This window comes from Mycolicibacterium rhodesiae, assembly GCF_002086695.1.
Classification (GTDB): domain Bacteria; phylum Actinomycetota; class Actinomycetes; order Mycobacteriales; family Mycobacteriaceae; genus Mycobacterium; species Mycobacterium rhodesiae.
In genome coordinates this window covers 628,705-684,670 of the sequence record NZ_MVIH01000001.1, presented here as the reverse complement: position 1 = coordinate 684,670, position 55,966 = coordinate 628,705, and the positions used below count along the sequence as shown (strand labels likewise).

Genomic DNA, 55,966 nt, shown 5'->3' with positions numbered 1-55,966 from the left:
CACCGGGGTGCTGATCAGCAGGATGTCCGCGTCGAGCACCTTGGTTCTGATACCCGGCCACTGATCGCCGTCGCCCATGTCGTCCTCCACACCGGGAGCAATCGCAAAATCAACGGCGCGGATGGACTCGCAGTCGACCCCTTGATCACGCAAGGTCGCAAAGACGTGTTCAGCGATCAGTTCGCTGCTCGACGATGCCGGGCTGGGCTTCAGACTGCACACCAGTGCCAGCGCTTTCAGGGTCTGTTCGGGACCGGTCACACCCGCCGGTGTGCCCGCATCCCGATCAGGTAAACGTCAGGGCATCACGTTGAGGTTCGGTGCAGGCGGCAGGCCGGGAATCCGTGGCGGCGGCGGCAATCCGGGGATCAACGGCCTGCGCGTCGAGGTGGTCGTGGTGTCCCACGCGGTGGTGGTTGTCGGCATCGTGGTCGTGGTAGTCGGCGTCGTCGTGGTCGTGGTCGTGGTGGTCGGCGTCGTGGTGGTCGTCGTGGTCGTGGTGGTCGTGGTCGTGGTGGTCGGCGGGGTCGTGGTCGTGGTCTCCACGGTCACGACGGTGGTCGGGGTCTGCGGCGCGGGGGCCTGTTCGGTGACGGTCTGGACCGGCGGGTTGGTCATCGTGACGGTCTCCGCAGGCGGGGGCGATTGCGGTGCGCTCACGGTCGACGAAACCGCGGTGGCCGGAAGGGGTTTGACCGACGGCGTGCTCGGCGTGCTGGTCCCGGTGAGGGTGTAGGCGAAGCCGCCGACGGCGACTGCCGCGACGGCGGCCGCCCCGCCGAGCAGCAACGGCACACTGCGGGTCAAGCTGGACCCGCGCTTCTGAGGCGGTTCGCCGCCGAGGATCGACAGGTCGTCATCCTCGGCGTCGCCGTAACCGAGGTAGTCGGCGTCGCTGTAGGCGTAAGACTGGTCGTAGCCGCCGGTGTCGTCCGGCGCGTCGTCATTGGACCAGGCCAGCGGTGCGGCCATCGTCGCCGACTGCGGTCCGGGGTCGGCGATCAGCGGTGCCGGCGCCATGCCGGTCGGCGCGTCGGCAGCCAGCTGCCGTGCCGCGGCCAGGCCCGCTCCCAGCGCCGCATCCAGATGCGGGTGCGCCGACACCGTCACCGGCATCTGCAAGTGTTCGGAGAGTTGGTGCGTGGCCGCCGGTGTCACCGATTCGCCGATGACGGCGACTGCACTGACATCGGCGCGGCCGATCCGGGCGCGCTGCAGCGTGGCGTCCAGTGCGGGCAGGAATTCGGTGTCTTCACCGGACAGTTCCTCGAACCTGGTGGTCTCTCCGATCTGGCGGTAGTCGGCAGCCGCGTCGGCCAGGGTCACCGACGTGCCGCCGCCACCGAAGTCGCACACCACGATCACACCCTGGCGAGGCAACCCGGGGTCGCTCTGCAGTGAGCGCAGCGCCGCGGTCGCGTCGGAAACCAGGGCAGGCGGAGCGGCCGCCGACGCCAGCGCAGGCAGATTCCAGAGCGCATCACGCAGCGCGTCACGGCGACCGGGTCCCCAGTGCGCCGGGACCGCGACACCCGACACCGCGGCCAGGCCCGATCCCTCGGTGTCGGCCAGCCCGGACAGTGCCGCGGCCAGCAGCTGCTCGGCGCGATAGGCGAAGCCGTCATCTCCCGTCAACGGGATGGGATCACCGACCCGGTCGACGAAATCGGTCCACAGCTGGTCGCCGAGCGTGACCGTGGCGGGACAGATCACCGGCGCCGCCCCGGCCCGCGCGGCGACCAGACTGGCTGTGCCCACGGAAATACCCAGCGGTTCGGTCATCCGGCCATGATCACCAAGGGTCGGCGCCAAAGTCACTCAGGCGCGCCGATTCGGCACATCCCTATGACCTAACTGTGACTTTGCTTGGTGCTCATTGCCTTTGCCCATGGCAATCGAGGTAGGAACAGATCACGTCCACCAGCGCGGTCAGCTCCCGATTGCTGCGCTGCGGGCCGGCCATGACCAACTGGGTGATCACCAGCCCGCGCATGGTCGCCCAGATCAGGTCGCCGATGGCTGCGGCGTGCGGATTGTCCAGCCCTTCGGCGATGTCACGGCTCAAATCTGAGATGGCCTTTTGCAATTCGACGAGATGCCGGGTCCCGCGTTTGTCGCGCATGGCCCGGGTGCCGATCAGTATTTCCAGCGAGGCACGTGATGTCGGGCTGGAGAACGCCGCCCACGCGGCGTGAACCACCAGCTCTACCCGCTTGCGGCGACCCTGCGAAGGCGACGGCGGCGGCAGGCTGCGGAGCAGTTCCAGCAGTTCGGTGAAACCCCGGTCGACGACGGCCATCAGCAGGCCGTCGCGATCGCCGAAGTGGTACTGCACCACACCCCACGTGACGCCGGCACGTTCAGCGATGTGCTTGGCGCTGGCAGCGGCGAACCCCTCTTCGACCACACAGCGCACGGTCTCGTCGAGGACCGCCTCACGGGTGCGTTCGGCCCGCTCCTGACTGCCGCCGGGCGGGCGCCGCGGCGCGATCTTCGGAGTCATCGTCACCACATCACGCGGTCGGCGTGCGCGGCAGGTAGATCCTTGACCGACAACAAGCCGACAGGTGCGGCGCACACCGCGTCGATGGCGTTGACGGCGCGCGCGGCGGTCGAGATGACACCGCCGTCGTTGTGGTCGACGCCGTCCAGACCCAGGTGGGTGTTGATCTCCACGCCGGGGTTGCCCCGCACCACCACGCGGTGCACGCCGAGGCGGCCGTCCGGCGGATAGGGCCAGTCCGGCGCGGTGGCCGGGGTGAGCCGGTTGACGTGTTCCATGGTGATCACCGGCTGCCCGTCTCGGAGACCCTGCACTGCGAACCGGACGGCGGCGACATGACCGGGTGCAACGCTCATCATCGTGCAGTCGATCGGCTCGGGCGTCACCCAGCTCTCGTGCCACTCGCGCACCTCGTCGAGCGTGACCCCCAGGACATCGGCCAGCGACCGAACCTGGCCGCCCCACAGCGAGGACAGCACCCCGGGGGCGAACATGATCGGCGTGTGGTCTGGTGTCGTGCCGAAACCGAAACTGACGCCGGTGAATTCGGCGTCGTCATAGCTGCCGTAGTCGCAGATCTCCGAGACCGTGATGCCGGTGGCGCGGCCGGCCAGCGTCAGCGCGGTGTAGACCAGGCTGTCCCCGGAGTAGCCGGGGTCGACGCCGTTGATGTACAGCGAGGTGCCACCCTCGGCGCAGGCCGCGGCCAGCGGTTCGCGGATCCACGCGTCGGCGTGCTGCGGTGCGACCAGCCACACCATCGACGTGCCGACCACGTTGGTGCCTGCCCGCAGGAATCGGCAGATCTCCTCGATGGCCTGCTGTGGGCGCATTTCGGCCTGGGAGGTGTAAACGACGCAGTCGGCGCCGAGGGCCACCAGCGCGTCGATGTCATTGGTGGCGATGACGCCGGTGGGCTCGGCAAGGCCGCAGATGTCGGCGGCGTCGCGGCCGACCTTGTCGCGACCGTGGGCGTGCAGCCCGATCAGCTCGAGATCGGGCCGCTCGATGATCAGTGGCAGCGCGTGCTTGCCGACGTTGCCGGTGGCGAACTGGATGACGCGCTTCACAGCAGGTCCGTGATCGTCTTGAGGCCGGCTTCGTAGAGCACGCCGGGCATCATGCCGCCGTCGATCTCGATGGTGGTGCCGTTGATGAAATCGGCTGTGCCACCGCACAGGAACACCACGGCGCGGCCCACCTCCTGTGGCTCTCCGGCGCGATGCATGGGCACGGCGTGGAAGTACTTCTCGCCGCCCGGGTCGTCCTTGGGCAAGACGAACGATTTGAAGTTGTCGGTCATCGTCGGCCCCAACGCCAGACAGTTCACCCGCACTTTCGGTCCCCATTCCTCGGCCAGCGACCGGGTCAGATGGTTGAGGCCGGATTTGGCCGCCCCGTAGGACACCAGCGTCGGCGAGCCGGCGGGGTGTCCTGCACCGCTGGAGATGTTGACGATCGAACCGACGCCGTCCTGTTCGCGCATCTGGCGGAACACCCGGATGGCGAACCACATCGGGCTGATCAAGTTCATCTGAATGGCGAAGGCGTGGAACAAGATTGTGCGTTCATACTCGTCGTCCGAGGTCGGTGCGCCCTGGATCGTGGAGACGAGACTCGGGATGCTTTCGACGTTCGGCGCGGGCACGGTGCCGCCTGCGTTGTTGACCAGGATGTCGATGCGGCCGTAGTCGGCCACCACCCCGTCGACGAACTGGTCGATGGCCCGGTAGTCGCCCTGATCGCACACCCGCTGCGAGGAGCGGGCCAGCCACTCCGGATTGTCGGCCACCCCGGGCATGGCATCCAGCGGCCGGCGCGAGCAGCCGACGACAGTGGCTCCGGCGCGCAGTAATTCGTGCGCGATACCCAGTCCCACGCCGCGGCTGGTGCCGGTGACGACGGCGACCTTGCCGTCCAGGGGTGATGCCACTGTGAGCTACCTCTCGCCGGATCCGATTCTCATTAAGCGCTCAATATGATTACATGCTCAATGTTATTGGGCAATGACTTGGAGGACAGCGGCATGGGTCTGCGCGGAGAAGCCGCGATCGTCGGCTACACCGAACTCCCCGCCACGAAGCGACCGACCGGCCCGCTGGAGTTCACCCTCGAGCAGTGGGCACGGCTGGCGAAGGCCGCACTCGACGATGCCGGCTTGTCGGCCTCCGACGTGGACGGCATCTGCACCACTCATCTGCAGGAGTCCCAGATCTTCGTGCCGTCCACGGTCATCGAATATCTGGGTATCAAAGCCAATTTCGCCGAGATGGTCGACCTCGGCGGCGCCAGCGCGGTGGCGATGGTGTGGCGCGCGGCGGCAGCCATCGAGCTGGGTCTGTGCAACGCGGTGCTGTGCGTGATCCCCGCGACGCCGATGACGCCGGTCAGTGCGCACAAGCCGCTCGACGTCAGCGAGCTGATGTATTTCGGTGCGTCGAGCAACCGGTACGGCTCGCCACAAGCCGAATTCGAGATCCCCTACGGCAATCTCGGCCAGAACGGCCCCTACGGTCAGGTCGCCAACCTCTACGGCGCCACCTACGGCTATGACGAGCGGGCGATGGCCAAGATCAGCGTCGATCAGCGGGTCAACGCCAACCACACACCCGGGGCGATCTTCCGTGACTCCCCCATCACCGTCGATGACGTGCTCAACAGTCCGGTCATCGCCGCGCCGCTGCACATGCTGGAGATCGTCATGCCGGTGATGGGCGGCGCCGCGGTGTTGGTCACGAATGCCGATGTGGCGCGTCGCAGCGCCAACCGCCCGGTGTGGATCAGAGGATTCGGCGAGCGGGTGCCGTACAAGACACCGACCTACGCCCAGGAGCTGCTGCAGACCCCGATGATCAAAGCGGCCGCATCGGCGTTCTCGATGGCCGGGCTGACCCCGGCCGACATGGACATGGTGTCGATCTATGACTGCTACACGATCACCGTTCTGCTCAGCCTGGAGGACGCCGGCTTCTGCCAGAAGGGCAAGGGTCTGCAGTTCATCGCTGAGCACGACCTGACGTTCCGCGGCGATTTCCCGATGAACACTGCCGGCGGTCAGCTGGGTTACGGGCAGGCCGGCACTGCCGGCGGGATGCACCACGTCTGCGACGCCACCCGCCAGATCATGGGCCGCTCGGGTGCCACCCAGGTCACCGACTGCAACCGTGCGTTCGTCTCCGGCAATGGCGGCATCTTGAGCGAACAGACCACGCTCGTCCTGGAAGGTGACTAGTCATGGCCGACTTCGACAAGCCGATGCCGATCCCGACGCCGACCACTCAGCCGTTCTGGGATGCGCTGGCCGAGCACCGGATCCGGATCCAGTACTCGCCGTCGGCGCAGCGCTACGTCTTCTATCCCCGGGTGCTGGCGCCGGGCACGTTGGCCGACGATCTGGAGTGGCGGGAGATTTCCGGTGCCGCCTCGCTGTATACGTACACGGTGGCGTACCGGCCGGTCGCACCACACTTTGCCACCGAGGTGCCTCAGCTACTCGCGGTCGTGCAATGGGATGAGGGACCGCGGTTCTCGACGGAGATCGTCAATGTTGAACCGGCGGAGTTGGAAATCGGAATGCGACTGAAACCGGTGTTCTGCGACTATGCCGACGCGGGCGTGACGATGCTGCGCTACGAGCCGGCCTGAGTTCTATCCGACTCGCGCGTCGTCGTCGGATTTGTGGACTGCGTGAACCTGATCGAAGCGCAGGCACACGGTGGTGCCCAGCGCAGAGGAGTCGATGGTGACGTCATCGGCGAGCGCCCGCATCAAGGGGATGCCCCGACCGCGTGTGCGGCTTTGCGTGGCGGGAGTGGACTCCCGCCAGTGACCTTGGTCGGCAATCGTGACCGTCAGGGTGTCGCCGTCGCGTACGGCCTCCAGGTCGATGGTGCCGACTCCGCCTTTGAGCAGGTAGGCAAACTCGGCCGTATTGGCCAGCGCTTCGTTCACCGCCAGCACGACGTCGCTGAAACGAACTCGATCGATATCTCCGCAGGCTCGCAGCCAGGTCGCGAACTCGTCGCGAACCCTGGCTGCGTTGTGCGCATCAGCGACGACATCGTTGCGCGTGAAGCGGTCGCCGTCGGCTGTGTGACTGGGGTAACTCGGTGTCGTCATGGCAAAGCTCTTATACCCAACTTCCGAGAATTACTCACCCAGTGCGGCGCGCGCCTCATCCAACGTTGCGTACAGGCCGATGATGTCGGCGAGGCCGACCAGTTTCAGCGGCCGGCTCGTGGCGGGCCCGCTGGCCACGACACCGAAGCCGATCTCCGCCGACGCCTTGTCGCGGGCGGCGACGAGTACACCCATCCCTGCCGAAGCCAGGAAGTCGACATCGGACATGTCGACGATGATGGCGGCCGGGTTCTTCGTCAGCGAAGCGGTGATGCTGGCCTCGAGTTGAGGCGATGTCAGCATGTCGACCACTCCGGCAGCAGATATGACGACCGTCCGCCCGAACCACTCCTCGTTGATCACGCAGCCCGTGTTGGCCGCCGTGGTCGTGCCGGTGGTGGCAGTGGCTTGTTCGTCCAAGAGTTCACCTCACTACGCGCGCCGGACGGCGCGCTCGCAATCACAAATGTCTGCGAGGCTTCCGTCTGAACCTGGCAAGAACCTACTAGCTCTGTGCGCCGATCTGCTTGCGACGCGTTGTCTACGCCCGAAATTCTAGCGGGCCGACCGTTCCAGGCTAACCCACCTCGCCAGCGGACGCGTCAATGACAGTCAACGCGAGGAACGCCACATCATCGTCGGGGCGCAGTACAGCGACCAATTCGGCCAACTCGGCCACCAGCTGGGTGGCCGGCATTCCAACCCGCTCAGCCAGAAAAAGTCGTAACGCCGATTCGCCGAACGTGGTGTGCCCGTCGGGCCGGGCCTCCACGATCCCGTCGGTGTAGAGCAGCAGGGTTTGACCCGCTCTCAGCAACGTCTCGCACGCCTCGAACGTCGCATCTGCGACGGCACCAATCAACATGCCGCCCGACGAGCGAACCGGACGGATGGATCCGCTGTCGCGGTCCAGCAGCAGGGCGGGCAGGTGTCCCCCGGTCGCCAGGGTGATCCGGAAACCGTCTTCTTCAGGTCGGAGCTTGCCCGACAAGACTGTGCAGAAGCGGCGCTCGTTCGGGTCGGCGATCAGCGCCGCGTTGAGCTCGTCGAGTCCGTCGGTCGGGTCCTCATAGTGCAGGGCCGCCGCACGCAGCGTGTGGCGGACCAGAGCGGTGACCGCCGCGGCGGCGGCGCCGTGCCCCTCGACATCACCGAGGAAGAAGGCCCACTCGTCGCGAGCCACGCCAAACACGTCGTAGAAGTCGCCGCCGACCTGACCAGAGGCGGCCGGGTGATAGTGCGCGGCCATCGACAAACCGGGAATCACCGGCAGCGCCGATGGCAGGAGGGCGCGTTGCAGCACCGAGGCGTACTGCTGGGCGGTGTCGCGTAGTTCACGCTCGGCTCGCACCGTCGTCATCGCCGAGAGTCGCAGCTCGAGCGCGTTCATCACGATCGTGGCGAGGTCTTCCAGAGTGGCCAGCTGGTCGTCGGTTACGTCACCCGGCTCGGAGTCCAGAACACTGACGGTTCCCAGCTGATGCCCGTCGTCCGTCGTGACGGGTGCGGCCGCATAGAACCGGATCCCGAATTCGCCTGCGACACTGGGATTTCGGGATACGTACGGATCAGCGAGAGTATCGCGAATCACGTAGGTCCGGTTGTCGGCTATCGCCAGGCTGGACAGCCCGGCATCGCGCGGGATCTCGGTGAGACCCTTGACGCCGTATGTCGCCTTGAACCAGATCCGCTCCTCGTCGACGAAGGTGATCGACGCCATGGGCTTGTCCAACGAGCGGGCGGCCACGCGGGCGATGCGGTCGAACGCGGCGTCGGGTGCGGTGTCAAGAATTGCGTAACGGTGCAGGGCCCGCAGTCGTTCGCTTTCCACGTCTGCGCTGCTGAGTGAACTGAAATCAGTGGTCACCATGGGCTTTCGGCCGTCTGGCTAGTTGACATTTCAACCCTACGCGTGTCGGCCACTTCGCGCCCTCCACAGGTCTTTCGCTCCATATCGGGGACTCGGGACAACTCTCTTCCTATACTGGACTCATGTCTAATAAGACAGCGTCGACGCTGCCGCCGGGTCCTGCGCTGCCACCCCTGGTCCAAGCCATGCTGATGTTGCGCTACTGGCCGCGATTCGTCTCGGCGTGCAGGCGCCGTTACGGCCACACGTTCACGTTGCGGATCGCCGGCATGGGCACTCTGGTGTATCTCGACGATCCGGCCGACATCAAGCAGGTGTTCGCCGGCGATCCCGCGATTTACCATGCGGGCGAGGCGAATTCGATGCTGTCGGGCCTGCTGGGTCCGGCCTCGGTACTGGTTGTCGACGACGAGGTGCACCGCGACCGCCGGCGGCTGATGCTGGAGCCCTTCCACCGCGATGCGGTGGCGCGCCAGACCGAGGTGATGGCCGAGATCGCGGCGGCCAACATCGCCGGCTGGCCGGTGGGCACGGCGTTCCCGGTGGCACCGAAGATGTCCCAGATAACCCTCGAGGTGATCATGCGACTGGTGATCGGCGCCAGCGATCCGGCCCGGCTGGCCGCGCTGCGCGAGGTGCTGCCGAGGTTGTTGAACCTGTCGGCGTTCGAGTTGCTGGCCATCGGGACGCCCAGCCTGCAGCACCGGCTGCCGTGGCGCGGAGTGCGCCGCCGCATCGAGGAAGCCGACCGGCTGCTGTATGCCGAGATCGCGGAGTGCCGCGCTGATCCAGACCTGGCCGTCCGCACCGACGCGCTGGCGATGCTGGTGCGCGCAGCCGATCAGGCCCGCCGGACGATGACCGACGCGGAGTTGCGCGACCAGCTGATGACCTTGCTCGTCGCGGGGCACGACACCACCGCGACCGGGCTGTCCTGGGCGCTGGAGCGGTTGAGCCGCAATCCCGCGGCGCTGGCCAAAGCGGTACGGGCCGCCGAGACGGGCGACGATGAGTACCTGGATGCGGTGGCCAAGGAAACTCTGCGCAGTCGACCGGTGGTGTTCGACGTCGGCCGGATCCTCAAGCAGCCCGTGGAGATCGCCGGGCACCTTTTGCCCGCGGGTGCGATGGTGGCACCTGGAGTGGGACTGGTGCATTCCGACGACCGGATCTATCCGGACGCCGGCCGCTTCGACCCTGATCGCATGATCGGGGCGACACTGAGCCCGACGACTTGGCTGCCGTTCGGTGGCGGGGCGCGCCGGTGCCTGGGTGCGACGTTCGCGATGGCCGAAATGCGGGTGGTCCTGCGTGAAGTGTTGCGGCGGGTGGACCTGGCGACGACCTCGGAACGCGGCGAACGGCAGCGGGTCAAGCACGTCATCCTCACCCCGGAGCATGGCGGCCGGATCACGGTGACCCGACGGCGGACAGCGCTCCCGATCGGGGATCACGAAAACACCGCGACAACAACGTAATTCGTCAACGAGTCGGCTATCTCACCCGGCGACATGCCCCGCCGATCGCTTTGCCATCCGTCGAACGTATGTTCTACTGGACGCACTTGCAAGCCGCTGCGATTGTTGTTCAGGAGGAACTCGACGTGACCACGACTCTAGACACCCAGGCAACCGAAGCACCGTCTGCCCGCGCCGACGGCCCGGAGGTGTTGCTTCACCCGATCGAGGCGACGGTGGCCGAAGACTCGGTGTCGACCACTCCAGCCGAGTCCGCCGAGCCCACGAAAGCGCCTGCCAAGAAAGCCGGTAAGAAGACCAAGACGCTCGAACTCACCCTCACGGTCACCGGTACCGCCGACGGCGAATGGCGCGCCGACCTCAAGCGGGGCACCACGTATGTGGCCCGCAATCTTGCAGTCGCGGCGGCCGCCGTGTCCCGGGCGGCCAAGGAGCTGCATCAGGATCTGGCTACTCCGATCGACGAAGTCATCGAGGAGGCGCGCTCAGAGCAGGCTGCCAGGGTTGCCGCACTCGAGGCCGAACTGGAGGCCGCTCGCCAGGCGCTGGCCGAGCTCGAGTGACGTCCCGACCGGCCGTCCTGTGCCCGTGATGAGCGCGACATGCTGGTGACGCCGCACTTTCGGGTTTCAAATCGGGCAAATCTGTGAATTATCTGCGTGCTGTTCCCAACCGAGAGAGGTTCCCAGTGAAGCGAATCGTGTACCCCGTCCTTGCGGCATCGGCGGCGGCAGCCGTCCTGAGCGGCTGCTCGGCCTCGGAGGTCGTGAACACCGGCGGCGACACCAAGTGCAAGGACTTCCTCACTCAAGACGAGAAGAAGCAGAACGACGAAGTCAGCAAGATGCTGAAAGACAAGAGCGGGCAGGATCCGGCGAACCTCGAAATCACCGCCACCAAGACTTCGGTCACGGTGTACTGCCAGACGCTCGGCAAGGAAGACACCAAGATTTCCGAGGCGCCGCACGGCTAAGGACTACATCGGCCTACAGGCCGACGCCGCGGATGGGGTTCGCCAGATTGGCGGACCCCATTCTTGTGCTGCAGCCCGAGCAGAAGCCACACGTGGCGGAAATCGGCGAGACGGACGTTTCAGCGCAAAGCGTATGACGAAATGACTATGGCGCTCCGGTTAACTGCCATTATGCCGACCTCCATTGACCATCGAGACCAATGGTCATACGCTTTCCATGTATCTGTCCGTACATCCGGTGCGATGGGAAGTTGGAACCTCGATGTCCGTGAGCAACACCGCCCCCAGCGTCTTCGATGCCGACCTGCCCACGTTCAGTTACGGGCTCGACGCCACACCCAACGACATCTTCGATGATCTTCGGGCTGCGCAATCCCGCGCGCCCATTGCTATCGGGCCCCTCGGCCCAGAAATCCTGTCCTACGATTTGACCCGGGAAATACTGCGCGACAACAGATTCCGACTGCCACCCGGCATTACGCTTGCAGCGCAGGGCATCACGTCAGGTCCGTTGTTCGACAAGCTGGCGACCAGCCTCCTGGGGCTGAATGGTGCACCGCACGTGAGGTTGCGGAAACTGGTGTCCAAGGCGTTCACACCTCGCGCCACATCGCGCCTTACCGACACGATCCACGACGTGGTCAACGGGCTGATCGACCGGGTGATGGACGCCGGCCGTTGCGACGTCGTCACCGACATCGCCCGGCCCTACCCCACTCCGATCATGTGCGCGCTGCTCGGTGCACCTCAAGAGGACTGGCAGTTGTTCGCGGACTGGACCGAGGAGATCTTCAAGGCCTTCAATTTCCAACCGGACGCCAACTTCGACGAGTCCGAGATCATGCGCGCGTGGGGCGAACTCGACGCCTACGTCGATGACATGGTCGCTGCCCGCCGAAATAATCTGACCGACGACTTGCTCTCCGAGCTCATCCGCGCGGAAAGCGACGGCGACCGTCTGAATCTGGACGAACTTCGCGGGCTGGTGGCCGGCTTTCTGATGGCGGGAACAGACACGACGCGAAATCAGTTGGCGGCGTCGGTGCAGGTGCTCTGCGAGCATCCGGATCAATGGGCGGAGTTGGGCGAACAACCCGAGCTTGCGATGCAGGCGGTCGAGGAGAGCATGCGCCACTCGCCTGCGGCCTGCATCGTTCCGCGGGCTGCCGTCGAGGATGCCGAATTCGGCGGCTATCTGTTCCCGGCGGGGACCTTCGTGTTCGCGAATACGTTTGTTGCCAATCGTGATCCGGCGATCTACGACGACGCGGACCGCTTCGACATCTCACGCAAGGACGTACCCGCGATTCTGACCTTCGGCGGCGGCGCGCACTACTGCCTGGGGGCCAATCTCGCACGCCGGGAGTTGGCCGAAGCGCTCGTCGTCCTCACCCGCCGTCTGCCCACACCCCACCGTGCCGGCCCGGCCCCGTGGAAGTCCGTGCTGGGAATGACCGGCCCGACAACGCTTCCCATCGAGTTCGACGTCGACATGCTGGTGACAACGAATGCGTAGCCGAGGTTGGGCGGGCGTGACACCTGCCTCGGATGAGGAGGCGATTGCCCGGATACTGGACGCGGTAGACCAGGTGGTCGCCGAGAACGGATCAGCGATACGCATCGCCGACGTGGCCCGCGCGCTCGGGGTCACGCGCCAGACCGTCTACCGCTACTTTCCCAACGGTGATGCGCTGCTCATGGCCAGCGCGATGCGTGCGGTCGACGGGTTCATCGACCAGGTGATCCAGCACGCCAGCGGGCTCAAAGACCCGGTGACTGCGATCGTCGAAAGCTTGTCGTTCGGCATCGAGAAGCTCGCGGGCGATCCACAGCTGGAGAATCTGCTGACCCAGCGGCATGACGGTGAAGCCGTGACGTCACTGACGTCCCAGACCGCAACCACCTTCTGTCTGTCGGTGTTCCGCCGCCTCGATGTGGATTGGGGCCTGCACGGTTACGACAGCACCGCATTGGCTGAACTCGCCGAAATGACGCTTCGCACTGTGCAATCCATCCTGATCGATCCTGGCCGGCGGCCGCTGCACGGAATCGAACTGCGGCGCTTCATTACCCGATGGCTCGGTCCGGCGATCCTCTATCCGCGGATGACGTCGCTGTCGATCCCCGCGGAAACAAGCCGGCCACCCCGATAACGGGACCGCCTTCATCGCGCGGCCGATGATGCCAGTCGCTTTGCCAGAAACGGTGCCGTGCGGCTGTGTTCTGCTCGTGCCACCACCTCGGGTGGGCCTGCCGCGACGACCCGACCGCCGTCGCTGCCGGCTCCCGGTCCCAGGTCGATCACCCAGTCCACACCTGCGACCATCCGCATATCGTGTTCGGCCACTACCACGGTGTTACCTGCGTCGACCAGACGGTGAAGTTGGCGGTCGAGCAGATCCACATCGGCGGGATGCAGCCCGGTGGTCGGCTCGTCCAGAACGTACAGGGTGTGCCCTCGCCGCGGTCGCTGCAGTTCGGAGGCGAGTTTGATCCGCTGCGCCTCGCCGCCGGACAACTCGGTCGCAGGCTGTCCGAGTCGGAGATACCCCAGGCCGACCTCTCGCAGCGTGGTCAGGCTCCGCGCGGCACTCGCCACGTCGGCCAAGAACTCCGATGCCTCGTCGACGGTCATCGCGAGCACGTCGGCGATTGTCCGGTCGCGATAGCGCACTTCGAGTGTCTCATCGGAGTAGCGCGCACCCTTGCATGCCGGGCAGGTGGCGTAAGTGCCCGGCAGGAACAATAATTCAACCGATACGAATCCTTCGCCCTGGCAGGTGGAGCACCGACCCTCAGCGACGTTGAACGAGAACCTGCCTGCCGTCCACCCGCGGCGACGGGCCTTCGGAGTTGCGGCGAACTCGCGACGAACCGCGTCGAACAGGCCGGTGTACGTCGCCAATGTCGAGCGCGGCGTACGTCCGATCGGTCGCTGGTCGACCGAGACCAGCCTGCTTATCTCCTCAACACCCAAAGCTGTCACGCCGATGCTCGCGTCATGATCGAGATCGACTATCCCACTCTCGGTTTCGTCGTCGGTGGGTTCTGCCGGCTCGGCGGCATGGGACGTGCCGAGGCGGCTGTTCACGACATCGCCGAGAACTTTGACGACGAGCGTCGACTTACCCGATCCGGACACTCCGGTGACGGCGGTGTACACACCAAGTGGCACATCGACGTCGAGGTCTTTCAGATTGTGGAATCGGATCCCGCGCAGCCGCAACCACTCGGACGGCGCGCGCGGCGCACGAGACTGCCGCGCAGCCCCTTCGAAGAGGTACTGACGAGTGACCGACTCCTCGACCTGGGCGAGACCCGGTACCGGTCCGCTGTACAGCACGTCGCCGCCACACTCCCCAGCCCCGGGCCCCACGTCGACGATCCAGTCGGCGCGGCTCACGACGTCCATGTCGTGTTCGACGACGAAGAGCGAATTACCCGCGCGCCGCAGCCGATCGAGGACGTCGAGGAGGGGTTCGACGTCGGCGGGATGCAGTCCGGCCGAGGGTTCGTCAAGCACATAGAGCACACCGAATAAGCCGGCACGCAATTGAGTGGCCAGCCGCAGTCGCTGCAGTTCGCCGGGTGACACCGTCGGAGTGCGGCGACCGAGGGTGAGATAACCGAGGCCGAGATCGATGAGTACCTGCAGGCGTGCGACGAGGTCGGCGGCGATCATGGTCGCCACTTCGGTCAGCTCACCGGAGTTCGTCGACTCGTATGCGGCCGCGGGATCGGTCCGAGAAGCTGTCGGGCGCAATGTCTCCGCGAGGTCGGTCAACGGCATCGCTACGTAGTCCGCAATGGTGCGCCCGGCGAACGTCACCCGCAACGCCTCCGGTCGAAGCCCGGAGCCGCCGCACAACGGGCACTCGACGCTGTCGACGAACTGCAATACACGGCGGCGCATCATCGCGCTCTGCGAGTTGGCCAGCGTATGGCGGACGTGGCGTTCGGCGCTGGAGAAGGTGCCGTTGTAGTAGTAGTCCGCCTGCACCGGATGCTGGCTCGGATCGATCTCCACAGTTGGCTGTTCGTCGGTGAACAGAATCCAATTGCGTTGGCGCTTTGGAAGTTTCTTCCACGGCTTGTCGATGTCATATCCCAGCGTGACGAGGATGTCACGCAAGTTCTGGCCCTGCCATGCGCCTGGCCATGCGGCGACGGCGCCTTCGCGGATGGTCAGTGACGGGTCGGGTACCAGCGTCTCTTCGGTAACCCGGTGGATTCGTCCCAACCCGTGACAATCCGGGCATGCGCCGACGGCTGTGTTCGGGGAGAACGCATCGGAGTCCAATCGTTCGGTCGTCCCGGGCGGGTAGGTTCCGGCGCGGGAGAACAACATTCGGAGCAGGTTCGACAGGGTGGTGACGGTGCCGACCGTCGACCGCGACGTCGCCGAACCGCGGCGCTGCTGCAATGCAACCGCAGGGGGTAGCCCGGTGATGTCATCGACTTTGGGTGCGCCGGTGGGCAACAGCAACCGGCGCGCATAAGGCGCGACCGATTCGAAATAGCGGCGCTGGGCTTCGGCGTAAATGGTGCCGAAGGCCAGCGACGACTTGCCGGACCCCGAGATGCCAGTGAATGCGACCAACGCGTCCCGCGGCGCTGCGACGTCGACACCCCGCAGGTTGTGGACCCGAGTCCCATAAACCCGCACGCAAGGGTCGATACCGTCCGCGCTTGTGATCGACGATTCAGTCATGGTGCTCAGCCGAGTACCCGTGATTGTGCTGGTGCAACGCACCTGCGCGGCCACTTCCGGTAGCGGCCCGGCTCGAGGCCGCGGCGTGACCTTTATGCACCTCGACTAGGCTATACAGCGCCAATGCCGTCGGGGGCGCTTTGCTGGCGTGGTGACGATGATCTGTGGTCGCGGCGCGCGCCGCGTGTGCCTGGAGGTTTACCCATGCGTTCTTTCAGCGTGGCAGCGGTTCTGACAGTTGCCGCCATGTCCGTTTCCACCGGGCTGGCGAGCGCCGCCCCGAAGGATTACTGCGCCGACCTCAAAGGCGGCAACACCGGCAGCACGTGCGAGATCCAGCTCTCCGACCCCTCGTACAGCGTCGACATCAGCATCCCGCTGGACTACCCGGACCAGAAATCAGTCGCCGACTACATCTCCCAGACGCGCGACGCGTTCCTCAACACGGCCAAGTCCGGCGCGACCAGCAGCACGCCCGCCACGTTGAGCATCAAGCCGACGGAGTACAACTCAGCGATTCCCCCGCGCGGCACGCAGGCCGTGGTGTTCACCGTGACCCAGAACGTCGGCGGCGGGGCCTCCCAGACGACGTACAAGGCGTTCAACTGGGACCAGAGCTACCGTAAGGCGATCACCTACACCGCCGCCCCCGACGACAAGCAGAACACCCCGCTGTGGCGCGTCGACGATCCGCTGAAGACCGTCGCGCCGATCGTCGCGTCCGAACTGCAGCAGCAGCTCGCACCCCCGCCGCCGCCACCGGCAGCGCCGACCACGCAACCCGGGCAGCCCGCGACCACAACGCCGTCCAGCACGTCGTCCACCACCCCGCCGCCTCCGCCGCCGCCGCTGGCGTTCGTGCCTGGAGCGCTCTACAACGCGGCCAACTACCAGAATTTCGCCGTGGTCAATGACGGAGTGATCTTCTTCTTCGACCAGGGATCGGTGTTGCCCGCCTCAGCCGGCGCCCTGCATGTTCTGGTGCCCCGGGCTGCCATCGACCCGATGATCGCGTAACTCACTGCGGTCTTGCCGCGTTCGGCGTGAAGATGTGCCGAGGGCCAGCCATCGTGTGAGGGAAGGACTTTCATGCGAGTACCGCGCGCTGTTGCACACTTCAACCGCCACGTCACCAATCGAGCGGCTCAGTCGATCACTCCATGGCTTCCTGGGTTGGGCACGCTCGAGCACGTCGGACGTAACTCCGGCAGGCGATACCGAACACCGCTGTTGGTTTTCCCGACCCGAGACGGCGTCGTCGTCCTCATCGGCTACGGGCTTGAGTCGGACTGGCTCAAGAACGTCATGGCCGGCGGCCCGACCGTGCTGCGCAAGCGGAACAAGGCGGTGCCGTTGGCCGACCCACGGATCTGCGGCAAGGCTGAGGCGGCCAACCTCGTCACACCCGGATCCCGGCCGTTCTATCGCCTGTTCCCCTACAACGAAGCGGCACTGGTGCTGACGAGGAGTGCAAGCACGTTGTGAAGTGGTCCCGGCTGGTATCGAACCAGCGACCTTCCGCGTGTGAGGCGGACGCTCTCCCACTGAGCTACGAGACCCGGTGCGCGCACCATGAGAATGGTGCCCGATTCGCCGAGGAGGAACATTATCACGGCACACCCGTCCGGCCGGAATGCGCTCGTCGCGGCGCTGCGGCGAGGGGATTTGTGCCGCTTCGCCTACGTCGACTAGTGTCTTCCTTCGCAGCGGGCGACGATCTCGTCCGAAGCGCGCGGATGTAGCGCAGTTGGTAGCGCATCACCTTGCCAAGGTGAGGGTCGCGGGTTCGAATCCCGTCATCCGCTCGAAGGTGCAAGTGCGGCATCAGACCCAACGGTGGAGTGGCCGAGTGGTGAGGCAACGGCCTGCAAAGCCGTGCACACGGGTTCGATTCCCGTCTCCACCTCCAAGAGTTTCGTCCCGCGCGATTAGCTCAGCGGGAGAGCGCTTCCCTGACACGGAAGAGGTCACTGGTTCAATCCCAGTATCGCGCACCAAGCTTTACGCAGGTCAGAGTACTTATCTAGCTACTCTACCTAGGGTTTGCACCACATATGCACCACATGCGTCCTCACTGCGGACATGTTTGCCCGCGAGGGGACACACGGCGACAGTAGAGCGGACTTCCCTTCAAGGGAGGTACCATCAAATGCCAATTCGCTGTCCGCACTGCGGCATTCGGCAATACGAGAACGCCAACGCCGACCCGGCACTGTCCGCGATGGACACCACATGCTGGAAGTGCGCCCACCCGCTCACCGTCTTCTCCCCCGGCGATGAAGTCCGCGACCACCTAGACCGCTGGATCGGCGTCGTCCTAGAACTGGACCACGATGGCGTGACCGTGGTGGCCATCGGCAATGACGTCCACCGGATCGCCACCGTCTTCGTGCGGAGCGCTCGATAATGGGCGACATAAAGACGTAGCACCGCTACGCCGACCCGCTGACGCCGGAACACTTGGGGGTCATGGTCCGCCGTGAACTGAACCCCGATCACCCGGACGGGCCGGACGCCCCTCGGCGCGGGATGATCGCGATGGCCAAGACGTACACCGGCGCGCCGTGGTGGCGGCGGTTGTTCACGTAGCTGGTTCGAACCCGGCCCGATCCTAGGAGAGTTAGGACCGGGGCCGGTTCACGTTGATGGTGGTGCGGCGGCGCGAGCCGCGCAAATCACCCTCACGAAGAACCCGCGACCTGTCGGTGGCGGGGTCTATCCTTGCCGCGCGGAAGGGAGCGATCAAATGACTGATGAACCCGCGTTCGAGTACCGTCCACGACCCGGCTTCGATTTCTCGTGGAGCATGCGCACCTCTGGCTACGGCGAAGAGGCCGGGCTTGAAGTGCTAGAGGGCGATTGGGATCTGTTCGACGACCTCAGCGAGGTCGAAGCGACCATCGAAAACGTTGAAGAGACGGAATACCCCCAACATCGCCCCGGGGTGTCCATCGTCAGAGTCAGCGGTGGCCACGGCTGGCGGGAGTATGAATGGAGCAATGGACACGTCCACCGCTACGACTGGGAACTGTTCACGTGGGATCTGCGCTGCCCAAACTGCCAACACTCTGACAACACGATTTACATGGTCACAGACGAGGTTTGGGCGGAGTCCGGGCTGACGCGCAATGAGTGCTTCCGGTGCCTCGAAAAGGCCATTGGCAGGCAGTTGGTGCCGGCCGATTTCGATTCCACCATTCCCTGCAACGATCCGACACAGTTCCAGCACGGTCCCGAGCTACGACAGCGCATGGGGCATGCCTGATTGTCAAGAGTCGTGTGCGGCGACCCCAACAGCGAGTGGTGGCTTCTCCAACCCCTAAATAGCGAATGCGACAGCTTTCGCCAATTTAGTCAGTGAATCCCCTACGCTCGTCTCGTGGCAAAACAGGGTTCGAAGCGAGTCTCTGAAGTGTTCGGGTTGAGCGGAACTCAAGGGACGTTTGACTTTATAGATGTGTATGTCGACCGTGACATCCCGCTATTCATAGACCCTGCAGTCCTGGCCAATGTCGACTCGGAGTGGACGCAGGAGTGCGCAAGCGCAGTCCAGACGTTCTTCCAGACGGTCCTCGACTTGATAATCGCCGAAGATCACCAGCAGGCCAAGGCGTTGCTGTCACATCTCGGTGAAGACAACTCAACCCGATTAGGCTACTCAGCGTCGAGCAGAGGCAGTGGCATTGGGGACGGTCTCGCTGAGAAGTTCTACGAAGAATTATCGACCAGTAAAGCGCTAGAGTCGGGACTCATCACCGACCTCGAAGATACTGCACTATTTATTGAAGGTGTTCGCGAAGATCGAATATCAGACGTTGTCACCAATATAATCCGCAGACAACTCATCAACTACACTCACGCTACCGCCAAGTACTACGGAATAACTTTGACCAAATCGTTGTCCGTACCAAGCTGCTGGAATAGTCATGCGCGCAAGTGGGATGAACCCGAACATGCAGACCTCCCTTTTGCCGGAGGTGCACCATTGCTCCTCGTGCCAAAGAGTATTGTGCGCCGGAAGCTGTTTAGCGATCCCGGCGAATATTACCGTTATTACGTATTGCCTTTCTACCAGCGAGACGAGATCGAGCGGCAATCGTCGCTTGTTCACTTCTTGAAGAAGTCGGGCCAACCACATGTGTACAAGAAGGATGTAGAGGCGAAGTATCGCGAGATGTATAAGGGCAATGACAGTGCAGACAACACTGTCGAGCCGGGTGTCGAGAAGCGAATCAACCTCGATGCGACAGATCGCAATCCCGACTTGCTGCAGAAATTCAAGGAAGACAAGAGGAAACATCCTCCGGCCGCGTTGAGCCACGACGATATTGCCGAGGCGACCAGAACGGCTGAGCCCGACTTCCAGTCGCTGCTCGATGCCGTTCATTCGCTCGCGCCAGGGCAATCTGCCGCAGACGCGTACGAGAAGGCTATCGAAGCGCTCTTAACGGCGCTGCTCTACCCTAGTCTCACTGACCCAGTTCGCCAGGCCAAAATTCACGAGGGTCGAAAGCGCATCGATATCACTTATTACAACATGGCCCGAGACGGGTTTTTCAAGTGGCTATCAGCCAATTACCCCGCCGGCAAGATAATGGTCGAATGCAAAAACTACTCGCGCCCCCTTGCCAATCCAGAATATGACCAGATCGCGGGAAGATTCTCTCCGTCACGTGGCAAATACGGACTCCTGGTTTATCGCTCATATTCGGACAAGGACCAAGTTCTGGCATCGTTAAAAGACACCGCCAATGACCAACGAGGATTCATCACCGCTTTGGATGACGACGACCTATCCAACCTAGTCACAGAGATGATCGAGAAGGGCAGCGCTACCGGGCTGAGCGGCTTGCTTGCTCAACGATTTAACGCCTTGATCAACTGAAGTCCGCAGCAAGTCGGACCCGCACCTTAAGCTCAGTGAGTGACACCGGAAATCGCCTCTGCACTTATTGGCGGCGCTGCGGGTCTAGCGACCGGCGTCGTCGGCTCGCTAATCGCGCCGTGGAGCAACTGGGGTGTGGAACAACGACGGCTTCGGCGGGAAACCCGCGTACTACGGATCTCTGAATGGCGGCAAGGCATCGCGGATCTGCGGGCCGCCGAACCCACGCACGGCGTCATCCAGAATCAAGAGATCCGGAGCCAGTGGTCAATCTCCAGCCCAATTGATGTGAGACCGACTCCGCCCGAGGTTCATCAATTTGTGCAGGATGACGACCTTGTGAATCCCTACACCAAAACGTGGTTCCGAACGCTTGAGCGCGAGCTGAAAAGGACACCACTGCAGGAGATCGCGACTCTTTACGCCGAGCCGCTACCAGCCCGTCGTGGGAAGGTGCCTGATCGCCTCGAACGTGAAGTCAACAGGATCGAACGCGACAAGTGGAAGCTGGTCTAAAACGTATGGCAGCCAACGACTTCCGAATATTCATTAGCTGGTCCGGGCCGCTGGCGAAGAACGTCGCCAGCGCGCTACACGGATGGCTACCCGAAATGTTCGACAACATCGACCCGTGGTTCAGCGAGTCAGATATCCCCGCTGGAGAGACTTGGTTCGGCGAGATTCAAAAGCGGTTGGATACTAGCGACTACGGAATCATCGTCGTCACGACTGAAAATGTGGAGAAACCCTGGTTGAACTTCGAAGCTGGTTCTCTGTCCAAGAGGCTTGGTGAGGACCGCGCGCGAGTCACGCCAATCCTGGCCAACTTCGATCAGTTAACCCAGCTGACCGGCCATCCGCTTGCCCAATACAACGCTGTCCTCCTAAATGAGGCCGGAATCGGACGACTATGCGAATCCATAGCTCTGTCCGCCGGACGCAACCTGACGTCCGTCCGGAGTCGCTACAGCCGCCTTTGGGGTGAACTCGAATCGAAAATAGCTGGGGCGAAAGCGGTTGCAGGTCAACAGCCCCCACCACCTGAGGTCTCCGAACCTCAGCAGCTCCAAGCCCTCACAGAGTCCGTCCGCGCGCTCGAGTTGGCGATTGCGCGCTTCACGCGAGGAACACCCGCGCTTAGAGACAAATTGCTGAAATCGGTATCGAACCGGGTTCAGGCAATAGTCGGCACAGAGTTCGACAGCTACGTCCTATCGCATGACGATGAACTGACACTGATCAGACTCGACTTTGCCGCACACGAGCCGGCGCCGGAAGAGATCGACGAAATTATCGACATCTATTCCGCACAGTTCGGCACACCGGTCTCGTTGTACACCTTCTCCTGGGATGGACAGCGCGAGCACAAGAGGCGTTAAGCCCGCAATCAGATTGCGGCCCATATTCTTCGGTATGGAGCAACCAAAATTTCAACGTCGGTATCGAGTGCTGACACCCGCCAAGTGGATTCGACGTCGTCAATTCTTTGCTCCGACAAGGAGCCCGCCACGTTCTGCCGGCGGTCGTACAAGCGGGCGGCGGTGATCACCGTAGCTATACGGATAGCCGAAGGGATCTCAGTCTCAGTCCACCCCCAGCGTCCGGTGACCGCGACCCAACCATGAGTGCCCATTGGCAATTCAACTTGCGTCCAAGGCTTCCCACGCTGAGCGGCATTGGGTGGCAACAATGTGAAGGAAGTGACCTCCACGCCGTCAACCTCCACCAATAGACCGTCTGCGGTCATCACGTCGTCGACATCGACGAATGTCCGACCGTGAAAGTGGCGGGTCAGATAGGTCCGCTGTTCGGGATCGGTGACAGCTCGGAACGTTCGGCCACAGGCCTTCTCGACGGCATCGGCGGCAGACTCGATGCACCAGACCACATTAGGGTTTTCGGCGTCTACGCCTAGCCACTGCGCGAGGTCGGCGGGATCGGGGTAGGTCATTGCACCGCCTTACGCCGGGTTCGCTTCGCGGGCTTGTCTTCTGGGGCGACCTCGCCAGTCCGCGCGGCGAGTACCGCGCGGACTTCGGCGAGTTCGGCCACCAGCGCTGCCTCACGGGCCTGCAACTGGCGCACAGTGCGCATTAGGCGGCGTTCTTCAACACGGTGTAGGCGTGAGGATTCTGCACGGTGCCGTCAGCGCGGACATGCGCGGCGTACTCGATGCGGGCCGCCGACTTGCCGCTGTAGTCGTCCACGATCAGGCGCATGCCGTTAACCCGTCGAATGAGGTAACCGGTCTTCACAGCACCGAATACGCCCCACTTGTTGGTCCCACCATCGGTGTAGTTGGCGAACGACTGATCGATCACCACGCGGTGGCCGAGCAGAGTCCCACCAATGGACCCCTCCAGGCCAGCGCTCGCTTGCGGAGTCCACAATGGGCGACCGGTCGAGTCCTCCAGCTTGCGGATCGCCTCCAGGGTCGCGTCGTTGAACACCCAGATGGCATCGTTGCGATACGCCGGGTCGACATCGTGCACAGCCGCGATCAGCTCATCCTTATCGATGGTGGCGGCGGTGAACATCGAGGTGGTCGTGGTGTTGGTCGTGATGCCGAAAGGCTGCGACGAACCGGTTCCGTTCACCCAAAAATCAGCTTGGCCCCGCTGGAATCGCTCCGCGATCCGGTCGGCCACCAGCGCGGCGATATCCCGATTCGAGTCCTGCAGCAACTGCCAGGTGATCGAGATGGGATTCTGGTTAGCGCCCGATGTGGTCCACGTGTAGGCGCCAACCGACACCTGACCAAGGGTCAGATCCGCACCACCACTAGTCGGGGTTGCGTTCTCCCCCACAATGACCGCCTTATTCGCGGTGTCGTCGTTGGTCGGAAACGTCAGTGTTTCACCACTATCGGTCGCCTCAACCTGCGCCTCGCTGGCGATCCCACCGAACGCCTTCATCCGGGTTTCAATGCGATCCAACATCGTCTGCGGGACCAGGTAGCCGCCACCGGCGTTGCTGCCCACGGTCTGCGCGCGGCTCTCCAGATCAGCGTTGCCCTTACCAGTGCGGAGATAATCGCTAAAGGCGCGCATCTCGGTGTCATCGACCTTCGGGGTGCCGACGTGGACACCAACGTGGTTGGCCGGTGTCACGTACGCCTTGTAGGAGGCGCGGAACTGTTCGGTGTCGTTGATCCGGCCCATGTCGGCTTGCAGGGCCTTCCACTCGGCGTTTTCCTCGTCGGTGAGCGAGCGGGCCTCGGTGGCGGTGTTCAGTTCGGCCAGACGGGCCAGAATCTGCTCTTTAGTCAAATGGGTACCTTTCGGTAAGTGCCGCGAACCAAGCGCGGAACAGTTGGGTGCGGCCGTCGATGGCCTGAGTGGTGGTGATGTGGTCGAGTGACCGGAGTTGTGCGGTGGTGGAGCCGTACGCGGGTACGCTGACCGGCGAGATCTCCACTAGGGCACCGACACTGATGTGGGTCCGCAGATCGCGGCTGCCCAATTTCGTCCAGGTCTGCTGATCGGGTCGGAACCCGATGGACATCCCGGAGAGGTCTCCACGCGCAGCGAGTTCGCGAACGTCGTTGGCGTAAGAGGTTTTCGGGAGGGCGAGTTCATAGCCCAATCCCGTCGAATCGGTCCAGAGTTTCAGCGTTCCGGAGGACTGGCGCCCCAAGAGCATGGCTGAGTCGTGCTGATAGAACGCACGAACGTCTGTAGCGGTATCGGCCAGCACCGCATCAAATGCGTTGGGCGCGAATGTCTCCACGTAGGAGCCGAGATCGGCGTACGTTCCGAATGTGGAGGCGTAGCCGGTCAGGGTATCGCCGGTAATCTCCGAGCGGCACTCGATATAGAGATGGGTGGCGGTCACTGGGGAACCTCCGGTGTCGTCGTGGTGGCGTCCGCGATGGGTGGCAGGTTGAGCACCCGCCGTGCCTCGTTGGTGGACATCAGGCCCGCCCCGACTTGGGCGATGAGCAGACCGATTTCGGCCTCGGGTGCCGGGGATAGCAAGGCGCGGTAGTCGAACTCGGCTCGCACTGCGGGCGGCAGGATCAGAGACAGGCGGTCTTCAAGTGGAGAACTCCACAGCTTGAACGTCCACGAGGCCATGGCCTTGTGCATCTCGGCAATGCCTGTGCCCCAACTAGATTGCTTCTCGGATAGGCCGACGAGGCTGTCGGGGACGCCGAACCACGTTGCTATTTCAGACTTCTGGAAAGCGCGCGACTCCAGCCATTGGCTGTCCTCGTTGCTGACCATGAAGGGATGGATCTGGATGTTGCGGTTGATGAACCCGATACGGCCCGCGTTGGCGGGGCCGGTCAGACCCCCGTCGATCTGGGCCGCGAGTTCTTTTGCGTCGTCCTTGGTGGTGGACTCATCGAACGACGCAATGGCGCTGATCGTCGGGCCGTGGCCGTGGAAGTTCGCCGCGCCCTGGTCCGCCGCGAGCGCGGTACCGAAGGCGCCGTTACGCGCCAACTGGAGAGGTGACAGACCGCAGATGCCATCGGTGGAGACACCCTTGATGTGGGTCAGGGTGGCGTCGGTGAACATCTCGGTGGTGCCGTTGAGCAGTGAGACGCGGTAGCTTTTGCGGCCCTGGTCGTCTACGTCGATGCCGACCGCTGACGGGTGGATCGGGCTGACGCCCATCAACTGCCCAGCGCCGCCGTAGACGTGGGCGAGGTAGGCATTGCCCCACAGCAGTAGGTGGGCCACCGTGGTCTGAATCAGTTCGAACCGGGTCAGTCCCCCAGCGGGATTGTCGAGCCAGGACGGGACGCGCTCGGTGATGCCGTTGTGTTCGCGGATGGCCCGCAGCGGCAGGGTCGCGATGCCGCCCGCGATGATGTGGACACAGCGCCAGACCGCCGCGACGCCCATCATGTTGTGCTCGGAAACGTTGACGCCGGTCAGTGATCGGTTGCCGCCGAACAACTCGACAACGCGCGGATCAGCGATTGAGTAGTTGCGCTGTTCGGCGGGGGCCGGCGGATCGGGTGGACGCTGAAAAGCGCGCCTGAGCAGGGACAATGAGTCTCCAAACTGGTGGATCAGTGCCGGAATTTCGGGCGCGCGAAGGCGTCCGTGCTGGTCACGGCATGTTTTGGTGGTGTGAGTGAGTGAAAACCCGCCCCTGGGTCGGGAGGCTGGCTAACCTTTCAGACTTTCCGGCAAGTCTCTGACCAGCACGAATGCATCAGCCAGCTACCTTGGAGCGTGGATCTCGTTGCGGCGCAGCATGATCAGGCCGACCAGAGCACGAACGGCTTGGCCTTCGGCTTGGTCACGGCGACACTGGCGCGGCTGTGCGCCAGGACGGCGGCAACCGCGAGGTCGATCTTGGCCGGGGAATCCTTGTCCGGCTTCGTGATGACATCCCCGTGCGGCGTGGACCTCACGACAGCGTTGCTGACGTGGCGGGCCAGACGTGCATCACCGCTGTGCGAGAGTGCGCCGTCCATCACGGCGGCGTGGAAGCTAGAGCAGGCGGGACCCATGCGGGCCACGCTGTAGGTGGGGATTTCAATGACCTTGTCGCCCCACCGTGCGCCCCACTGCGCAATCTCGGACTGCCAATACGGCGGGTCGCACGCTAGTTCTTGCACGTCGAAGTGCTCGAAGGCGTGGGCCACGGTGTCCAACACGTCATCACGCGGGACCCGCCAGCCTTGCCGACCGGGGTTCTCCCAGCACCCGACAACGAACAGGTGCCCGTCTTGAGTGCAGCCCACGAGTGCGGTGCTGTCGCCGGAATAGGAACCGTCAAAGCCCAGCCATACGCGGGTACCTTGTGGCGGTTCGTCGTACGTGGTGAGCGCGTCCCACGCCCCGTAGGGCAACCACGCGGAATGCGTTGCCGTCCAACAGCCGAGGGCGAATCGCCGGAACTCGTGTTCGGGCAGCGTCTTGTAGTCGTACTCCAGCGCCTCGGCGAATCCGGGCCGGCCGATGCACGGGTTGGCCACCCGCCAGTTGTTCCTGTCATCAAGCGGTAGAGCGGGATCGGCCTCATAGATGCGCCCCGGTAGGTCACCGGACTTCACCGATTGGTAAAGCTCGTGCGCCCGACACGTCAGGTCGTAACCCGGCGTGGTGATGCCGAACAGCAAGGCGTCGGTACGTGCGCGGCCCGCCTGTTGCATCCCGTCCCACACTTCGGACGGCAGGAGGTGGACCTCATCAGCGAGGACGAGATGCGGGTTAATGCCCTGTGCGGCTTTGAAGTTGCCCGGTCTGACTTGAATGAATGAGCCAGTCTCGGGGCATTCGATCTTGTCTTTGAAGATCCACAATGAATGGCGCAGATGTTCGGAGCCGTTGATCAAGTCGTGTAGCTCGCGCATCAATACGCTGTTGAGGTTGCGCTCGCTGTCGGAGATGGCGTAGACGTGGCGCTGTTTCTTGAGGCATATCTCCAGCAGTCCCAAACATGCTGCGGCCCGGGTCTTTCCGTTCTTACGTGCGATCTGGGCGTAATAAACTCGGGGCCGATCAGGTGCGGTCAACTCGCGCAGTAGTTCGCGCTGCCAGGTGTAAAGCTTCTCCCCCGTGGCGTGTTCGATCCACGGGACTGGTGAACGCTTCGGGGGTAGCGGCTTGAGATTCGCAGAGACCTTTGGCCCAGCGCTCAACGCCACCTATAGGCGTCCGTAATGTTGGTCTCCCGAGAGGTGTAGACCCGGCGGGGCAAGTACCCCTACGAACCCCGCCGGGTGGTCTAGTGGCCGCCCTTGGCTGAGTTACATGAGCGGCAAGATGGTTGGCGATTGGTGATCGCGTGGTTGGTGGCGTCACCGTCGATGTGGTCCCACGTGGTCGCGGGTGCGCCATCGCACAGGATGCGGAGCGCGCAACGCCCGCTAGGTGTGCCCCACGCTCTAAGGCGGGGTGTTCCCAGCGGGCGGTGCGGTACTCGCGTGTGCAGCTTGGACAGCGGGTGTTCGGCGAGAGCCGACCACAGCCGAGGCAGGGTCGCTTAACGCTTCTGCCCCGCCCATGATTGGGTGGTCAAATTCTGCAGCGCTTGCGCGTTGGCGTCGGGTTGGCCATGAAGCTCGGCGTTAACGGTGACGCCGCCGACGTTCGTGTTGTTGGTTGCAGAGGAACCGATTCGGTCTCGCTGCTTGGCAACCTGTTCGTCGGTTAGCGGTGGCTGATCACCGTTACCCGCCGTGTTGGCCCTGTCGCCCTTGCCCATTGCGCCAGCGAGGTTTTCAGCGACTGGTCGGATACCAGCGACACCACCGAGGATGCGGCCAAACCACCCACGCGTTGGGTCGGCTAGCTGCGATTCGACGGGTAGGAACGTCTCCATCAGACCTTGAACACCGATACCGACCGCTTGCGCACCAAAGCCGATGGCGCGATTGAGTTCATCGATACCGATCTGGGCGGCAGCCGAAGCCGCTGCACCACCGCCACCCATGGAACCCATGCCAGCGGCCAAACCGGCAGCCGATGTTGCCGCCGAGCCGATCAGGCCGAGCACACCGCCCTTGCCGATACTGATGCCGGAAGACTGCGGCATCCCCTGACCGAGCGGGATACCGCGAGGCGCGGTGTTGCGTGAGCCGGTGGCGTTCGGCAGGTTCCATCCCGCGCCGGGGCTGTAGGAGGCACCCGATGCGGCTGAACCCAACGTGCCGAGGCCCGGAGAGGACGATTGCGGACTATTCATGTCGCCATATGCCGACGAACCGGCCTGCGGGGTACTGGTACCGCTGAACAGGCTTGCCAGCCCGCCAGAGGACGATCCACCGGACTGCGATGAGATGCGCCCGAGCGCATCTGGCATCTGTTGAGCAAAGGCGTTCTGACGCGGTGCGAGCGCACCGAGCAGACCAGAGCCGGGACCCGCCGAGCCGAAGGCACCCGTCACACCGGAGAGCGCGCCGAGGATCGGGGCCATGGCGAGGTTCGCCAACATTTTCGTGAGGCTTTCGAAGATGCCGGGGAGACCCTTGCCGATGCCGAAGTCAGAGTCCAATCCCGCACCGATGCTCTGTTGCATGGTCTGGCTGGCCTGCGAGCCAAACGATTCCACGCGGACAGGCGTTGTCCCGTTGAAGTTCCACTCTTGCGAACCGACCGGCATGTAGTTGCCGGACTCGGGAGCACCAGGGCGGACGCGAGCGTGGACGTGGTCGCGGTGGTTCTGGGTGGGTGAACCTCGGTCGGCCATCGGTTTGACCGTGCCGTTCGGGTCCCACTCTGCCTGTTGCCACAAATCGTATTGCAAGCCAAAGGCATCGGCGTTTCGGAGCAACCACTGATTGACGACGTTGCCGAGGGCTGTGTTGCCGCCGACCATGATGTCGAGTGCTTCACCGCTGGAGTGCTCGTTGTAGCCGTCCGGTGCTCGGTAACCGCCGATCTGCACACCAGGAAACAGTTGTTGCAGCGCTTGTTTCAGGAGCTCAGCGTTCGGCACGAGTGCGCCGTGGGTGTCCTCTACGTGGCCGCTGTAACCACTCGATGACGAGCCACCTCCGTTAGAGGTGTTTGACGATCCGAAGATGTTGCCCGGTAACGACCAGCTTGGCCCGGTGGGATGAGGCACACCAACCGAGCCGCCCAGGAAACCGGGGCCGGTCGGTGCTGCGGCGGGTGGGGCGGCGGGATCATCGACGCCACGGCGTTGACGCTGAGCACCAGGGCCACCGCCAAGCTGCGGGATACCCGGCAGGATGAGTCCCATGTCGGCGGCGTTCTGCTGGTCGGGCATCGCACCGACACCGAGCGCGGGTGCCCACTTGGCGAGTGATGCGAGGACCGGTGCCCACGCTGCACTTGTCGCGGCGGCGCCGGCTGCGGCTGACGCGGGGATCGTGACCCCGAGAAGTGTTGAGACAGTGCGCAATGCCGTCGTCAATGAGGCGACGCCTTCAGTGGTCTTCCACGCGGTGAACGCGCCGACCACCGCATAGATCAGGGATGGATGATCGCGCAGGACGCCCGCGATCTTCTCCAGCATGTCTGCGATGGGCGGCAGTATCTCGCGGGCTGCGGGGGCCAGAGACCCGAACGCCTTGCCGACACTGACGACGACGCCGCCCAGCACCTTCAGGGTGTCCAGTGCCTCCGAGATCCATTGCTTGAGCTGTCCGGTGCGCTGGGCGGTCTCGATGAAACTCGCGAACTTGGCCGCAGCATCGCTAAGAGCCTTGGCCATTCCCGGGAAGAAATCCGAACCGACACTGGTGATCCTGACTAGGGCGTCGGTGAAGCTGCGCGCGGCTGGCGCGATCTGCGTGAACGCGGTCGAGATATTGTCGAAGACGTGGCCCAGAGCGGCTGCGCTTTCCGGCTGCATCAGTTCGGCACCGATGGCACGGAACGCCTGATTGAACGAACCGGCCACGCTCGTGGTGAGGCCCTGTAGTGGTGCCCTGAAAGTCTCGGTCAGTGCGGTCAATTCACCGCCGACACCCTTGAATAGGGAATCCTGCGTGGACTTCTGGAGGTCGTGCAGCACGGGCATGATGGACTTGATTGACTGTGCGGCTTCGCGGGCGTTCGGCGACAGGGTTTGCAAGGCGGCGGCGAACTTCGCCGGGTCGGTCTCCTTCATCGCGTCGCCGAACCCGTGGACGCCGAGAGCGATAGCACCAAACGCGGTACCGGCTGCGCCGATCACACCTGGCATCAAGGCAATCGCACCGGTCAGTGACGCGGCGGCACCAGCAGCAGCAAGCAGCAGCGGCCCCGCACCCGCCCACACCAACGACATACCGCCAGCGGCGAGGTTGCTACCCACACCGGCGCGCGAAGCCGCGTCACGGCGGCCACGATGGAGGCGACGCTCGGCATCGGCACGAGCGTTGAGCGCCTTCGTGTGCGCGATCTCGGCGCGGGCTGCCTTCTCCGATAGCGAGGAGACTTGCGCAAGTTGTGCGGCGTGCTTGGCCTCTAACTTCGTTTCGGTGTCGAGATCGCGGACGTGTCCACGCCGAGCGTCGTTGAGAAGCTGCTCGGTCCTCATCGCTGCGCGAGATGCTGCATCGACTTTGCGGCGAGCTGTCTCTAACCCAAGCTCCTTAAGCGCCGCAGCCTGCGAGGCTTCGACGCTGCGGCGCAATTCCTTCTGGACGGAACCGGAGGATTGCGCTAGGCCCTGCGCCATGGAATTGCCTGCGTTGACGCCGATTTGATTGAATTCGGCCGTCAGGTCGCGGTCCACGTCGCGGCGAAGCTTCTCCGATTGGTCCTTCAGGCGCTTTTCGTTGATCTCGGCGATAACGTCAATACGGATCGACAATTGATCTCCCCTCGGAGAATGAAATAGATTGATAGACATCGCGATTCGACAGCAGATGTCACGGAGTTGAGGCCCCGCCGCTGCCCCGGCTTTTCTCATGAGAGAGGTCTGGCACGACCACCGAGGCGCACGCCGCGTTTCCAAACGGCTTGACGGCGGGGGGTTTCCGACACGGAGCAGATCAACGCGCGTCCCAGCGGGAGGCGCGCGAAGCGACCGCTGAGATCCTTTTGAAAACCGCGTCGGAAGTAGGACCGCACCCGGAGGGGAACTCGACGGGTGCGGAGGTATATCAGGTGCGGACGGTGTCCACGTGGATCACGTGGCGCTCGCCGTCCAGCTCTACGGCGGCACGAAAGCCCGAACCGGACCAACTCCCCGCCTTGAGCGGGATCGTGCGCTGGCTACCGTCTGAAAGGACGATAACGATGCCTACAGGCATCATCGGGTGATCATCTCGACGGTGTCGACAATCGCGTCAGCTATCAACAACGCCAGTTCGGGCGTGACCGTGATGGTGTGACCTCTATCCGAGCGGTATTGGGTGAGATTGATTTTCCGTCGCCCGTTGGTTGGGCTGACGTGAAGCTGTTCAGTAATTTTCAGTGTTGTTCCCTGTTTGAGTTGGCAGCCGGAAGACGGTGCGAGTGAATTAGGTAGATAATCTATGTTTCGGGGGGGTAGCTTTGTCATGGGCTGACCAGGGAAGTGGACCACCACCCGAACCCACAACCTCGATACCGCAACTCTCAGGCGGCGCGGCAGCGCCCCCGCCCCCTACTGCGGCTCGCCACCCCATGGGTCATCAGTCGGCTCAGAGTCCCACACATCGGGAGGCGATTCCCCCGAGGCCATCACGTGTTCTACGTAGGCGGCGTACTCGGCGTCGAACGTGCCCGTCTTTTCGGCACGTTCTGTTGTACTACTTAAGTAGTCTGCACTTCGTGCACTACTAGTGTTCACTACTAATGTGCCTAATTCTTGGGCAGGTGGGTGCCTAATTTCTAGGCAGGGTGGTGCCGGATTTTTGGGCATGTTGCCGTCAGAGGATGCCGGATTTTTGGGCATGTTGTCGCCCCGCAACGTGCGCTTTGCATCGTCGGTAAACGGCGTGTTCGACATCTGCAAGTGCCAGACTTCACTGGAAGGCTTCGCCTTGCCGGGTCGCCAAACCTGCTCGCGCACCAGCCATCCGCGGTCCTGCAGATTCGCTAGAGCGTTCGCGACGGTGTCGCGGTGCATGCCCAGCGCCTTGGCTACCAGCGCCGCCGACTGCGTATAGCTCTCTTTGTGCGACCACACGAACAGCGCTACACGAGCCGCATTGGCTGTTAACCCCTGGTCGCGCGCTAATTCCACCGGCAGTGATGCGTACAGCTTTTTACCGTCTTTGTATTCACCGAGGTTGCCGTGATGAATGACCTTCATATTTCCCTGTCGCTTTCCAGCGTCCCTGCTCGTCGTTGATAGCGTCGAGAACTGCATTCAGCTCATCGATGCCCATGAATATCTTTGATGCGCCCTGGTGCAGACTGATGCCGCCGTCCCGCCGAGACGAGACGTAGATGGGCGTGCCGCTTCCTATGTCCACCTTCACGCTTCACCTTCTCCTGTGCCGCCATGGTCTGGGGTGCCGCCGAAGTGGAACGCGGTCCTGGCCGCAACGTGCGCGGCTGGGCTTGACCCACCCTGGGGCCGTTCATATTCCGCTGTACCGTCCTCGACTAGGTGGGCTATTTTCGACTTGTTCTCGACCCGGGCCGATGGCAGGCGGCCCCGCAGGGTCCGCAACCGAGCCGCCCACTGATCGCGGTAGTGCGGCGGTTCGTCGGTGGGGTCGTACGGGCTGATCGAGACGGCGTATGCCTTGACCTCTTCAGCGTATTTCTTTAATTCCCTGCGCAACTCGGGTTCACCTTGAACCTCAACCTGGCGCTGGATTTCGCGAGCGATCTGGTCAGCACTGTCACTCATCGGTCATCGGAGACCCGTCGACTGACAGGCCTGGAGAGTCGCATAGTCGATATGCTGAATTGCGGCAATGGCTTCCGTCCCCGACATGCCACGGGCCTCTGCGGCATGTAATAGCGCCATGGCCAGTCGACGACGGCGGCGATAGCGTTCTTGGTTCACGCGGTCGCAGGTCTTGCAACCGCCGTTCGTATATATGTCGTTATGTCCGCAGGACAAAGCGACCTCCTAAAGATGATTCGATGGTGTGCACAGAGTTTTCGCGCACAAAAAACGGCGAGGAAACGTTCCTCTACCTATTGGCGGCGGCCAAGGAAAAAGCTAATTTGGCCGCGTGACGATTCCTGCGCCGCCCTCGGCAAGCCATTCCCGCAGACCGTGGTAGTAGTCGAACTCGTCGCGGCGCGGTCGGATCTGGGCAGCCTTCGTCTTTCTGCCGGCATAATCGGGAAACGTTTCCGCCCAGAGGGATTGAACGCCACGCGATGACCTCACGCCGCCGACCGAGAGACTGAACGAACCGTTGAAAGCTTGGACCACTTTGGCGGGATAACGGCGGATATTGCCATTGGGAAGCGGCACTTCCCTTGCGGACCGCCACAATTCCCGCGTCACCGAGTGCAGTAGATAGCCGGGGTAGTTCGGCAGTTCCCGCCACTCGGGCGCGACTTGTTGCCGCTTCCGCTTGCCGCTGGTGACCCGTTTCATGACCTCTAGGAAGTCGTAGTAGTCGTATGGCTCGCGGTTATCGATCTTCTGAACCGTGGCGTCGTAGTCGAACTCTTCAGTGATCGTCCACTTCCGGGGCGGTGGATCGGGTACGACCTGTGTGGCACCTCGGCGTACCCGGCGCAACGCCTCGCCAGCCGCGTGGGCAGCCGAGAACAGTGCATCGGCGCGGGGACCGAGGATTAGCTTGGACGGCTTGCCGGTGTCCTCTGTCTGCTCGTCCTGCTCGGTCCACTGGTCAGGTTCCGGCTGCGGGGTCAGTGCACGGTCGACGTTGTTCAGCTTTTTCATACGGACCGGGCGCCAAAATTCCGTAGGTCGTGAACCCGAAGTGCGCTCTGCCCGATGCCCTTCCGCGCCGCCTCCCATTGTGGACGATACAGATCAGCACGAAGCCATCCCCCATCGTCGGCAGGGAACAGCAGCGCCTCTGCACCGGAGCCGACGTGAGACTTCATGTGCGCCAGCAACATCGGACGAATACGTGCCGGAACATCAACATCACGACCCGGAGACTTGGCAAGCACGGCAGTCGACTTTCCGGCATGACCGGTGACCGCACGGCCAATCTTCAGCAGAGCCGCATCCTCGGATACATCTTTACGGCGCAGTTCCGAGGTCTCCGCCCATCGGAGTCCGCACCACGCGGAGAGGATGACACTGGCGCGCAGGCGATCCGGCATTGCCGCGGCGAGCTTGTTCAACTCTGACTCGGTCAGAACATCGCGTTTATGGTCGGTGGTCATCAGGCACCGCCAATCATGGCCAGCAGCGACTCACGCTCGACGCGCAGCATCTTCGGACCGATCCGCACAGCCTTGAGTCGGCCTTGCCGGACATACCTCTCGACAGTCCTCGTCGAGCAACTCAACTCGGTCGCGCACCGGACAAAAGTGACGAGGCGTGGCAGGTTTTCGGGTTTCTCGTACAACATGCATTCTCACCTTTTGGGCAGGGTTCGACCCCATTGGCCGATCCATTATTTAGACGCGCCCGGAAAGGAAAGTATTGAGGAGCCTTGCTGTGTGCGTCTGAGACAGACTGTACCGACGATTCAGCGCTTGTCTAGCGATCTGGATGTCGCTTTTTCGCGACATTTTCGCTGTGGCCCAACATGATTGGTACCTATTGCTGCCGATTGATACTGGTTGTTACTGATTGGCCATCGCCGCCATGGCCTCCGCGATCTTCTTGCCACGCCCTTGGGCGGCGTGCTGGTACCGCATCGCGGCCTGCGGCGTCGAATGCCCGAGGCGGTCCATCAGTTCGGCGACCGTAGCCCCGCTCTGGGCAGCCCACGTCGCCCCGGTGTGGCGGCAGTCGTGGAAACGAAGATCGGGGCGCTTGGCCTTGGTCCGCGCGCGGTACCAATGGCGGTACAAAGTACTCGGTTGCAGGCGTTCGCCGCCGTTCTGCGGTGGGAACAGCAGAGCCTTCTGCTGCGGCCCGACGTGTTCGGCAAGATGTCGTTCGATGGCGGGGATGATGTTCGGCGGGATGTCCACGTCTCGGACACCCGCATCACTCTTGGGGTCGCCGACCTTCCAACCGTCGTCAGTGCGGACGGCGGCGCGACGGACCCGCACCACAGCGTCATCGAGATCTATGTCACGGCGCTGCAACTCGACCAACTCGCCGAACCGAAGCGCCGTCCACGTCGCGAGCAGGACCATCAGTTTCAGGTTGTCGGGCATGTCGTCCACGATGATCGCAAGTTGGTCCAACGTGGCTGGCTTCGGCTTGATCTTGCGGGTCGTCGCTCCAGCCCCGGTAATCAGGCACGGGTTCTCCGAGATGATCCGGTCACGCGTTCGGGCCGTCTCCATGATGGTTCGCAACAGCGAGTACGCGTGCGCCCGCGCGGTCGGCTTGTCGACAAGGGTCTTGGCGTACCACTTATCCACCTGACCGACCGTGATCGACCGGAGAGTCTTGCTCCCGAAGGTGGGATTGAGGTGGCGGGTGAGGATGTCGTTGTAGTCGTCTACTGTGCGCGGCTTGAGCGGTCGACCCCTCACAGTGCGGGTCTCCATCCACGTCTTCGCGTAGTCGCGGAACACCACATCGGCCTTGGCCTTCGCGATCTTCTGCTCCTCGGAGGCCGGGGGCGACCAGAGGTCCCGGTCGATCTCACGACGGCGGTCGGTCAACCACGCCTCGGCATCTTCGCGCGCGCCAAAGGTGTGCGGGGCCTCGTAAAGTTGCCCGTTGGGACCCGTGTACGACGCCTTCCACCGACCACTGCGAAACTGCCGCAAACGTCCGAACTTGCGTCGCGTTGAGCGTGGTTCTCGTCCCATAACTCGCGATACTAGCGCACCACTTTTGCACCACAAAGGTGTGTGCTCGTGTGGTGTTGTGACACCCTGTGTCGCGTAGTACTGTTTTGCGTATCAGCAGGTCAGATACTTGTTGACGCAGGTACAAGAACGATTGCAGAAGTTTGCTCAAACGGATTCAATCCCAGTATCGCGCACCACGTTTGATGCGATGCGGTGCATTTTCCGCCCTCTGGCCCCAACCCGCCAGGAGTGATCGCAACCGTTCTGCGGCGAGACAGTCCGCGCCGCCCGCAGATTGCATCGAGCGTCCACGGTTACCGGCCGCCAGAAAGCCTCATTCCTCGAGTCTCACCACCGACCTAGTCAAAGTCGCACGAGCTTCCCAGGCAGCGTCAGGGAAATTGTCTCCGGTATTGCACAGCCGCGTCATCGCGGACAGCGGCTGCGAAGTCCGAGCGCTCATCTCGCAAGTAGCCCGCGATGCCAAGCCCAGCGGCGAGTCCACCGGCCACCCACGCTGTCCAGGCGGTGTCCTCCCGGGTGAATCCAGCCACCCAGGGCGACAGGAACAGCCCAAATCCCACGATGGCGAGTGTCAGGAAATCGTGGGTCGGTTCCGACGCGAGCAGCGACCAGACCGCGACCACAGCGATCATGCCGCCAAGACCGACGGTCACGGCGGTCCCGGCTGCACTCGACCGGAAGACAAGAGCCAAGAGCACGGTCGCGACGCTCACACCCAACGCCAGCCGACCGATCAGGTAGCTCCAGGGGTGCCGAAGCCGTTGGCTGTCTCCCAACTCATTAACTCCGTACTCGGTCGGCGTTTTGTCATGAAGCCAGCCGACGCCGCCGAGGATTGTGGCGAGCCCCCCAGCTACCCAACACGTCCAGGACGCCCCCCGGTCGTAGTTGAAGCCGTTGCCGATGAACGGAGCGACGAACATGGCCAGGCCGACTACGAGTAAGCCCCAATGGTCGGGAGCCCGGTTGTGGGCCAGCACCGACAGCGCCCCGAAGAAGGCGATGAACGATCCGAACCCGAACGCGAATCCCTGCCCGACTTGAGTCGAACTGACCACAAACGCCGACACCGCCGCGCAGACGCCGATGCCTACTGCCACCCAGCCGATCCACCGCTCTGAACTAGTCATAACCACAACCAACACCCGTTGCCTGCAGGGCGGGTAGGGCATTTCGGCCATACTTGCGAGGGCTCTCAGACGGCCTCATCGCGTCGGCCGCCTGGTCCCGGCTTGCTTGATTCAGCCCAACACACGTGACGTGCGGGAGCACTTGGCCGCCGGTCCAGGCATCGGACCAGACGATCCGGTCGCCCGCGTCGTCAGTTCCGTTGGCGCGCTTGCCGATACCGCGTCATCGCCGGTCCGGTCTCGATCCGGACCGACAGCATTCGCCGATAGCCGCGGCGCCACAATGCCGCGAAGGCCACCGACTGGCCGGCATACGGGTTGCGGTCGCCGGGCTCGGCGAGCGACCCCTCGTACAGCGCGCGAGTCGCTTCCTGTCGGTATGTCACCCGCTCATCATGCAGCCGCGCGAGCCCGAGCAGCGGATGCCGCGCCAGCTAAGCACGCTCCGCCGTCATGTTCATATCGACAGTGCCCTGGCAGGCGCCGCTCAGAATCTCGGTGTGCATGGTCCCGGACAGGGATCCGTCCGCTTGAGGCGTGTACCGCACCTCGGCGTGGGCCGGATTCCACTGGACCGTCTCGTCGGGCATCAGGCACTGCCACTGAAAGTCGCTGGCTTGCGCCCACGACGACCCGTCCCAGGTGAACTGAACGGGCTGCGGAACCGTCGGGTTACTCGGCGGAGGGCCACTGATGATCGTCGCGGTGCACTTTCCGTTCGCGCAGTTCGATTGGAAGCCATAGGTTTCGGTGTGCTGCTGTTCGGGTTGCCCGGCGGCGATGCTCGTTCCGGCTTTGGGGCCGACGATGAACGTGATCGCGTACTCACCGTTCCAGGATGCTGAGTCGGCTGCGGCAATCGGGGCGAGCCAGAACGCCATCGCAGTCGGCGCGGCGCATAACGCGGCGAAGGCGCTCAAGCTGCGAAGCTTGGTGTGAGCCATCGCTGAATACTAGAGCCGAGGCAAACGAGACCAGTAGTCTTAAAAATGGTCCGCGCTATCGCGCGCAGCCGTACGCTCCCACCATGACCGCCACCGCCCAGCTGCCGTTCCGTCAGAGCCACCCGCTGCGCTCCCCCGACGATCTCCTCGCGCTGCAGGGCACCGGACCGATCCACAAAGTCCTGTCCGCCGTCGGCGACGAGGCCTGGCTGGTGACCGGCTACTCGCTGGTGCGCAGCCTCATGGACAACGACCTCCTCGGCCGCACCCACCGCGACCCCGCGAACGCCCCGCGCAGCCGCACATCGGCGTTGTTCGGCGGCCCGATCGGCGATTTCGATTCCGAGCCGACCGACCACGCCCGCATGCGCCAACTGCTGCAACCGCACTTCGGTCCCCGGCACATGCGCACCCTGCAGCCGAAGGTCGAAGGGCTGTGCGCCGCCCTGCTCGACGACATGGAACGTCAGGGGCCGCCGGCCGACCTCTTGACCAGCCTGGCCCAGCCGCTGCCGATCCTGGTGATCTGCGACCTGCTCGGCGTTCCCTACGCCGACCGGGACCGCTTCCGCCACTGGGTCGACGACGCCGCGTTCTCCCCCGACGACGACATCTCCCTCAAGGGGCTCGAACACCTCCTCGGCTACGGCATGGAACTGGTCGCCGCGAAGCGCGCGAACCCGGACGACGACGTCATCTCCCGTCTGTGCGACGAGCCCGACCTGGCCGACTTCGAGATCGCCACCCTGGCGATGCAGTTGCTCTTCGCCGGTCACGAGACCACCGTGACCCAGATCTGGGTCGGATGCCTGGTGCTGCTGAGCAATCCCGACCAGTGGCAGACGCTGCTGCACAACCCGGACCTCATCCCCAAGGCTGTCGAAGAAGTCCTGCGCGCCGGCATGACCGGCGGTGTCGGCGTGGCGCGCTATGCGCGCGGCGATGTCGACGCCGACGGCGTGACGATCAGGGAGGGCGACCTGGTCCTGCTCGATCCCGGCGCGGCCAACCACGACCCCGAGGTCTTCACCGATCCCGACCGGGTGGACCTCAGCCGCACCGGCGCGGCGCACGTCGGCTTCGGCTACGGGTTGCACTACTGCCTCGGCGCGGCGCTGGCCCGGCTCGAACTCAAGACCGTCTATTCCCAGCTCATCCCCCGCTTCCCCACCCTGCAGCTGTGCACCGATCCGGCGACGATGACCGCCGGTTTCCATTCGCTGTCCCACGGACTTGTCGAACTACCGGTGACCTGGGGATAGCACCCTGCGGGTCAATCCTGCGGGAACGCTTCCTTGTCGCTGTGACCCTGCTGTCTTGTCCGCGCGGATCACTGCCGGTTCGCTACGGTGCTGCCCTATGCGGGGGGTCAGAAGGGCCGTCAGAAAGCTGAAGCACCGGACCACCGTCGCCGGCGTGATCGTTGCCGGCGCCGCGGTCGTCGTCGCGGTGATTGCCATCGCGGCGGTGTTCTTCTACAAGCCGACCCCGCCTCCCGACGTTCACACCGTCTCGTCCACCGCGCAGACGACCGCCGCCCCGCCCCGCACACCCGTACTGGCCCCCATACCGGTGGCGGCTACCAAAGCACCACCACACTGAGAGCACCGCCAGCCGACCCACTCTTACCGAATCGTCAATATTTCTGTCGAACTCGGACGCCGACCACAGCCGGTGTCGTACATTTCTGACGACGCTGAGAACACAGCCGACCGGTCGGGGCCCGGTACCGAAATCACGCCGACGTCCGACCGTCACAAGCGGGTCTCCAGGGGTGGGCTACGCGAAGTGGCCACCCCCTTGGGCCACCGGCCCCCCGCCCCTGGGGACCACTTGGTCTACAACCGAACGTCGACACCGTCGGAGACCGGTCCGACCGCCCCGCTGCTGAGCACATCACCCGGTGACACGTCACTGCGGCCGAGTCCGGAGAACAGCAGCCCGACGTTATCCCCGGTCACCGCCTCGTCGATCGTCTTGCGAAAGCTCTCGATCGCGTCGACCCGAACCGTGCGGGCGTCGTTGATCCGCACCTCGTCACCAACCGAGACCCGGCCCAGCTCCACCCGACCTGTGGCGACCAGTCCCCGGCCCTTGATCGCGAATACGTCCTGCACCGTCAGCCGAAACACGGTTTCAGCCCAATCCCGGCGGCTGATCCTCGGACCAGAGGCAATCACCGTTCATCGTGATGGTGAACAGCTTCGGTAACACCTCGAGGTGCAGGGGTTGCCCCACCTCACCGGGCGAATGCACCACGGGCGCAAGCTCTCCCGGACCGATCACGGTCACCTGATCGGCACTGCATACCGCCGACGGGTCCAGCGGCGCCGCGGTCCACTGCCCGGAGCGCAGGTTGGGATTACGAAACCCTTGACCGTGCAAGGTGATTCCGGCACCGTAACTCAGCCAGCGACCGGCTGGGTCGAACGGGCCGAGCACCGGAGCCCACATGCCCGATGCCTGGCATACGAGGAAATCGCCGACATCCGGCAGCCGGGTCATCACGTCTGTGAAGTCCGCCGGACACGGCGCCCCGGGCTGCGGCCCCAGACCATCGGCGTGTGCAGGCGCCGGATTCAATGCCAGCGCGGCAGCGGCCACTGCCATCAGGACGCCGTAACGTCGCATAGCCAGCCCCTCATCACTCGACTCTCACCAGGCTCAACACTACGTCGATGCGCGGATGTGACCAGCGGTGTCTGTAGCCGGGACCATCGCCCCTACCAAACTCATCTATCCGACGTGCTGAATGGAGTTTCCGACTCGACCCCATGGAGGTCCCGCCGTGTCCTTGGTGAAGCTGCTGGTGTCTTTCGCTCCATGGATAGCCTTCCTGATCATTGCCAGGGACTCCATGGCCCGTGTAGAAATCGGTCTGGTCGCGGCCCTGGCCCTCTCGGTGGTGATGGCCGTCCTCAAACTGCACCGGGGCGTCATCATGTGGGTCGGCCTGGTGTTCTTCACCGCTGCCACCGTCGCGGTGCTCGGCTTCCACAGTGTGTGGGCCGTCCGCCATCTCGGCGTGCTTGCCAACGGCGCCCTGGCACTCGGTTCGTGGATCACGCTCGCCATCGGCAAACCGTTCACCCTGGAATACGCGCGCGCACACACCGATCCCTCGAAGTGGAACAATCCACAGTTCATTCGCGTCAACGTGCTGCTCACCTCGGTATGGGCGACGGTATTCACTGTCAACGCCGTGCTCGCCTGGACTATGATGAAACACCTCTTGACCGAATTAGCCGGCCACACAGCGAGTTACGTAACCCTGATCGGGGCGGCGGTATTCACCTCGTGGTACCCGAAACGCGTCAGAGCCAAGCGGTCAGCCGTATAGCTCGTCGATGTTGTCGTGGAAGTTCTCCACGACAGCCTTGCGCTTGAGCTTCAAGCTGGGCGTCAAATCGCCTGCCTCGACCGTCAATTCGCGATCAATGATGGCAAAGCGCTTGACCTGTTCCCACCGGTTCAGGTGCTTGTTGAGGGTTTCCACATAACCCTCGACCATTTCCCTGGTCTTCTCGTCCCGGGCGACTTCCTGGAAGGACTTGCCCTCCATGCCGTTGCGATCCGCCCACTCTCTGATGGCCTCCGCATCGAGGCTCACCAGCGCCACGCAGTAGGGCTTTCCCTCGCCGTAGATGATGATCTCGCTGGCGAACGGGCAGATGCCCTTGAACGCCGCTGAGATCGCCGAGGGCGCAACATATTTGCCCTGCGACGTCTTGAACATGTCCTTCTTGCGGTCGGTGATCCGCAGGTAGCCCTCGGCGTCGAGTTCGCCGATATCTCCGGTGTGGAACCAGCCGTCGGCGTCGATGGCCTCCGCGGTGGCCTCGGGCAGGTCGTGGTAGCCACTCATCACACCCGGCCCCTTGAGCAACACCTCGCCGTCGGCGGCGATCTTGACATCGGTGCACGGCAACGTCCAGCCCACCGTCCCAAACCGGTAGGCATGCAGGCGATTCAGCGAGGAGGCCGCGGACGTCTCGGTCAGCCCGTAGCCCTCCAGCACAATGGCGCCGACGGCGTCGAACCACTGCGCGATGTCCCGGTCCAGCGCTGCCGACCCGGAGATGAAGAACCGCAGGCGCCCACCGAACCGCTGCCGGATCGTGTTGAACACCAGCTTGTCGGCGAGTTTGTGTTGTAACGCCAGCAGGGGCCCGACCCGGTGCCCGGCCTGCCGGGCGCGTGACACCTGCAGACCCACGTCGCTGGCCCAGTCGAAGAGCCGTTTCTTGACGCCGCCCTCTTCGGCCATCGTCTCGGTGATCCGGCCGTGCACCTTCTCGAAGATCCGCGGTACCGCACCCATGAATGTCGGCTTGATGATCGCCAGGTTTTCGACGATCTTGTCCACCCGACCGTCGATGACGGTGGGAAAACCCATAACCAGCGGCATGGCCAGCATCACCTTGCCGAACGAATGTGCCAGCGGAAGCCACAGATAGTTGAGGTCCTTGTCGGACAACACCTGCAGCGAATCCAGCGCAGCGGCGGTGTAGGTCCACGCCTCATGGTGCAGGCGCACACCTTTCGGCTTCCCTGTGGTGCCGGAGGTGTAGATCAGGGTGGCCAGCTGCTCGGGCCGGATCGCGTCGATCCGCTCGGTCACCGCGGTGGGCTTGTCGGCCAGGAGCTGCTTGCCGAGTTGCTCGAGCTCCTCGAGCGTGATCACCCAGTCGTCGTCGCTCGTGCCGTCGATGATCACCACCTTCTCGACGGCAGGCAGGTCGGCCCGGTTGGCGGTCAGCTTGTCGACCTGAGACTGGTTCTCCGCTACGACCACGCGACTGCCGGAGTTGGCGACGATGAAGGCGGTGTCCTCGGCGTTGGTGCTCGGATAAACCGTCGTCGTTGCCGCGCCCGCGGACAGGATGCCGAAGTCGACGACCACCCACTCGTAGCGGGTTCCTGCCGCCAGCGCCACCCGGTCCTCGGGGTTGATGCCGAGGGCGATCAGGCCCGCGGCGATCAGCTCGACGCGTTCACCGACCTGCGCCCAGGTGACACTGGTCCACCCGTCGTTGTCGGGATAACGGAACGCTTCGGCGTTGGGGGTGGCCGCGACGCGATCAAGGAACATCCGCGGCACCGACGGCGCCCGGTTGTCGATTTTGCTCACGTCGGGCCGCTCGTCGGACTTGCGCGGGCCTGCCATGGCGCGAGTTTATGTCGCGGCGCGCCGCCCGTGGCGGAATCGGGCAGCCCGGGCCGAGCGATTCGCCGAACGGCGGCCGAACACGGCGGCTAGTTCTGGTCGAATTCGGCTGGCTCGCGGTCCGCGGCGAGGTTCGCCAGCCGCCAGGTGGATTCGCGGTTGCGGGGCCAGAAACCGGCGAGCTGTATCCGGTCCGGCACGAATCGCATTGGCCCTTCCACGGCCACCTCCGCCATCTCCACTCGGCAACCGCCCTCGATATCGCTGAGCCGCAGGGTGATTCGCGCCGCCCCGGCCGGGCCGAGGCGCGCCAGCAGCACCAATTCCTCCTGCGGCGTGCAGCGCAGCACCACGGTCTCGTCGTTGATGACTGCCGGCCACACGCCGATCGAATGCAGAATGCGAGCGCCCGGCGCGGGCCAGTCGGCGTCGACCGCACGCATCCGGCTGTTGCCGACCACCCATTGCGAGTAGGTCCACCCGTCGGCCAGCACTTCCCAGACTCGTTCCCGTGGTGCGTCGATGTCACGCGTAACGCTTGTTGGCATGCTGCGCGGATACCCGCTCTACAAGAAGTAAATCGTCAACCAACGGTTGACGAACCGTCCCCGTCAACCTATGGTTGACGCATGGACCACCCCGCGCGCATCGCCTATCCGATCCGGCTCGACGACCTCATCGACGGCATCAAAAAGGTTCAGACCGACGCCCTCGACCAGCTTGCCGACGCGGTGCTGACCGCGGAAGCCCTCGGCGACCTCGCCGACCACCTGATCGGACACTTTGTCGATCAGGCCCGCCGGTCGGGCGCATCGTGGACCGACATCGGCAAGAGCATGGGAGTCACCAAGCAGGCCGCGCAGAAACGTTTCGTGCCCAAGATGACCAACCTCGACGCCACCGATCTGGACCCCGCTCAGGGCTTCGCCCGGTTCACCCCGCGAGCCCGCAGCGCCGTCGTCGCCGCCCAGAACGCGGCGCACGAGGCAGGCAATGCCGAGATCGCCCAAGGCCACCTGCTGTTGGGGTTGCTCTCCGATCCGGCAGCACTGGCCACTGCCCTGTTGCGCGCCCAGCAGATCACCCCCGATGCCGTCCGCGCTGCCATCACGTTGCCGCCGCGGGTGGCCGAAATGCCGGCCTTGATCCCGTTCGACAGCGGTGCCCGCAAGGCCCTGGAACTGACTTTTCGCGAAGCACTTCGCTTGGGACACAACTACATCGGCACCGAGCACATGCTGCTCGCGCTGGCCGAAGCCGAGGAGGACGGCGGCGCACTGCACCGGCTCGGCTTCGACAAGCCCCGCACCGAGGCCGACATCGCCGAGATGCTCGCCGCGATCACGCCGACAAAGCAGTCCTGAGCTCCCGCCGGCCATCACCAATGCTGAAACGCACTGTCCCGCTGGCTCACTGGCGGTCAGTCATTCCGCGGTCAGCGGAGCTTTCCACACCAATTTCGTGCCACCGGTGTCCCCGTCGGTAACGGTGAACGCCCCGCCTGCCGACTCCGCACGCCGGGCGAGGTTACGCAGGCCGCTGCTGCGCTGGTTGTCCGCGGGTATCCCGCAACCGTTGTCGGTGACCACGATGGTCAGGTCGTCACCGACGGCGACGCTCACCGTGATCTCCGCGGCGCCGGAGTGCCGTACCGCATTGCTCAGGGCTTCGGTGACCACCGCTTCGGCGTGGGCGGCGAGTTCGGGGCTGACAATGCTCAGTGGGCCGGTGAGGTTCAGCGTCGCGGCGACATCGCGATTGTTCGTCAGCTGCTCGAAGACGTTGTGGATATGCGCGGCAAGGCCGCCTGTCGTATCGACGTGATGCTGCAAATTGAAGATGGTCGAGCGGATCTCGGTGATGACCGCCTGCAACTCGTCGACCGACCGCGAGACGCGCTGCGTCAACTCGGGATCCCGGATCCGAGCGATGACGCCTTGGAGATCGAGCCCGACGGCGAATACCCGCTGAATCACCTGGTCGTGGAGGTCATGGGCGATGCGCTCCCGGTCGGTCAGCAGGGCGAGCTCAGCTGTGTACCGCCGCGCGCGAGCAATCGTCAGGGCGATAGCTGCGTGGCCGGCGAAATCCCGCACCAGGTCCAGGTCTTTGGGACCGAACCGCGAAGCGTTGACGTTGCGTGCGACGACGAGCACACCGAGGCTGTGGCCGTCCGCGGACAACGGCACGACGATCGCCGGGCGTTCACCGATGTCGGTGAACGCCTGGATCGGCTTGCGGAACGTCTCGGTGATCACCGGCTCGCCGGAGCGGAACACCGAGCCGCTGGTCGATCCATCGACCGGAACCCGCTGGCCGAGAACATCGTCCGCGTATCGACCGACCGCGGCTGAGACCACCAGGGTTTCCACCTCGTCGTCCGGCTGGTCAGCGTCGTCGGGAAAAAGCACGATGGCTTGCTCTGCCTCGGTGAGTTCACACGCCCGCGCGGCGATGAGCTGCAACGGCCGAAGGAACGACTGCCCGTCGGACAGCACAGCCGCCGTGATCTCGCGACTTGCGCCTGTCCACGACGCCGCGATGCGGGTCGCGTCGAACAACTGGGCGTTGTCGATGGCCACCGCGGCCACCGAGGCCAGCGCACGTCCGGTGACCTCGTCCGACTCGCTGAACGAGCGCCCGGGCCGGTCGTCTGCGACGTACAGACTGCCGAACGCCTTGTCGTCACGAATTCGGATCGGGATACCCAGGAAAGCGCGCATCGGGGGGTGCCCGTCGGGAAAGCCCGCTGAGGCCGAGTGTTGGGTCAGATCGTCGAGCCGCAACAGATCCGTCCGGTCCCGCAGCGCGCCCAGCAGCCCCTTGCCGACCGGGAGGTGACCGATCCGCTGAACGATGCGTTCGTCCATCCCGTCATGGACGAACGAGGTCAACAAGCCGTCGGGACCCCATACGCCGATGGCACCGTAGCGCGCCCCGGTCAGGGTCAACGCGGCACTGATGATTCTGTGCAGTGTCGGCTCCAGCTCGAGGTCGGAACTGATCTCGATCGCCAGCTGCAGCAGTAACCCCATCTGGTCGCGGTCCGCGGCCAGCTCATCGAGCTGATCGTGAATTCGGCGCACATCCCCTGAGCGCTCCCGACCGAACTGCGCCCCGGGTCTACCTTCGCTGATCAAACCCGTCCCCTGCGATTCCCGACTGCATCTCCCCGCATTGTGACAGTCCGATCTTGCTCGTGAAAGCGTGAGAGACCACCCTTTTGCGCAAAATGCCCGCATCGACCTCGGCGGCCGCCAGGAGCATGATCGTTGCTGAAAAGATTTGAGCAACGCCCGAGCCCACCCGGCCGACGCGAACGATCACGGCCGCGGAACGGTTAGTCTGTTGCACGACAAGCGATCTGATCGTTCTCGAGCCCGGCCGGCACGAGAGCCTGAAGTCCCAGGCTGGCAGGCCGTTCGTCGATGGCCACAAGACATATCGAGGTCCACCGGCCCTACCCCGCCGGGACTCCACACCTCAGAGTTGACCCATGACAGCTTTGGCTCGGGTGGGCGCGACCGCCGCAATCCTGCTCGCAACCAGACAGTTCTTCCGGAACTGGGGCACCACGAAAGCCGAGTGTGCGATGCCACTCCCCGGCGACAGCTTGATCGGTCAACCCGCGGTGGTGACCACCGAAGGGATCACGATCAACAGGCCGCCGGAGGCCGTGTGGCCGTGGCTGGTCCAGATCGGACAGGATCGGGCCGGTCTGTACGCCTACGAAACACTGCACACCTTGGCCGGGCTGGACTATCACGACGCCGATCGGATCCACCCCGAATGGCAACACCTCGCCGAGGGGGACACCGTTCGGCTGGCACCGCGGGGATGGCTCGGTTTCACCGATGGCATCGTGGTGACGGTCGCACAGATCCAGGAGGGGCGATCGATCGTCTTACGGACGGGAGGCGGCGAAAGCTTCTGGGACGCCGTGTGGTCGCTGAACCTGGCGCAGCAGGGCGACAACGGCACCCGGCTGCTCATCCGCACCCGGGTGCCGCTGCGACGGCCCGGAGCCGTGGTGGGCGCCGAACTCATCGCGCCGGCCAAAGCCTTCGTGACGCGGGCCATCCTGCGCGGGGTGAAACATCGCGCCGAGAGCGAGCCCGCGCGCAATCATCCACTCTGACGGCTCGCGATTGTCCCGCAGCGCCGTTCAGCGGTCGGCGTCGGACTTGGTCAGTGCGCGATCTGCTGTGTTGAGCAGACTGCGGTGAAACTTGTACTGGGCAGAGACGAGGTCATCAGCCAAATCCAGTGCGGCTTGCACGATCTTGTCCCGCAGGGGCTGAACGGATTCGGGGATGGCGTCGTCCACCGCGTCACGGAACTTCCGCAACGCCTGTCCGGCCGCGTGCTGACCCGCTTTAGCCGACTCACGCAATTCGTCGGTGAGATCGGGCGACTCAACGGTGGTCTGGTTACCGGTTTCGGTCATGGTACGAACTCCTTGCCTAATAGGACTGTACGACAACACTATTGCGATCCGCTCGAGCCCATAGCGGCCAAAAGTCCTCTGCCCCGGTTCAAATAGTCCACAACCGTTCACTCACTCCACCGTGACCTGAAGGAAGTCGGTAATGCCGAAACGGTGGAACGTCCGCCGGTGTCCCGCCGACAGCTTCGGTGAGGCTGAGGCTGCGTCGATGATCTTCGGCGACACGACGTCATAGGTCCGGCCGGCGGAGGTGATCGTCGCCCGGCCCGCTGCGAGCACGTTCCGCAGCCAGTCGACACCGGTGCCGTAGGGCAGCGGGATGATGAATCCGTCCGCCACCTGCTCTGCCACCACCGGGGTGACGTAGCTCTTACCCGTGACTCGGCCGGTGTGTCGAACAGCGCTGGCATACCAGTGTTTACGACCCGCCAGATGCACCATCGCCGGGTTCAGCACATGCTTGTTGAACATGCGCACGCCGTCTCGGAGTGAACGTTGCGGTGTCATGGCGGTCCTCTCTGCCCGGAGTGCTAGCCGATGGCTTTGGCTGCGCTCGACAACTGCGCGACCGCCTGCTCGATACCCCGCGCCAGCTCGTCGACGTCCGGGGCCGCGTCGTAGTCGGCGATGATGCCGAATACCAGGCTGTCCGCATAACTGAGAATCGCGATACCGGTGCGCAGTTGGAGCGCAATGGGCGGAATCGGAAGCACACTCAGGACTTCTCGACCCAAAATCTTCTGTCGCGTACGGGGTCCGGGCACATTGGTGGCAACCGTGACGACTCCGCGTTGCGGCAATCGAGTCAGCGCCCGGACCGCCCACGCGGTCACCGGGAACGGCAGCGAACTGATCGTCGAGACGAAGGCACTGCCTGCCTGGCGCTGACCGCTCCCCTTTGCGCTCGTCAACCGAGTATGCACCTCCCGCAACTGTTCGAGCACATCGTCTCTCTCGACGGGAAGGCACGGAAGCATGATCGACACCCTGTTGTCGATCAGCTCCCGCGCGTCGTTGGAGCGGACCGACACCGGCACCAGCGTCCGTAGCGAATTCCGTCGGGGCAGTTCACCCCGCCGCACCAGGGCCGACCTGAAACTGTCCGTGATCGCGGTCAGCGCAACGTCGTTGACGGTCACGCCGAATTGGCGGCAGATCGCCGTCACGTCATCCAGGCTCACCCGCGCGGCACTGTACCCGCGCATCGTGCGAAGGGGGCCGGCCAGCGAGGAGGGGCCGGCCGGGCGTACCAGACCCCCGGTGATCTCGATGACGCCCTGAACGGCCAACGTCGCCGCGTTGGTCACCCCGACTGCGGTCTGCCAGAGGCTCGATGCCCAATCCAGCGGATTCAAACTGACTCCCGCGATGCGGCCCCGGTGATCTGTCGACTCTTTGGCGGCGCGGATCTCGGTCGCGAACGTCGCGCCTTCCCCGCCGTCGCTGAGTCCGGCGAACAGATGCATGGTCGCGATGCCGTCCGCGATGCAGTGATGAATTTTCATCAACACCGCCCACCGGTCATCGGTCAAACCCTCGATGATCCAGCACTCCCAGAGCGGCCGGTCGCGATCGAGGCGGCGCTCCATCACATCGGCGACGAATCGGTACAGAGCCTGGTCGTCCCCCGGATGGGGCAACGCCGCGCGGTGAATGTGATGGGAGAGATCGAAATTGGGATCCTCGACCCACTCCGGCGGCTCGAGGTCGAGCAGGTGGGTATGCACGACTTGCCGGAACCGAGGGACGCTGAGAATCCGTTCGGCGACACCATCGGCCAGGGACTCGAAGTCCGGCATCGGTCCCTCGATGATCGAGATACCGCCGACTGCCAGACTCACATGCCGATCCGAATCCTCGGCCTCGAGGAATCCCGCATCCAAAGTGGTCAGATGCTCCACGACGATCACACTTCGCCGACCACGTCAGACCGGCAAGGGCCCAAGGTCCCGGTCGTCGATGGCCAATGATCCCTATCAGGTCACCACGGCCCGGCTCACGATGGATCAATGACGCGCAAGCGGTGGCTGATGATGGAACCGTCGGAGGACGGTGCCACAGCCCGGTTTTACACCCGGCTGGCCGCCGCAGGCAGACACCTACCCGCCACCCATCTCACGACCGACGAGCTGATGTCGGCTACGCGCCACCGGACCCATATCGATCTGGAACGGCTGACCGGGATCCGTGAGCGCCGGGTGTCGGTGGGCGACGAGGACTCCTACAGTCTGGCCGCCGCGGCGGCACTGGACTGTCTGGGCAAATCCCGGCGCCCTGCCGATTCGGTCGACGCCGTCATCAGCTGCAGCATCACCAAGTTTCGCGACGGTCTCACCCAGTGGCTCGAACCGACCATGAGCAGTGCCGTCGCGGCGCGGATCGGCGCCACGGCGGCGATGACCTTCGACGTGTCCAACGCCTGCGCGGGGATGCTCACCGGAGTCACGATCGCGAACAACTGGATTCGACAGGGCCTCATCGAGCGGGCGCTGGTGGTCAGCGGTGAGTACATCTCGCAGCTGGGCCAGAATGCGGCTCGCCACATCCGTTCCATCATGAGCAAGGAGCTGGCGTGCCTGACGCTCGGCGACGCCGGCGCGGCTCTTCTGCTGGAGCGTGCGCCTGCCGGTTCGGCCGGGATCAACCTGGCCGGATTCACCACCGTGGCCGACTACAGCCGACTGTGCCTGGCATATCCCAAGGGGCCTGATCCGGGCGGCCGCATGTTCACCGATGCGCGCGGCATCCATCGGGCCGCGATGTCGGACACCCCGCTGCTGTTGCACGAGGTGCTCGACGCGGTCGGCATCTCGATACACGACATCGATCACGTGATCACCCACCAGACGTCAGCCCGCGCGATACGCAAGGGGATGGCCAAGATCGCCGACGACTTCGGTGACACTCCCCGCCACGACGCGGTGATCACCGTCGACCGTTACGGCAACACCGCATCGACGACCCACACCGTGGCTCTCGTAGAGGAACTCGAAGCGAATCGCATTCGCCCCGGCGAGACCATTGCGCTGATCGCGCTGGCGTCCGGACTGGAAATCGGCGTGGTCATGCTGACACTGGACGAAGAGATGGTGGATCACTATGGGCACCGTGGTTGAACAGGTCGCGGTGGGAAGGAGCCGGTGGCGTCACCGGCACAGTGCCCTACACCTCGCCGTGAACACCGCACAGGACTGCCTGCGGATGGCGGGCCGAGAACCGCACGACGTCGACCTTCTGATCAACGCGGGAATCTACCGCGACCGCAATCTGGGCGAACCGGCACTGGCGGCGCTGATCCAGGAGGACGTCGGCGCCAATCCCGAGGATCCGCACACCGGCACGCACGGCACATTCTCCTTCGACGTCGCCAATGGTGCGTGCGGTGTCCTCACCGCCTTGCAGATCGTCGACGGTTTCCTCACGTCGAAGACCATCGACTGCGCAATGGTTGTGGCCAGCGACGCCGATCCCGGCCATGGCATGAGCGAACACTTCCCGTTCTCCCCCACCGGCGCCGCACTACTGTGCACCCGGACCGACGACACTGCTGGAATCCAACAGGTGCATTGGGCGAGCATCCCCGACGGCGGCGATTCTTTCAGTGCCACAGTGGGTCTCGTCGACCACAGGAATGTGCTGCGCTTTCGTCGATCCACTTCGCGCGACGAACGCTTCGCCGTCGCTGCCGCCGACGCCGCGGCGCGCTGCCTGCGTGCGTCCGAACGCACGATCGCCGATGTCGACGCGATCGTCGCCGCACCGGCGTGGCCGGGATACCGCGCGGCGCTGGCCACGCTGCTCGGGGTGCCGCCTGAGCGCATCATCGTCGCCGACGACGATGCCATGCACACCGCGTCGCTGGCGGCGGCCCTCGATCGAGCAACCCACAGCCTCGACGGCGGCAGCCTCGCCATCCTGATCGCCGCAGGCGCCGGAATCACCGCCGGCGCAGCCCTTTACCGCATCCCGCGGTGAGGGTGGCCCCGGATCACCCCTCGAGCTCCGGGACCGCCCGTGCGCCACATGACCGACTCGGCAGTACGCGCCGAGACTCTCAGGATGCCGTGCTCACCTGCGGGCCGCACCAGAATTCGGCCGGGTTGTGCGTATCGTCGTCCGCCGATCACTCGGCCGTCACCGTGGCGTCACTCGCCGCCCACGGAACGCCGGCGAGGACCTTTGACGCTCATCTGAGGACCCAAGACCATGCGCCCGGCCACCGTCGGGCGCGCACCATTACCCCATGACTAACGCGGTGATCGACGCCGCCGGGTTGACCGAACTCGTAGCCGCGTTGATCGACCGCGGCTACCGGGTGGTGGGCCCCACGGTGTCGGAGAACGCGATCGTGCTGGCCGAGCTGACGTCAGCCGACGAGCTACCCGTGGGCTGGGGCGTCGACGTTGCACCCGGTCGTTACCGGCTGCGCCGCCGGGACGACGATGCGGCTTTCGGCCATTCGGCGGGTCCGCAGTCGTGGAAGCAGTTCCTGCATCCGCCGCGGCAGCAGTTGTGGTCGTCCGACGGTACCGAACCCGAGGATCCACCACGGTATGCCTTCCTCGGCGTTCGGGGCTGCGACCTCGCGGCCATCGCGCTGCTCAACGGAGTCTTGGGCAAGGGCAGTCACCCGGACGAGGGGTTCGTAGGACGGCTCGGAGGGATCTTCGTGGTGGCCGTCAACTGCACCGAACCGGGCGGCCTCTGCTTCTGCGCATCCATGGGAACCGGGCCGCAGGTGGGACCGGGCTATGACCTCGCGCTCACCGAACGTGTCGACGACCTCGGCCGCCGCTACCTCGTCGATGTCGGCACCGACGACGGCGCGGACGTCCTCGCGGCGCTCTCCCACCGAGACGCCGCACCCGATGAGATCGATTCGGCCAGAAGCGAAGTCGCAGAAGCGGCGCACCACATGGGGCGACAGATGCCCGGCACGGATCTCCGTGAACTCCTGATCGCATCTCGCGAGTCCCCGCACTGGGACGAGGTCGCCAGCCGGTGTCTGACCTGCGGCAACTGCACGATGGCGTGTCCCACCTGTTTCTGCACCAGCGTCGCGGACACCACCGACCTCACCGGGGAGCATGCCGAACGCTGGATGAGCTGGGCCTCGTGCTTCGAGTTCGACTTCACGTTCGTCCACGAGGGCAGCGTGCGGCAATCCGGACCATCGCGGTATCGGCATTGGATCTCGCACAAACTCGGTACCTGGCACGACCAGTTCGGCAGTAGTGGCTGTGTTGGCTGCGGACGGTGCATCGCCTGGTGCCCGACCGGAATCGACATCACCGAAGAAATGCACACCCTGGCCCAGGAGCGCGATGGCGATGACTGACACGGCGGCCGTCCCGGCATCGCCATCCGCGATGAGCCCGGTCCCCTACCGCGTGCGCCGCCGGGTATCCGAGAACCGCGATTCGTCGACGGTGGAGCTGGAACCGGTGGGCCGCCCGCTCGCCGCGCCGCTGCCGGGCCAATTCATGATGATGTACGCATACGGCATCGGCGAGATCGCCATCTCCGTCAGCGGTCTCACCACCGGAACCGATGCCACCATCACCCACACGATCCGGTCGGTGGGCGCAGTGAGTCGCGCCCTGCACGATGTGCAGCCGGGCGCGGTGATCGGGATCCGCGGACCGTTCGGCACGGATTGGGGCCTGCAGGCCGCCGGCGGACGCGACCTGGTCATCGTGGCCGGCGGCGTCGGTCTCGCGCCGCTGCGTCCCGTGGTGCTCGGCATCCTCGCCGACCGTGAGGCGTACGGCACGGTCACCCTGATCGCGGGCGCCCGGTCCCGCGACGATTTCTTGTTCGGCGACGAGCTGCGGAGGTGGGCGGACAGCGCCGCCATCGATGTGCATCTGACTGTCGACGTGCCGGTGCAGGGGTGGTCCGGTGAGACCGGATTCGTCACCGAACCGCTGCGCAGATTGCCGCTGCGGGCTCCGAACACCACCGCCTTCCTCTGCGGCCCCGAAGTCATGATGCACAACTGCGCCACCGAACTGATGCGAAAGGGACTGCCCGCCAGCGCTATCCGTGTCTCGCTCGAACGCAACATGCAGTGCGGGATCGGCTGGTGCGGCCACTGTCAATTGGGCCCGTTGCTGTTGTGCCGGGACGGACCGGTCGTCGGATATGACGTCGCCGAACCCCTACTCGCGGTGAAGGAGTTGTAGATGAGCGGACCTCCTTCGCTGGCGGTGTGGAAGTTCGCTTCCTGCGACGGCTGCCAATTGACCTTGCTGGACTGTGAGGACGAGCTGCTCACCCTCGCCGGGCAGGTGCGCATCGCCACTTTCCTGGAAGCCTCCAGCGAGATCGTTCCCGGGCCCTACGACGTGTCACTCGTCGAAGGGTCGATCACCACCGCCGCAGACGAACGACGTATCAGGGAGATTCGCGATCAGTCCCGGATCCTGGTCACGATCGGCGCCTGCGCCACCGCAGGCGGCATCCAGGCACTGCGCAATTTCGCCGACATCGACGAGTTCGCCTCGGTCGTCTACGCGAAGCCCGAGTACGTCGACACGCTCGCGACATCCACGCCGGCATCGGCGCACGTGCCGGTCGACTACCAACTGCAAGGCTGTCCGATCGACCGCAATCAGCTCCTCGACACACTCGCAGCGCTGCTGGTGGGACGTAAACCGCGGTTGCCTGCCAAGACGGTGTGCACCGAATGCAAACTGCGGGGAGTCACATGCATCGCAGTGGCCGAGGGCATTCCCTGCCTCGGCCCCGTGACTCACGCCGGTTGCGGCGCGTTGTGCCCTGCACATCACCGCGGCTGCTACGGCTGTTTCGGGCCCGCAGCGACACCCAACACCGCCGCCTTGATCCCGCTCCTGAACCGTGACGGAATGTCGGAAGCAGCTGTGGAGCGTGTCTTTTCGACGTTCAACGTCACCCGATTCACCGCCGAACGGAACGACGCATGACTTCGCAGACACGCACTCTGTCCGTGGGCGCCTTGACCCGTGTCGAAGGTGAAGGCGCACTGCATGTCGCGTTGGTCGACGGCGCCGTGGACAGCGTCGAGCTCAACATCTACGAGGCGCCGCGCTTCTTCGAAGCCTTCCTGCGCGGCCGCGCGTACACCGAGCCCCCGGACCTCACCGCGCGCGTGTGCGGTATCTGCCCGGTCGCGTATCAGGTGAGTGCGTGCAATGCGATCGAAAACGCCTGCGGGATAACGATCGATCCCGCACTGGCTGCGCTGCGCAGGCTGATGTACTGCGGCGAATGGATACACAGCCATGCCTTGCACATCTTTCTGCTGCACGCCCCCGACTTCTTGGGATATCCGGACGCCATCAGCATGGCCAAGGAGCATCCCGACCTCGTCAATCGCGGTCTTGCTATCAAGAAGACCGGCAACCGGCTGATGGAGATGGTCGGCGGCCGAGCCATTCATCCCATCAACGTCCGGCTGGGCGGTTTCTATTCGGTGCCGCGCGCACGCGACCTCGAACCACTGACCGAGATGCTGCGCCGCTCGCTCGACGACGCACTGGAGACCCTGCGGGCGTTCGCCGCCTTCGATTTTCCCGAGGTTGAGTTCGACCACGAATTCCTTTCGCTGTCCGACGGTGACCGGTATCCCATCGAGAACGGCGTCATCGCGCGCAGTGCCGGACCGGCATTCGACGTCGCCGATTTCAGCGCCCACGTCGTCGAGGCGCAGGTCGAGCATTCCACCGCCTTGCAAGCCACGTTGGACGGCAAGCGATACCTGACCGGTCCGCTGGCGCGGTATTCGCTCAACTCGGCGACGCTCTCCCCCGTCGCCCGGGAGGCCGCGGCCGCCGCAGGGCTGGGTCCGACGTGCCGAAACCCGTTTCGCAGCATCGTGGTCCGCGCCGTCGAGGTGGTCTACGCGATCGAAGAGTCACTGCGGATCATCGCCGAGTATGAGCGTCCGCCGAGGCCGTTTGTCGACGTGCCGGTGCGCGCGGGTATCGGGCACGGGGTCAGTGAAGCCCCGCGGGGGCTGCTGTACCACCGTTATGAGATCGGCGGTGACGGACTCGTCCGCGCGGCGACACTGGTGCCGCCCACCTCGCAGAACCAGGGCGCCATCGAGCACGAGATGGCCGAGTTGGTCACCGCGAACCTGTCGTTGGACGACGCATCGCTGACGTCGTTGTGCGAGAAGTCCATTCGTAATCATGATCCGTGCATCTCGTGTTCGGCGCACTTTCTGACTCTCACCATCGATCGGACATGACCGGCAGCGCGCTCGTCATCGGCATCGGCAACGACTTTCGGACCGACGACGGGGTCGGCCTCGCGGTCGCAGCCGAAGTCGCCCGGCGACGTGTGCCGGACGTCGAGGTGATCTCGGTGCCTGCGGATGCAGGACAGATCCTCGACGCCTGGACGGACGTGCCACTGGTCATTGTCGTGGACGCAGCCAGCGGCCCTCACGTGGTCGCCGGACGGATCCGGCACTGGATTCCCGGCGACGACCACCAACCCGCGGCGGTGAGCTCGC

60 protein-coding genes and 4 tRNA genes (2 of these 64 running past the window's edge) are annotated in these 55,966 nt (G+C 64.3%); 29 read left to right on the top strand and 35 right to left on the bottom strand.

All coding sequences use genetic code 11. From position 1 onward, the window contains the following. The 5 genes from BST42_RS03305 to BST42_RS03275 form a co-directional block, all read right to left on the bottom strand. On the bottom strand, positions 1-261 hold the 5' end (the start) of the coding sequence (locus BST42_RS03305) for a flavodoxin family protein (RefSeq protein ID WP_083117078.1). 363 nt of this gene lie to the left of the window's left edge; 261 of the gene's 624 nt are visible here — the first part of the coding sequence; the start codon lies at positions 259-261; its stop codon lies off the left edge, out of view. A gap of 36 nt (positions 262-297) precedes the next feature. Further along, on the bottom strand, positions 298-1,782 hold the full coding sequence (locus BST42_RS29850; RefSeq protein WP_207569430.1) for an Hsp70 family protein: 1,485 nt from the start codon (positions 1,780-1,782) through the stop codon (positions 298-300). Between the two features lie 91 nt (positions 1,783-1,873). Then, a complete protein-coding gene (locus BST42_RS03285; protein WP_083117075.1) occupies positions 1,874-2,503 on the bottom strand; it encodes a TetR/AcrR family transcriptional regulator in 630 nt (209 codons plus the stop codon). A 2-nt stretch (positions 2,504-2,505) separates the two neighbouring features. Beyond that, a complete protein-coding gene (locus tag BST42_RS03280; protein WP_083117074.1) occupies positions 2,506-3,573 on the bottom strand; it encodes an NAD(P)H-dependent amine dehydrogenase family protein in 1,068 nt (355 codons plus the stop codon). Further along, on the bottom strand, positions 3,570-4,436 hold the full coding sequence (locus BST42_RS03275; protein ID WP_083117073.1) for an SDR family NAD(P)-dependent oxidoreductase: 867 nt from the start codon (positions 4,434-4,436) through the stop codon (positions 3,570-3,572). The genes BST42_RS03280 and BST42_RS03275 overlap by 4 nt, the downstream gene beginning before the upstream one ends. Positions 4,437-4,529: 93 nt before the next feature. Here BST42_RS03275 and BST42_RS03270 point away from each other — a divergent pair, with 93 nt between their 5' ends. After that, the gene (locus tag BST42_RS03270; protein WP_083117277.1) at positions 4,530-5,735 is read left to right on the top strand and encodes a thiolase family protein; all 1,206 of its coding nucleotides are present in this window, start codon (positions 4,530-4,532) and stop codon (positions 5,733-5,735) included. Between the two features lie 2 nt (positions 5,736-5,737). After that, the gene (locus tag BST42_RS03265; RefSeq protein ID WP_083117072.1) at positions 5,738-6,148 is read left to right on the top strand and encodes a Zn-ribbon domain-containing OB-fold protein; all 411 of its coding nucleotides are present in this window, start codon (positions 5,738-5,740) and stop codon (positions 6,146-6,148) included. A 3-nt stretch (positions 6,149-6,151) separates the two neighbouring features. On the opposite strand, the gene BST42_RS03260 is transcribed toward BST42_RS03265, so the two are convergent. The 3 genes from BST42_RS03260 to BST42_RS03250 form a co-directional block, all read right to left on the bottom strand. Continuing rightward, complete coding sequence (locus BST42_RS03260; RefSeq protein WP_083117071.1) at positions 6,152-6,622, bottom strand: ATP-binding protein; 471 nt, start codon at positions 6,620-6,622, stop codon at positions 6,152-6,154. A gap of 30 nt (positions 6,623-6,652) precedes the next feature. Then, positions 6,653-7,042, bottom strand: a complete 390-nt coding sequence (locus tag BST42_RS03255) for an STAS domain-containing protein (protein WP_083117070.1) — start codon at positions 7,040-7,042, stop codon at positions 6,653-6,655. A gap of 157 nt (positions 7,043-7,199) precedes the next feature. After that, positions 7,200-8,453 carry a PP2C family protein-serine/threonine phosphatase gene (locus BST42_RS03250; protein WP_237159180.1) on the bottom strand — a complete coding sequence of 418 codons (1,254 nt, stop codon included), beginning with the start codon at positions 8,451-8,453 and terminating at the stop codon, positions 7,200-7,202. Between the two features lie 161 nt (positions 8,454-8,614). Here BST42_RS03250 and BST42_RS03245 point away from each other — a divergent pair, with 161 nt between their 5' ends. From BST42_RS03245 to BST42_RS03225, 5 genes are all read left to right on the top strand, one after another. After that, a complete protein-coding gene (locus tag BST42_RS03245) occupies positions 8,615-9,970 on the top strand; it encodes a cytochrome P450 (RefSeq protein ID WP_083117068.1) in 1,356 nt (451 codons plus the stop codon). Positions 9,971-10,185: 215 nt separating this feature from the next. Then, positions 10,186-10,533: a DUF6319 family protein gene (locus tag BST42_RS03240; protein ID WP_207569438.1), complete on the top strand. Its 348-nt coding sequence runs from the start codon at positions 10,186-10,188 to the stop codon at positions 10,531-10,533. A 125-nt stretch (positions 10,534-10,658) separates the two neighbouring features. Beyond that, positions 10,659-10,943, top strand: coding sequence for a hypothetical protein (locus BST42_RS03235; protein ID WP_410432626.1), 285 nt, complete (start codon positions 10,659-10,661; stop codon positions 10,941-10,943). 262 nt (positions 10,944-11,205) lie between these two features. Further along, positions 11,206-12,459 carry a cytochrome P450 gene (locus tag BST42_RS03230; RefSeq protein ID WP_083117275.1) on the top strand — a complete coding sequence of 418 codons (1,254 nt, stop codon included), beginning with the start codon at positions 11,206-11,208 and terminating at the stop codon, positions 12,457-12,459. Beyond that, positions 12,452-13,096, top strand: a complete 645-nt coding sequence (locus BST42_RS03225; protein WP_083117067.1) for a TetR/AcrR family transcriptional regulator — start codon at positions 12,452-12,454, stop codon at positions 13,094-13,096. The genes BST42_RS03230 and BST42_RS03225 overlap by 8 nt, the downstream gene beginning before the upstream one ends. A gap of 11 nt (positions 13,097-13,107) precedes the next feature. On the opposite strand, the gene BST42_RS03220 is transcribed toward BST42_RS03225, so the two are convergent. After that, positions 13,108-15,654, bottom strand: a complete 2,547-nt coding sequence (locus BST42_RS03220) for an excinuclease ABC subunit UvrA (RefSeq protein ID WP_083117274.1) — start codon at positions 15,652-15,654, stop codon at positions 13,108-13,110. Between the two features lie 204 nt (positions 15,655-15,858). Here BST42_RS03220 and BST42_RS03215 point away from each other — a divergent pair, with 204 nt between their 5' ends. Further along, the gene (locus BST42_RS03215; protein WP_083117066.1) at positions 15,859-16,671 is read left to right on the top strand and encodes an RsiV family protein; all 813 of its coding nucleotides are present in this window, start codon (positions 15,859-15,861) and stop codon (positions 16,669-16,671) included. A 72-nt stretch (positions 16,672-16,743) separates the two neighbouring features. Next, positions 16,744-17,139: a nitroreductase family deazaflavin-dependent oxidoreductase gene (locus tag BST42_RS03210; RefSeq protein ID WP_083117065.1), complete on the top strand. Its 396-nt coding sequence runs from the start codon at positions 16,744-16,746 to the stop codon at positions 17,137-17,139. Between the two features lie 2 nt (positions 17,140-17,141). Here BST42_RS03210 and BST42_RS03205 read toward each other — a convergent pair. Further along, positions 17,142-17,213, bottom strand: a tRNA-Val gene (locus BST42_RS03205). A 173-nt stretch (positions 17,214-17,386) separates the two neighbouring features. Between BST42_RS03205 and BST42_RS03200 the strand changes: the two genes are divergently transcribed. The 8 genes from BST42_RS03200 (at position 17,387) to BST42_RS03165 (ending at position 21,918) form a co-directional block, all read left to right on the top strand. Then, positions 17,387-17,459, top strand: a tRNA-Gly gene (locus BST42_RS03200). A 30-nt stretch (positions 17,460-17,489) separates the two neighbouring features. Continuing rightward, positions 17,490-17,563, top strand: a tRNA-Cys gene (locus tag BST42_RS03195). A 13-nt stretch (positions 17,564-17,576) separates the two neighbouring features. Next, positions 17,577-17,651: transfer RNA gene (locus BST42_RS03190), tRNA-Val, on the top strand. A 152-nt stretch (positions 17,652-17,803) separates the two neighbouring features. Then, the gene (locus BST42_RS03185; RefSeq protein ID WP_083117064.1) at positions 17,804-18,061 is read left to right on the top strand and encodes a hypothetical protein; all 258 of its coding nucleotides are present in this window, start codon (positions 17,804-17,806) and stop codon (positions 18,059-18,061) included. Positions 18,062-18,400: 339 nt separating this feature from the next. Further along, the gene (locus BST42_RS03180; protein ID WP_133057407.1) at positions 18,401-18,919 is read left to right on the top strand and encodes a hypothetical protein; all 519 of its coding nucleotides are present in this window, start codon (positions 18,401-18,403) and stop codon (positions 18,917-18,919) included. 114 nt (positions 18,920-19,033) lie between these two features. Further along, positions 19,034-20,539 carry a DUF8370 family protein gene (locus BST42_RS03175; RefSeq protein WP_083117062.1) on the top strand — a complete coding sequence of 502 codons (1,506 nt, stop codon included), beginning with the start codon at positions 19,034-19,036 and terminating at the stop codon, positions 20,537-20,539. A gap of 39 nt (positions 20,540-20,578) precedes the next feature. Further along, on the top strand, positions 20,579-21,055 hold the full coding sequence (locus BST42_RS29305; RefSeq protein WP_133057406.1) for a hypothetical protein: 477 nt from the start codon (positions 20,579-20,581) through the stop codon (positions 21,053-21,055). A gap of 5 nt (positions 21,056-21,060) precedes the next feature. Next, positions 21,061-21,918, top strand: coding sequence for a toll/interleukin-1 receptor domain-containing protein (locus tag BST42_RS03165; protein WP_083117060.1), 858 nt, complete (start codon positions 21,061-21,063; stop codon positions 21,916-21,918). An 8-nt stretch (positions 21,919-21,926) separates the two neighbouring features. Here BST42_RS03165 and BST42_RS03160 read toward each other — a convergent pair whose 3' ends face one another. The 17 genes from BST42_RS03160 to BST42_RS03095 all read right to left on the bottom strand — a co-directional run bounded on the left by BST42_RS03160 (position 21,927) and on the right by BST42_RS03095 (position 37,849). Continuing rightward, positions 21,927-22,490 carry a hypothetical protein gene (locus BST42_RS03160; protein WP_083117059.1) on the bottom strand — a complete coding sequence of 188 codons (564 nt, stop codon included), beginning with the start codon at positions 22,488-22,490 and terminating at the stop codon, positions 21,927-21,929. Beyond that, entirely contained in the window at positions 22,487-22,633 is a 147-nt protein-coding gene (locus tag BST42_RS29525) for a hypothetical protein (protein WP_165760769.1), read from the bottom strand. Before BST42_RS29525 ends, BST42_RS03160 begins: the two co-directional genes overlap by 4 nt. Continuing rightward, positions 22,633-23,808 (bottom strand): phage major capsid protein, encoded by a 1,176-nt coding sequence (locus BST42_RS03155; protein WP_083117058.1) that lies wholly within the window; start codon positions 23,806-23,808, stop codon positions 22,633-22,635. Before BST42_RS03155 ends, BST42_RS29525 begins: the two co-directional genes overlap by 1 nt. After that, complete coding sequence (locus BST42_RS03150) at positions 23,801-24,373, bottom strand: HK97 family phage prohead protease (RefSeq protein ID WP_165760768.1); 573 nt, start codon at positions 24,371-24,373, stop codon at positions 23,801-23,803. Before BST42_RS03150 ends, BST42_RS03155 begins: the two co-directional genes overlap by 8 nt. Further along, positions 24,370-25,542 (bottom strand): phage portal protein, encoded by a 1,173-nt coding sequence (locus BST42_RS03145; protein ID WP_083117056.1) that lies wholly within the window; start codon positions 25,540-25,542, stop codon positions 24,370-24,372. Before BST42_RS03145 ends, BST42_RS03150 begins: the two co-directional genes overlap by 4 nt. A 212-nt stretch (positions 25,543-25,754) precedes the next feature. Next, positions 25,755-27,143 carry a terminase TerL endonuclease subunit gene (locus BST42_RS03140; protein ID WP_165760767.1) on the bottom strand — a complete coding sequence of 463 codons (1,389 nt, stop codon included), beginning with the start codon at positions 27,141-27,143 and terminating at the stop codon, positions 25,755-25,757. Positions 27,144-27,487: 344 nt separating this feature from the next. Next, a complete protein-coding gene (locus tag BST42_RS03135) occupies positions 27,488-30,769 on the bottom strand; it encodes a VldE C-terminal domain-containing protein (protein WP_083117054.1) in 3,282 nt (1,093 codons plus the stop codon). Positions 30,770-31,546: 777 nt separating this feature from the next. Beyond that, positions 31,547-32,197: a helix-turn-helix domain-containing protein gene (locus BST42_RS28945; protein WP_165760766.1), complete on the bottom strand. Its 651-nt coding sequence runs from the start codon at positions 32,195-32,197 to the stop codon at positions 31,547-31,549. Then, positions 32,166-32,366 (bottom strand): hypothetical protein, encoded by a 201-nt coding sequence (locus BST42_RS29520; RefSeq protein ID WP_165760765.1) that lies wholly within the window; start codon positions 32,364-32,366, stop codon positions 32,166-32,168. Before BST42_RS29520 ends, BST42_RS28945 begins: the two co-directional genes overlap by 32 nt. After that, positions 32,363-32,743 carry an HK97 gp10 family phage protein gene (locus tag BST42_RS03130; RefSeq protein ID WP_083117053.1) on the bottom strand — a complete coding sequence of 127 codons (381 nt, stop codon included), beginning with the start codon at positions 32,741-32,743 and terminating at the stop codon, positions 32,363-32,365. Before BST42_RS03130 ends, BST42_RS29520 begins: the two co-directional genes overlap by 4 nt. 318 nt (positions 32,744-33,061) lie before the next feature. After that, on the bottom strand, positions 33,062-33,760 hold the full coding sequence (locus BST42_RS03125; protein ID WP_083117052.1) for a hypothetical protein: 699 nt from the start codon (positions 33,758-33,760) through the stop codon (positions 33,062-33,064). Then, on the bottom strand, positions 33,757-34,215 hold the full coding sequence (locus BST42_RS03120; protein ID WP_083117051.1) for a site-specific integrase: 459 nt from the start codon (positions 34,213-34,215) through the stop codon (positions 33,757-33,759). Before BST42_RS03120 ends, BST42_RS03125 begins: the two co-directional genes overlap by 4 nt. Beyond that, the gene (locus BST42_RS03115; protein ID WP_083117050.1) at positions 34,215-34,403 is read right to left on the bottom strand and encodes a helix-turn-helix domain-containing protein; all 189 of its coding nucleotides are present in this window, start codon (positions 34,401-34,403) and stop codon (positions 34,215-34,217) included. Before BST42_RS03115 ends, BST42_RS03120 begins: the two co-directional genes overlap by 1 nt. 217 nt (positions 34,404-34,620) lie before the next feature. After that, positions 34,621-35,769, bottom strand: coding sequence for a tyrosine-type recombinase/integrase (locus tag BST42_RS03110; protein ID WP_083117049.1), 1,149 nt, complete (start codon positions 35,767-35,769; stop codon positions 34,621-34,623). A 374-nt stretch (positions 35,770-36,143) separates the two neighbouring features. Further along, the gene (locus BST42_RS03105) at positions 36,144-36,905 is read right to left on the bottom strand and encodes an SPW repeat domain-containing protein (RefSeq protein WP_083117048.1); all 762 of its coding nucleotides are present in this window, start codon (positions 36,903-36,905) and stop codon (positions 36,144-36,146) included. 191 nt (positions 36,906-37,096) lie between these two features. Next, on the bottom strand, positions 37,097-37,291 hold the full coding sequence (locus BST42_RS03100; protein WP_083117047.1) for a ribosome modulation factor: 195 nt from the start codon (positions 37,289-37,291) through the stop codon (positions 37,097-37,099). Between the two features lie 48 nt (positions 37,292-37,339). Beyond that, entirely contained in the window at positions 37,340-37,849 is a 510-nt protein-coding gene (locus BST42_RS03095) for an Rv2253 family sensor-like surface protein (RefSeq protein WP_083117046.1), read from the bottom strand. A gap of 83 nt (positions 37,850-37,932) precedes the next feature. Between BST42_RS03095 and BST42_RS03090 the strand changes: the two genes are divergently transcribed. Together BST42_RS03090 and BST42_RS03085 are read left to right on the top strand one after the other, a co-directional pair. Continuing rightward, positions 37,933-39,111 carry a cytochrome P450 gene (locus tag BST42_RS03090; RefSeq protein WP_083117045.1) on the top strand — a complete coding sequence of 393 codons (1,179 nt, stop codon included), beginning with the start codon at positions 37,933-37,935 and terminating at the stop codon, positions 39,109-39,111. Between the two features lie 154 nt (positions 39,112-39,265). Next, a complete protein-coding gene (locus tag BST42_RS03085; RefSeq protein WP_133057405.1) occupies positions 39,266-39,451 on the top strand; it encodes a hypothetical protein in 186 nt (61 codons plus the stop codon). A 236-nt stretch (positions 39,452-39,687) separates the two neighbouring features. Here BST42_RS03085 and BST42_RS03080 read toward each other — a convergent pair whose 3' ends face one another. Both BST42_RS03080 and BST42_RS03075 read right to left on the bottom strand, forming a co-directional pair. Next, complete coding sequence (locus tag BST42_RS03080; RefSeq protein ID WP_083117043.1) at positions 39,688-39,981, bottom strand: EF-Tu/IF-2/RF-3 family GTPase; 294 nt, start codon at positions 39,979-39,981, stop codon at positions 39,688-39,690. 4 nt (positions 39,982-39,985) lie between these two features. Next, positions 39,986-40,480, bottom strand: a complete 495-nt coding sequence (locus tag BST42_RS03075; protein ID WP_083117042.1) for a hypothetical protein — start codon at positions 40,478-40,480, stop codon at positions 39,986-39,988. Positions 40,481-40,646: 166 nt separating this feature from the next. Between BST42_RS03075 and BST42_RS03070 the strand changes: the two genes are divergently transcribed. Continuing rightward, positions 40,647-41,189 (top strand): DUF3159 domain-containing protein, encoded by a 543-nt coding sequence (locus tag BST42_RS03070; protein WP_207569429.1) that lies wholly within the window; start codon positions 40,647-40,649, stop codon positions 41,187-41,189. Here the strand turns inward: BST42_RS03070 and BST42_RS03065 are convergent. Together BST42_RS03065 and BST42_RS03060 are read right to left on the bottom strand one after the other, a co-directional pair. Further along, positions 41,178-43,016 (bottom strand): AMP-dependent synthetase/ligase, encoded by a 1,839-nt coding sequence (locus BST42_RS03065; RefSeq protein ID WP_083117040.1) that lies wholly within the window; start codon positions 43,014-43,016, stop codon positions 41,178-41,180. The two genes, BST42_RS03070 and BST42_RS03065, sit on opposite strands and share 12 nt — an antisense overlap. Positions 43,017-43,105: 89 nt before the next feature. Continuing rightward, positions 43,106-43,564 carry an SRPBCC family protein gene (locus BST42_RS03060; RefSeq protein WP_083117039.1) on the bottom strand — a complete coding sequence of 153 codons (459 nt, stop codon included), beginning with the start codon at positions 43,562-43,564 and terminating at the stop codon, positions 43,106-43,108. 81 nt (positions 43,565-43,645) lie between these two features. Between BST42_RS03060 and BST42_RS03055 the strand changes: the two genes are divergently transcribed. After that, a complete protein-coding gene (locus BST42_RS03055; RefSeq protein ID WP_083117038.1) occupies positions 43,646-44,380 on the top strand; it encodes a Clp protease N-terminal domain-containing protein in 735 nt (244 codons plus the stop codon). A 60-nt stretch (positions 44,381-44,440) separates the two neighbouring features. On the opposite strand, the gene BST42_RS03050 is transcribed toward BST42_RS03055, so the two are convergent. Beyond that, positions 44,441-46,051: a GAF domain-containing sensor histidine kinase gene (locus BST42_RS03050; RefSeq protein ID WP_237159238.1), complete on the bottom strand. Its 1,611-nt coding sequence runs from the start codon at positions 46,049-46,051 to the stop codon at positions 44,441-44,443. A gap of 461 nt (positions 46,052-46,512) precedes the next feature. On the opposite strand from BST42_RS03050, the gene BST42_RS03045 reads away from it, so the two are divergent. Continuing rightward, the gene (locus BST42_RS03045) at positions 46,513-47,154 is read left to right on the top strand and encodes an SRPBCC family protein (RefSeq protein WP_083117036.1); all 642 of its coding nucleotides are present in this window, start codon (positions 46,513-46,515) and stop codon (positions 47,152-47,154) included. A gap of 27 nt (positions 47,155-47,181) precedes the next feature. On the opposite strand, the gene BST42_RS03040 is transcribed toward BST42_RS03045, so the two are convergent. The 3 genes from BST42_RS03040 to BST42_RS03030 all read right to left on the bottom strand — a co-directional run bounded on the left by BST42_RS03040 (position 47,182) and on the right by BST42_RS03030 (position 49,364). Beyond that, on the bottom strand, positions 47,182-47,463 hold the full coding sequence (locus tag BST42_RS03040) for a hypothetical protein (protein ID WP_083117035.1): 282 nt from the start codon (positions 47,461-47,463) through the stop codon (positions 47,182-47,184). 111 nt (positions 47,464-47,574) lie between these two features. Next, positions 47,575-47,970, bottom strand: coding sequence for a PNPOx family protein (locus BST42_RS03035; protein WP_083117034.1), 396 nt, complete (start codon positions 47,968-47,970; stop codon positions 47,575-47,577). A gap of 23 nt (positions 47,971-47,993) precedes the next feature. Beyond that, complete coding sequence (locus tag BST42_RS03030) at positions 47,994-49,364, bottom strand: WS/DGAT/MGAT family O-acyltransferase (protein WP_083117273.1); 1,371 nt, start codon at positions 49,362-49,364, stop codon at positions 47,994-47,996. A 108-nt stretch (positions 49,365-49,472) separates the two neighbouring features. Between BST42_RS03030 and BST42_RS03025 the strand changes: the two genes are divergently transcribed. The 7 genes from BST42_RS03025 to BST42_RS02995 form a co-directional block, all read left to right on the top strand. Beyond that, positions 49,473-50,579: a 3-oxoacyl-ACP synthase III family protein gene (locus BST42_RS03025; RefSeq protein WP_083117033.1), complete on the top strand. Its 1,107-nt coding sequence runs from the start codon at positions 49,473-49,475 to the stop codon at positions 50,577-50,579. Further along, complete coding sequence (locus BST42_RS03020; protein WP_083117032.1) at positions 50,563-51,438, top strand: 3-oxoacyl-[acyl-carrier-protein] synthase III C-terminal domain-containing protein; 876 nt, start codon at positions 50,563-50,565, stop codon at positions 51,436-51,438. Before BST42_RS03025 ends, BST42_RS03020 begins: the two co-directional genes overlap by 17 nt. Positions 51,439-51,706: 268 nt before the next feature. After that, positions 51,707-52,801, top strand: coding sequence for a 4Fe-4S dicluster domain-containing protein (locus BST42_RS03015; protein ID WP_083117031.1), 1,095 nt, complete (start codon positions 51,707-51,709; stop codon positions 52,799-52,801). Further along, entirely contained in the window at positions 52,794-53,648 is an 855-nt protein-coding gene (locus tag BST42_RS03010) for an FAD/NAD(P)-binding protein (RefSeq protein WP_083117272.1), read from the top strand. Before BST42_RS03015 ends, BST42_RS03010 begins: the two co-directional genes overlap by 8 nt. Next, positions 53,649-54,410, top strand: coding sequence for an NADH-quinone oxidoreductase subunit B family protein (locus tag BST42_RS03005; protein WP_083117030.1), 762 nt, complete (start codon positions 53,649-53,651; stop codon positions 54,408-54,410). Beyond that, on the top strand, positions 54,407-55,699 hold the full coding sequence (locus BST42_RS03000) for a Ni/Fe hydrogenase subunit alpha (RefSeq protein ID WP_083117029.1): 1,293 nt from the start codon (positions 54,407-54,409) through the stop codon (positions 55,697-55,699). Before BST42_RS03005 ends, BST42_RS03000 begins: the two co-directional genes overlap by 4 nt. Beyond that, positions 55,696-55,966, top strand: partial view of a hydrogenase maturation protease gene (locus tag BST42_RS02995; RefSeq protein ID WP_083117028.1) — the 5' portion only. It continues 185 nt past the right edge of the window; 271 of the gene's 456 nt are visible here — the first part of the coding sequence; the start codon lies at positions 55,696-55,698; its stop codon lies beyond the right edge, outside the window. The genes BST42_RS03000 and BST42_RS02995 overlap by 4 nt, the downstream gene beginning before the upstream one ends.

What these genes read in the sequence shown, in the direction of transcription:
- BST42_RS03225 (WP_083117067.1), top strand. Translation starts at nt 12,452, where the DNA reads ATGCGTAGCCGAGGTTGGGCGGGCGTGACACCTGCCTCGGATGAGGAG.
- BST42_RS03040 (WP_083117035.1), bottom strand. Translation starts at nt 47,463, where the DNA reads ATGACCGAAACCGGTAACCAGACCACCGTTGAGTCGCCCGATCTCACC.
- BST42_RS03180 (WP_133057407.1), top strand. Translation starts at nt 18,401, where the DNA reads ATGACTGATGAACCCGCGTTCGAGTACCGTCCACGACCCGGCTTCGAT.
- BST42_RS03025 (WP_083117033.1), top strand. Translation starts at nt 49,473, where the DNA reads ATGACGCGCAAGCGGTGGCTGATGATGGAACCGTCGGAGGACGGTGCC.
- BST42_RS03065 (WP_083117040.1), bottom strand. Translation starts at nt 43,016, where the DNA reads ATGGCAGGCCCGCGCAAGTCCGACGAGCGGCCCGACGTGAGCAAAATC.
- BST42_RS03130 (WP_083117053.1), bottom strand. Translation starts at nt 32,743, where the DNA reads ATGAGTGACAGTGCTGACCAGATCGCTCGCGAAATCCAGCGCCAGGTT.
- BST42_RS03005 (WP_083117030.1), top strand. Translation starts at nt 53,649, where the DNA reads ATGAGCGGACCTCCTTCGCTGGCGGTGTGGAAGTTCGCTTCCTGCGAC.
- BST42_RS03045 (WP_083117036.1), top strand. Translation starts at nt 46,513, where the DNA reads ATGACAGCTTTGGCTCGGGTGGGCGCGACCGCCGCAATCCTGCTCGCA.
- BST42_RS03060 (WP_083117039.1), bottom strand. Translation starts at nt 43,564, where the DNA reads ATGCCAACAAGCGTTACGCGTGACATCGACGCACCACGGGAACGAGTC.
- BST42_RS29525 (WP_165760769.1), bottom strand. Translation starts at nt 22,633, where the DNA reads ATGCGCACTGTGCGCCAGTTGCAGGCCCGTGAGGCAGCGCTGGTGGCC.
- BST42_RS03230 (WP_083117275.1), top strand. Translation starts at nt 11,206, where the DNA reads ATGTCCGTGAGCAACACCGCCCCCAGCGTCTTCGATGCCGACCTGCCC.
- BST42_RS03260 (WP_083117071.1), bottom strand. Translation starts at nt 6,622, where the DNA reads ATGACGACACCGAGTTACCCCAGTCACACAGCCGACGGCGACCGCTTC.
- BST42_RS03020 (WP_083117032.1), top strand. Translation starts at nt 50,563, where the DNA reads ATGGGCACCGTGGTTGAACAGGTCGCGGTGGGAAGGAGCCGGTGGCGT.
- BST42_RS03165 (WP_083117060.1), top strand. Translation starts at nt 21,061, where the DNA reads ATGGCAGCCAACGACTTCCGAATATTCATTAGCTGGTCCGGGCCGCTG.
- BST42_RS03055 (WP_083117038.1), top strand. Translation starts at nt 43,646, where the DNA reads ATGGACCACCCCGCGCGCATCGCCTATCCGATCCGGCTCGACGACCTC.
- BST42_RS03210 (WP_083117065.1), top strand. Translation starts at nt 16,744, where the DNA reads ATGCGAGTACCGCGCGCTGTTGCACACTTCAACCGCCACGTCACCAAT.
- BST42_RS03000 (WP_083117029.1), top strand. Translation starts at nt 54,407, where the DNA reads ATGACTTCGCAGACACGCACTCTGTCCGTGGGCGCCTTGACCCGTGTC.
- BST42_RS29850 (WP_207569430.1), bottom strand. Translation starts at nt 1,782, where the DNA reads ATGACCGAACCGCTGGGTATTTCCGTGGGCACAGCCAGTCTGGTCGCC.
- BST42_RS03115 (WP_083117050.1), bottom strand. Translation starts at nt 34,403, where the DNA reads ATGTTGTACGAGAAACCCGAAAACCTGCCACGCCTCGTCACTTTTGTC.
- BST42_RS03160 (WP_083117059.1), bottom strand. Translation starts at nt 22,490, where the DNA reads ATGACCTACCCCGATCCCGCCGACCTCGCGCAGTGGCTAGGCGTAGAC.
- BST42_RS03245 (WP_083117068.1), top strand. Translation starts at nt 8,615, where the DNA reads ATGTCTAATAAGACAGCGTCGACGCTGCCGCCGGGTCCTGCGCTGCCA.
- BST42_RS28945 (WP_165760766.1), bottom strand. Translation starts at nt 32,197, where the DNA reads ATGAAGGTCATTCATCACGGCAACCTCGGTGAATACAAAGACGGTAAA.
- BST42_RS03050 (WP_237159238.1), bottom strand. Translation starts at nt 46,051, where the DNA reads ATGGGGTTACTGCTGCAGCTGGCGATCGAGATCAGTTCCGACCTCGAG.
- BST42_RS03120 (WP_083117051.1), bottom strand. Translation starts at nt 34,215, where the DNA reads ATGACCACCGACCATAAACGCGATGTTCTGACCGAGTCAGAGTTGAAC.
- BST42_RS03015 (WP_083117031.1), top strand. Translation starts at nt 51,707, where the DNA reads ATGACTAACGCGGTGATCGACGCCGCCGGGTTGACCGAACTCGTAGCC.
- BST42_RS03075 (WP_083117042.1), bottom strand. Translation starts at nt 40,480, where the DNA reads ATGCGACGTTACGGCGTCCTGATGGCAGTGGCCGCTGCCGCGCTGGCA.
- BST42_RS03270 (WP_083117277.1), top strand. Translation starts at nt 4,530, where the DNA reads ATGGGTCTGCGCGGAGAAGCCGCGATCGTCGGCTACACCGAACTCCCC.
- BST42_RS03110 (WP_083117049.1), bottom strand. Translation starts at nt 35,769, where the DNA reads ATGGGACGAGAACCACGCTCAACGCGACGCAAGTTCGGACGTTTGCGG.
- BST42_RS03265 (WP_083117072.1), top strand. Translation starts at nt 5,738, where the DNA reads ATGGCCGACTTCGACAAGCCGATGCCGATCCCGACGCCGACCACTCAG.
- BST42_RS03090 (WP_083117045.1), top strand. Translation starts at nt 37,933, where the DNA reads ATGACCGCCACCGCCCAGCTGCCGTTCCGTCAGAGCCACCCGCTGCGC.
- BST42_RS03010 (WP_083117272.1), top strand. Translation starts at nt 52,794, where the DNA reads ATGACTGACACGGCGGCCGTCCCGGCATCGCCATCCGCGATGAGCCCG.
- BST42_RS03285 (WP_083117075.1), bottom strand. Translation starts at nt 2,503, where the DNA reads ATGACTCCGAAGATCGCGCCGCGGCGCCCGCCCGGCGGCAGTCAGGAG.
- BST42_RS03035 (WP_083117034.1), bottom strand. Translation starts at nt 47,970, where the DNA reads ATGACACCGCAACGTTCACTCCGAGACGGCGTGCGCATGTTCAACAAG.
- BST42_RS03185 (WP_083117064.1), top strand. Translation starts at nt 17,804, where the DNA reads ATGCCAATTCGCTGTCCGCACTGCGGCATTCGGCAATACGAGAACGCC.
- BST42_RS03125 (WP_083117052.1), bottom strand. Translation starts at nt 33,760, where the DNA reads ATGAAAAAGCTGAACAACGTCGACCGTGCACTGACCCCGCAGCCGGAA.
- BST42_RS03105 (WP_083117048.1), bottom strand. Translation starts at nt 36,905, where the DNA reads ATGACTAGTTCAGAGCGGTGGATCGGCTGGGTGGCAGTAGGCATCGGC.
- BST42_RS03220 (WP_083117274.1), bottom strand. Translation starts at nt 15,654, where the DNA reads ATGACTGAATCGTCGATCACAAGCGCGGACGGTATCGACCCTTGCGTG.
- BST42_RS03095 (WP_083117046.1), bottom strand. Translation starts at nt 37,849, where the DNA reads ATGGCTCACACCAAGCTTCGCAGCTTGAGCGCCTTCGCCGCGTTATGC.
- BST42_RS03215 (WP_083117066.1), top strand. Translation starts at nt 15,859, where the DNA reads ATGCGTTCTTTCAGCGTGGCAGCGGTTCTGACAGTTGCCGCCATGTCC.